This is a genomic window from Cupriavidus sp. 05L411 (assembly GCF_056398045.1).
In genome coordinates this window covers 57,672-113,595 of the sequence record NZ_JBFTOQ010000018.1, presented here as the reverse complement: position 1 = coordinate 113,595, position 55,924 = coordinate 57,672, and the positions used below count along the sequence as shown (strand labels likewise).

Here is a 55,924-nt window from a genome sequence, read left to right as displayed (position 1 = left end):
CGGTCCCCTGATGGCGGACCTTCAGCCCGCCTGGCAGGCAGACGTCGCCGCCACGGTGGCGCAGGCCACGCTCACGTTGCCGTCCGAGGCGAAACACATCACCACCGGCAAGCACGGCGAGCACTCGGAGCACATGGGCTACCTGCTTTCCGAAATGCAGAGCCTTGCGCGCCAGCATCCCGGCGCCACCTGGTAGATCAAGATGAACGCTGCTGACACGCTGATGGAGTCCGACGCCACGCTGGAGCGCGCCTGGACCGTGCTCGAAGCCGTACCCGACCCGGAAATCCCGGTGGTGTCGATTCGCGAACTGGGCATCCTGCGGGACGTGCGCCGCGGCGCCGACGGCGTGCTCGAGGCCGTCATCACGCCAACTTATTCGGGCTGCCCCGCCATGTCGCAGATTGCCGAGGACATCGGGCAGGCGCTGAACGCCGCCGGGTTCCTTTCCCATCGCGTTGTCACCGTGCTCGCCCCGGCCTGGACCACCGACTGGATGACCAGCGAAGCGCGCGACAAGCTGCGGCAATACGGCATCGCGCCCCCGATGGGCAACTGCGGCAGCGGCCACGCGCCGCAAGAGAAGACCATCCGCTTCGTGCCGCGCACAGCATCGCACGCAACCCACGACCGGCCCGCATGCCCGCAATGCGGCTCCGTGCACACCGAACGCCTGGCGCAGTTCGGCTCGACGGCCTGCAAGGCACTGTACCGCTGCATGGATTGCCGCGAGCCGTTCGACTACTTCAAACCGTACTGACAAACCGTACCGACCTGGACCGACAACATGGCGACACCGCAATTTCATCCGCTGCGTATCCGCGAGGTACGGCCCGAGACCGCCGACGCGGTGACCGTCTCGTTCGAGGTGCCGGAGGCCCTGCGCGACGCGTACCGTTTCACGCAAGGGCAATTCGTCACGCTCAAGGCGCATCTTGATGGCGAGGAAACCCGCCGTTCGTATTCGATCTGCGTGGGCGTCACCGACTATGACCGCGATGGCGAGCTGCGCATCGGCATCAAGCGGGTACGCGGCGGCAGGTTCTCCAATTTCGCCTTCGATACGCTGCAACCTGGCCACGAGATCGAGGTGATGACGCCCGACGGGCGCTTCTTCACGCACCTGAACGCCGATCTGTCGCGATCCTACGTGGCGTTCGCGGGTGGCTCGGGCATCACGCCAGTGCTCGCGATCATCAAGACCACGCTGGAGACGGAGCCGACCAGCCGCTTCACGCTGGTATATGGCAACCGCAGCGTTGACGCGATCATGTTTGCCGAGGAGCTCGAAGACCTCAAGAACCGCTTCATGAGCCGATTCTCGCTGTATCACGTGCTGTCCGATGATCTGCAGGAGGTCGAGCTGTTCAACGGCGTGCTGGATCAGGCGAAATGCGAGGCCTTCCTGGCCACGCTCGTGCCCGCCGCCGAGATAGACGAAGCCTTCATCTGTGGCCCCGGTCCGATGATGGACGCCGCCGAGGCCGCGCTCAAGGCCGCCGGCGTGGCGCCCGCGAAGGTGCACGTGGAGCGCTTCGGCACGCCGCTGCCGCAAGCGGGCGTGCCGCCGATCGAGATCACCGACGACACGCCGGCCGCGGATCTGGAGCTGATCATCGACGGCAAGAAGCGCAAGCTGCGGCTGCCGTACGTGGGCGTCAGCGTGCTGGACGTCGGCCTGAAAGCGGGCCTTGCATTGCCCTATGCCTGCAAGGGCGGCGTGTGCTGCACGTGCCGGGCCAAGGTCCTGGAAGGCGAAGTCAAGATGGAAAAGAACTACACGCTGGAGCAGCACGAGATCGACGACGGCTTCGTGCTCACCTGCCAATGCCATCCGGTCTCCGACCGGGTTGTCGTCAGCTACGACGAACGGTAAATGAACGGTAAATCGACGCACAGCAAGTGCAGTACCGCAATCCTCTAAAGAAATACGGCCCCCGCAATGAATCACGCCCTGTTTGATAAACACGAGAAGACACTTGCCCAAGCCCTGGACGCCATCCGGACCCGAGGTTACTGGAGCCCCTTCAATGAGATGCCCAGCCCGCGCACCTACGGCGAAACCGCCGCCGCCGACGGCGAGGCGGCATTCAAGGCGCAACTCGGACAACCCTTCGTGCTCGGGCAAGCCGGCAGCGGCGGCACGGTCGGCGCGGAACATTCGCCATTCGGCTTCGCGCTGAACATCGGCTATCCCAACGCCGATCCGGACGCGCTGATCGCGGCGGCGCAAGCGGCGCAGCTGCAATTCCGCAAGGCCGGCCCGAAGGCCTGGGTCGGCGTGAGCCTGGAGATCCTGGCGCGGTTGAACCAGGCGAGCTTCGAGATCGCGCACAGCGTCATGCACTCCACCGGGCAGGCGTTCATGATGGCATTCCAGGCCGGCGGCCCGCATGCGCAGGACCGCGCGCTAGAGGCGATCACTTATGCGTGGGATGCCATGCGTGACATTCCGGAGACGGCGTACTGGGAAAAGCCGCAAGGCAAGAATCCGCCGCTCGCCATGGAAAAGCGCTTCACCATCGTCCCCCGCGGAATCGGGCTGGTGATCGGCTGCTGCACGTTTCCCACCTGGAACAGCTATCCCGGCCTGTTCGCGGACCTGGCCACCGGCAATGCCGTCATCGTCAAGCCGCATCCCGCCGCGATCCTGCCGCTGGCCATTACCGTGCGTATCGCGCGGCAGGTGCTGGAGGAGGCCGGCTTCGATCCGAACGTCGTGACCTTGCTGGCCACCGCACCCAATGACGGCGCGCTGGTGCAGTCGCTGGCCACGCGCGATGAAATCCGGCTGATCGACTTCACCGGCAGCACTGCCAACGGCGACTGGCTGGAGACACACGCGCTGCAGGCGCAGGTGTACACCGAGAAGGCGGGCGTCAACCAGATCGTGATCGACTCGGCGGACGAACTGAAGGCGGTGTCGCGCAATATCGCGTTCTCGCTCGCGCTGTACTCGGGCCAGATGTGCACCGCGCCGCAGAATATCTACGTGCCGCGCGATGGCATCAAGACGGCGCAAGGCACGGTCCCGTTCGAGGAGGTGGCCCAGTCCATCGCCGATGCCGTGCAAAAACTGACCAGCGATCCGGCCAAGGCCGTGGAGCTAATCGGTGCGATCCAGAACAAGGGCGTGCTTGACCGGATCGAGCAGGTGACCAAGCTGGGCGTGCCGCTCCTTGCCAGCCAGCGCCTGGTGCATCCGGCCTACCCGGAAGCCTGCGTCAGCACGCCGGTCCTGCTGAAGCTCGACGCTCGGCGCGACGAGGATACGTTTACGCAGGAATGGTTCGGCCCGATTGCGTTTGTGATTGCCACCGATTCCACCCGGCATTCGCTGGAGCTCGCCGCGCGCATCGCTCGCACGCGCGGCGCGCTGACGCTGTCGGTCTACAGCACGGACGAACAGGTGCTCGATGCCGCTGACGAGGCTGCCGTGTCCGGCGGCGTTGCGCTGTCGGTCAACCTGACGGGCGGCGTCTTCGTGAACCAGTCGGCGGCGTTCTCGGACTTCCACGCCACCGGCGCAAATCCCGCGGCCAACGCGAGTCTTGCCGACGCGGCCTTTGTTGCCAACCGCTTCCGCGTCGTGCAAAGCCGGCGGCATGTACCGCAGCGTACCTAAGAGGCCATTTCAAAAAGATTCTGGCGTCGTTGCGCGGYCTTGCCGTACCACTTGTACTGTCTGCGGCCGCGCGCCTAGCCAGAACCGCTTCGCTTCATTTTGAAACAGCGTCTAAGCGACTGCGTATCGAGCACTACCAATCAGTAAGCAGGCACGTTGCCAACCTGGGCGGCACGACGGCTAAGACCGTTGACGCGCATGACCAGGTTGGCAGGCTGCCGCGTGGCGCCCCCGTTCCCGCCACCGTCCGTTCCTATTCTGCCGCGTCATTCTCAGGAGACAACCGTGGTCCAGCCAATTCCTCAACCGGGTGAACTCGAAGCCATCGAACTAGCCAGCCGCGACGAACTCCAGGCGCTGCAACTGGCGCGCCTCAAATGGTCGCTGCGCCATGCCTACGACAATGTGGCGCACTACCGCCGGGCTTTCGACGCCGCCGGGGTGCATCCGGACGACCTGCGCCAGCTATCCGACCTGGCGAAATTCCCCACCACGACCAAGCAGGACCTGCGCGACAACTATCCGTTCGGGCTGTTTGCCGTGCCAAAGGATGAGGTGGTGCGCGTGCACGCATCGAGCGGCACGACCGGCAAGCCGACCGTGGTGGGCTATACCGCGAAGGACATCGACACATGGGCCAACGTGACGGCGCGCTCGATCCGTGCGGCGGGCGGCCGGCGTGGCGACACGCTGCACAACGCGTTTGGCTACGGCCTGTTCACCGGCGGCCTCGGCATTCATTACGGCGCCGAGCGGCTCGGCTGCATGGTCGTGCCCATGTCCGGCGGACAGACCGAGAAGCAGGTACAGCTCATCCGCGATTTCGAGCCGTCGATCATTCTCGTCACGCCGTCCTACATGCTCAACCTGATCGACGAGATGGCACGCCAAGGCATGAACCCGGCGAAGTCATCGCTGAAGATCGGCATCTTCGGCGCCGAGCCGTGGACCCAGGGCATGCGCAGCGAAATCGAGACCCGGGCGGGCATCCAGGCCGTCGACATCTACGGCCTCTCGGAGATCATGGGCCCGGGCGTGGCGTCCGAGTGCATTGAAAGCAAGGACGGCCCGGTGGTCTGGGAGGACCATTTCTATCCCGAGATCATCGATCCGGTCACCGGCGAAGTGCTGCCCGACGGCAGCCAGGGCGAGCTGGTATTTACCTCGCTCTCCAAGGAAGCCATGCCGATGATCCGCTACCGCACGCGTGACCTGACCGCGCTGCTGGCGCCGACATCGCGCTCGATGCGCAGGCTGGCGAAGATCACGGGGCGCTCCGACGACATGCTGATCATTCGCGGCGTCAACGTGTTTCCGAGCCAGGTCGAGGAGCTGATTCTCGGCATTGCCCGGCTTAGCGGCAACTACCAGCTATGCATCACGCGCGACGGGCATATGGATTCGCTGTCCGTGTCGGTGGAGGCGCGCGCGGAGATCTGCGCCTCGCTGGCCGAAAGCGAGCGCGCGCAGCTGGCCCGTGAGCTGCAGCATCGGGTGAAGACGATGATCGGCGTTTCCACGGCCGTGCGCGTCCTGAATGCCGGCGAGATCAAGACCACCGCCACGGGCAAGGCGCAGCGCGTGCTCGACTTGCGGCATCCCAGCGCTTGAGGCGGCAACCGCGGGAGGCGTGAGAAGCGAGCGGGAAGCAAGCCGATCGCAGCCGATCCACGCTGAGCGAAAAAACTATTCAAAAACGCAAAAGGCTGTTGTACAATCCGGCCTCCCGTTTCGATTGAGACGGAACTTGTTCCCCGATAGCTCAGTTGGTAGAGCGCCGGACTGTTAATCCGTAGGTCCCTGGTTCGAGCCCAGGTCGGGGAGCCAAAAAGCGGGAGTAGCTCAGTTGGTAGAGCGCAACCTTGCCAAGGTTGAGGTCGCGAGTTCGAGCCTCGTCTCCCGCTCCAGACATGATGTCCACGGACTTCCATCGAAGTCCGCTGGTCTTTGCAAAAAGGGGCTTCGGCCCCTTTTTGCATTCCATCTGCCGCAACGGCACCATGTTTCCAGGGCCGAGGTGATGACTTTCGTCCATACGCCAATGGCAAAGGCGCCAGGGTCCACGTCCCGAGCGCTCGTTCTCACTTCATCGTCGTATTGAGCTCCTATGTCCTAGCTGAAGCTGAATAAGCTTCGGGTTCTTCGTGCGCTCTCGCGACGGTTGGTCGAAGAGGTCGGGTTAGTGCCTGACAAACGATCCCTACGCGTGAATGACGGTCTGTTGAGCGGCTTCGAATTGCACCGCATATGTTTGGAGCGGATCGGTGTCATCGTACTAGACTACGCCATGCCTGAGTTGACGGGCTTCGAGGTGGCGGACCGGCAGATCTGTCGCGGACTTGGGAAAGTCTTGCTGACGGGGCAGGCATCACCACGTCACGCGATAGAGGGCTTCAACGCGGGCGTCATCGACCGGTTCATACGGAAGGACGATCGCGAGGCAATTCGGCGCGTCGTGGACTATGTTCGGGAGCTTGAGCGCAAGGTGACGGCATCCGTCGGTGATGCGGCCTTGAGCATTTTGCAGCGGCAATCGCTTCCCTTCCTCGGGAATCAGGCATTGCTTGCGCTGCTCGCCGACGTGACGCGCGACGCCGAAGCTGTCTGGGTCACCGTCAGTCTCACGCCGCCAGGAGTTACCGCGATCGATAAGGCAGGGCGCATGAAGCGCTGGCTCGTCATGGATGACGAGGCCGGAGCGTCCCAACTGGAGGTAGCCCGGGAGGCGGGAGCACCTGAGGCTTTCATGAAGGCAATCCCGCGCGGAACACATCTGCCATTCTTCCTTGGTGCGCGGAATGCTGGGGGGTACTACGAAGATGGTTTGGAGTGGTCAGCGGGCTTGCACAAAATCATCGCCGCCGAGATCCCAGGGTTCAAGGTCGCGGAACTTCCAAGATGCTTCCCGGTTTGACAGAGGCATTTCCGGAGCTGGAGTCGACGCGCGGACGCCCGAAGGCGTCTGGACTTCGCCTCAGTTATGCGTCACCCGTCTGCTCACGCTTCATCAGTCACGAGTGTGGCTCGATGACCCGGAGCGCCCGATTGGCGGGATCGCCGTTTAGCCCTCCATACGCGGCGTTGCCCACAGTTGTAAGGCCAGGCGTGGTAGCGAGTGCGTATTTTGGTCCTTTTGGCTCGGCGTCGTGGTAGCTGGTCGAGCACGAGGAGCGGGCTGACCTGGAGGCCGTGCTGATCGGGCATGCGAAGTTGCACGTCTTGCTTGATACGCGGTACATGGCGGCGGCGTCCGCCTATTTCGGGAACCAGCGACTGACGGAGCGAGAGGCGTAGGCTTTGTCTTTGACTGCGAACGGAAAGTCCAGCCGGGAGATCGGCGAAAAGTTGGGAATTTCAGCGCGGACCGCCGATCACTACATCGATGAGGCTCGCCGAAAGCTCGGCGCTCAGAGTCGCGCCGAAGCCGTGTTCCTGGCGATGCGATCGGGGTTGTTTCGTGTGGAACCTTGGTGTCGCTAGCTAAAGGTTCCACGGGGACTTGCGGGAAAGGACGGTCGAGGCGATCGGAGTCACTGTGTGATTCAGGGTTGGTCTGACGGCTGAGTTCGGCCGGGAGCAGCCCTTCAGGTATGCTCTCGCCGAGCATCGCCCGCTCCTCTTCAACTCACCGCTACGCCACCAGAGTACCCATGCGACCCGAACTGCCGCTGTGAAATTCCGGCATTTCGGGTGCTAGGTGCGTGACGAATCAAGCCCGATTACCGCTTGGGGGTCGGCTAAGGCCTGGCTGGGGTTAGCCAACAACTATGGGGCGAACGTCCACCATAGCTACAAAGCAGTCGTAAGCTTTTATCGGTAGAACGTCCGCCTTGGGGTCGCAAGGCGTCATCTCGGGGGTGGGGGTATTGGAGGGCACTCCGCTGAATCGTCGTTCGATGCGAGGAGAGGGTGGTGTCGCATCGCCTGTTCCAGGTCGAGCCGATTTACCAACCGCTTCCGCTTGATGTTCAGGGGCACCTTGGCGGGCCGCGGCGGCTCGCCGTGCAGCGTCCGTGAGGAGGCCGCGAAACGTCGGTTGTCGCGCAACGCCTGCACCTCGGCCGCAATGGCCAGTGTCCGGCCGAGCCGCTTGTTGTCGACAATCGCGCCTTGGTCCACCTCGGCAAAGCGGTCGTAGGTGGTGTAGGGGAGGGAGGCGCCAGTCGCCCACAATTCGACATGGCCATCGGGATACTCAGCCACCTCGATGTCTTCCAGCAGGTACAGCACCTCTGTGACACCCACTCCAGCCACTTGAGATCCGTGCCAGATCATCGAACGCGGGCCAGCCAAACAGTAAAGTGCTTGAATGTCTAGGTTTTGCTCAAATGTCGTACGGCCGGCCATTTTCAGATGTCGGCGCGGTCGTGCAGTTTGTGGCGAAGCAGTGTCTTTGCCGGGGGCCGGCAGGGCGGTGGCTGGCCGGAAGCGGTCGAGCGCCATTCAGGGTGCGCGCACGATACCTGCCGATCGATGCCTTCCTTGAAGGATTCGAGATCTCCGAGCAGACCGAGATCTGAGGCCGTCGGCGGCGGCCGCCCCGGCATCGCGCTGAGGTGACCGCCTCGAGGGCAGCTATGTGGCGCACGGTCGAACTCGCAGGCCCAGCCATGAGCAGTCGTCTGACAGCTTGGTGAATACAGTCGAACTCGCCAGGGCGTTCACCCAGAAGGTCAGCCGAATTACGCGCCCACCTGCTTGGCGAGCTCTTGAAAGTGCGCCCCGAGCGCATCGACGAGGCCGGAAACGAGCGCCGTCTTGAGCCGTCCTTTCATGCTCACCGCGAAGAATTCGACTGGCACCACTGGCTCTACGAGTGTGTGCACCGTCACGTCGTAGCGTGCGCACGCAGGCACCACGAAGCCGGGAAGGGCAGCCACTCCGTGGCCCGCCTCCACCATCGAGATCATGGCCTGGATGTTCTGGAGTGCGGTGGTCCGTCGCGTGGTGATTCCGAGGGCGCGAAGTTGCGTGTCCACGAGCTTCTGGATGGGGTTGTCATTCGGGAGCACGACGAGCTCCTGGTCGTCCAGGGCCGACCACTTCACCTTGCGTCCCGTTTCGAATCCGCGCCCGCGTGTCCTGGAATCCATCGCCTTGGCCCTGACCAGCACCATGTCAAAACGGGCGAGCAACTGCCGGTCGATGCCCGTGGCCGGCCGGAAGAATGCACCAAGACCGACGTCAAGTTCTCCCGCTTCGATCCCCAACAGGATGTCGCGTCGGTCGAGGTCGCTGATCGAGACGCGGACTGCGGGGTGCGTCTCATGGAACGCCTGCAACCACAGGGGAAGCACGCTCGATGCAATCAGCGGCGTCGCCGCAAGGGAGACCCGTTGCTCCGCTTCCGCGGCGAGTCGCCCGACGTTGGATGTGGCGGCTTCCCAGTCCGCCATCATGCGGCGCGCGGTCGGCAGCAGTGATTGGCCTGCAGGCGTGAGTCGTACGCTCCGCGTCGTACGGTCGAACAGCCTTGCGCCGACCTGCGCCTCGAGGTCCTTGAGCATGAGGCTTAGCCCTGCCTGCGTCACGAAGATTTCCTCCGCCGCGCGCGTGAAGCTGCCGAGGCGGGCGATCGCGAGGAACGCATGGAGCTGGCGAGTGCTGACGTTCATTTCGTCTACTAATGAATTGATTTGATAGTTTAACTTCCAAAATCTCTGTGCGTGCGATGAAATTGACCCCCATCAACCCAGCGATCGCGCAAAAGGAGCATCCAACATGACGCTGCCCTCCCAGAGAATCCTCATTGCCGGTGCTGGCATTGGTGGTCTGTGCTGCGCACTCGCGCTGATTCAGCGCGGCTTCCGAGTGACCGTCCTCGAACAGGCGCCGCAGCTTGGGGAGGTGGGAGCCGGGTTCCAGGTCAGCGCCAACGGCGTCCGTTGCCTTGCCGACCTGGGCTTGGCATCGGAGCTGAAGGACATCGCCACCGAGGCTGGCGGCAAGCAGGTGCGCCTGTGGAGTACCGGCCAGGCATGGAAGCTGTTCGACCTAGGTGCCGAGTCGGTACGCAAGTACGGCTTCCCCTACTACATGATCTACCGACCGGACCTGCATGGCCTGATGGAACGGCATGTACGGCGGCTGCAATCAGATGCGATCCGGCTAGGCGCGAGGGTGGTCGGCGTCGAACAGAACGACGTCGGTGTCGTGGTGGAACTCGAAGGCGGCGAGCGGATTCACGGTGACATCCTCATCGGCGCCGATGGCGTGCACTCGCGCGTGCGCCGCGCCCTGTTCGGAGCGGGCGACGCGCAGTTCACCGGCTGTGTCGCCTGGCGCGGTCTCATTCCGCGCGAGAAGATTCCGCACCATCTTCAGGCCAACGTTGGTACCAACTGGATCGGTCCCGGTGCGCACGTCATCCACTACCCGCTTCGCAATGGCGAACTCATGAACTTTGTGGGCATCGTCGAGCGCACGGACTGGCAGGTCGAGTCCTGGACGGAACGGGGCAGCATCGAGGAATGCGTGAAGGACTTCGAGCGCTGGCACGACGACGTGCTGGCGTTGATCCAGGGGATCCAGCAGCCGTACAAGTGGGCGCTTCTCAGCCGGCAGCCCATGGACCGATGGACCGTCGGCCGTTCCACTCTCCTGGGTGATGCCTGCCATCCCACGCTGCCCTTCCTTGCACAAGGCGCGGTGATGGCTCTGGAGGACGGCATCGTGCTTGCACGCTGCCTGGCGGCGAACGCCGAACACCCGGAAGCGGCCCTTGCCCGGTACGAGGCCCTGCGGCAGGAACGTACCTCGCGCATCGTGCTGGGCTCGGCGGCGAACGGGGCGCGCTTTCACAATCCGTTGCTGGCAGACCCGGTGGAGGCCAGTCGCTACGTGGATGCCGAGTGGAATGAGCAGCGTGTGCGCGAGCGCTACGAATGGCTTTTCAGCTACGACGCTACCGCGGTCGACGTGTCCGTCGGTCACTCCACTGCGACGCAGACTTAATAACCCAGTTAGGACCTCAACATGAAACAGCCAGAACCCTTGCACGACCTCCTGCACGACCTGGTGCACGCCTTCCAGATTCTAGCCATGGATGGACAAGGCAGTGGCATCTCCGGACACCTCACAGCGCGCTTGCCCGGTGCGCGTACGTTCTGGAGCATTCCGTACGGATACGGATTCGAGGAGGCGACGGCAGACGCATTGATCGAGTCCGACTTCGACCTGCGCACCGTGACCGGTACGTTGCCATGCAACCCGACTCTCAATATCCACACCGAAATCTACAATGCACGTCCTGAGGTATGCTGCATCCTGCACACGCATTCGGAAGCTTCCCTGGCCCTGGGCGTGATCGGCAGCAACCTCGAGCCGGTGACGCAGAGCGGCGCGCTGTTCTACGAGGACATCGTGCTTTTCGACGAGTTCGAGGGCATAGTCCTCGACAAGAAGGAGGGCGCCAGCATCGCATCCAGGCTGGGCCCGAACCGGGCGATTCTGCTGCGCAACCACGGGTCCGTGGTCGTGGGCAATTCGATTGCCGACGCCACGATCGCCGCGACCGTCCTCGAATTCGCCGCGCGTGTGCAACTGCAAACCATGTCCGCAGGGACGCCCAAGTTGTTGCCGACCGCCGAAGCGCGGCAGACCAAGTCCTTCCTGCAGCGCCCCGACGTCGTCGATCTGCGGTGGCAGCTGCTGGTGCGACAGGCGCGCAGGCACAACCCGAACTTCTCGTACGAGCGAACCGTTTAAAGAGCATGCAATCCCCTTCGTCCCCCAAAGTCCTGATGCTGCTGACGTCGGATTTCGTCAAGAGCCGCTACGAAGCACTCCGCTCCCGCGCCCCCGGTCTGCACGTGATCACCGACATCGAAGGCGCCTCGGATCCCGACGTCACCGCGCTGTTCGCCTTCAAGCTGCCTGCCGGCATCGCACCGCGCCTTCCCAACCTGCGCCTGGCAGCCTCGGTGGGCGCTGGTGCGGACGGCATCCTCTCGGCCCCGGACCTGCCGCCCCATGTGAAGGTCACGCGCGCCGTCGAACCGGGCCTCGGGTTCAGCATGGCGCAGTTCGTGAGCCTGCAGATCCTGCGGCACTTCCGCTCGCTGCCAGCGATGGAGCGACAGCACGCGGCGGGTGAATGGAAGCGGTTGGCCGTCCCCGACGCCAGCCAGCTCACCGTGGGCATCATGGGGCTGGGTTCCATCGGCTCCGTCGTCGCCGACGCACTCTTGGCGCTCGGATTCAGGGTCATCGCGTGGACGCGCACGTTGGCACGAGAAGCGCGCGTTCCCGTCTTCGTCGGCGAGAGCCAGAAGGACGACTTCCTCGCGCAATCGAACTACCTTGTCTGCCTGCTGCCTTTCACGGCGGAGACCAAGGGCACTCTGGACCACGCCAGCCTGCGCAAGTTGCCCAAGGGCAGCTTCGTAGTGAACGTGGCGCGCGGCGGCATCGTCGTGGAGGACGACCTGCTAGCCCTCGTCGACGAGGGACATCTCGCCGGCGCGGCGCTCGACGTGTTCGCGTCGGAGCCGCTGCCCGCCAGCAGCCCCTTCTGGCACCACGAGCGGGTCCTGGTCACGCCCCACGTCGCCGCGCAGCCGACGGTCGGCCCTGCCGTGGAGCAGCTCCTGGAGAACCTGCAGCGCCTCGCGCAGGGCCAGCCTTTGCTCAACGAGGTCGACAGAAGCGTCGGTTACTAGCCGGCGCTCATCCCACACCCAATTCAGGAGACAAAAAAGTGAAGATCATCGAAAAGCTGCTTGCCTGCGGCGCACTCGCCCTCGCAGCCACCATCGTGCCCACAGCAGGCATGGCCGCGGATGCTTACCCCTCCCAGCCAATCAAGCTGGTCCTGCCGTTCGCGGCCGGGGGCCAGTCCGATGTCGTCGCCCGCATCGCTGCGGAGCGCCTCACGTCTGCCCTGGGCCAGCCCGTGGTTGTCGAGAACGTCGGAGGTGCCGGCGGCATGATCGCGGCCTCCAAGGTGGCGCGATCGCCCGCGGACGGCTACACCCTCTTTCTCCCGAATGCCAGCACGTTGACCATCGCGCCCCATCTGCAACCAAGCTCCGGCGTCACGCCCTCGTCGTTCGCGCCGATCGCCACAGTGAGCCAGTTTCCGCTGGTGCTGGTCGTGAACAGCAAATCTCCCTACAAGTCGCTGGCGGATGTGATCGCAGCGGCCAAGAGCAAGCCTGGCAAGCTGAGCTTCGCCTCGCCGGGCGTCGGTACGACGCCGCATCTTGCCGGTGAAACCTTCAGCCAGGAAGCAGGCATCACGATCACCACCGTGCCCTACAAGGGCGGCGCGCCCGCGCTCAACGACCTGCTCGCCGGCCAGGTCGATCTCTACTTCGAGGCACCCGGGACCATCGTTCCGCACATCCAGGCGGGCAAGCTGCGCGCACTGGCTGTCACGGGCAAGAAGCGCATGGCGGCGCTTCCCAACGTGCCCACGGTTGCGGAGCAAGGCTTCCCCAAGCTCACCCTGGAGAGTTGGGCTGCATTCGTCGCCCCGAAGGGGACGCCCCCGGCCATCATCGAGCGTCTGCGCACGGAAATAGAGAAGGTGGTGAAGAGCCAGGACTTCACGCGCAAGCTGGAGGAGCGGGGATTCGAGCCGCTCTCCACGAGCCCGGCGGAACTCGCACGCATGATCAACGAGGAGAGCGTGCGCTGGGGGCAGATCATCAAGGAACGTCACATCACGGTGAATTGATCGCTGCCTGTGCAAGGCGAGCGCGCATGGCCCATGGATGACATCAAATATCAAAGCGGCTTCGGCAACGAGTTCGCGAGCGAGGCCGTGCCCGGAGCGCAACGAGATGCCTCTGCCCACCTTACTCACAGTGCGATCGTTCGCGCTTCACAGGCGCGCATGCGAGCGTGGTTCGAGCCCCTCGGTTGCTCGACCTGCGGCCCTCGCACACTCAAGCAAATCTATGCAACCGGAGGCAGCTATCCTATCCGCCGGCTTCCATCGCCCGCTCACCCAAAACGGTCACGTTCCGTTCTGGCAAGGCATGAGCCGGAACTATCCGAAGTTCCTGGTGACGCTGGAGCTTGGCTATGTGCAGCGTCTAACGGTTGGTGTCTCCGCGCCACATGAAGACTGGGCGACATCCATCGTGCGTCGCGCGCTAGACGCCGGTACGCTCTGGAAAGACACCGAAAGCATGCCGATCCTGCAGCACGGGTTCGAGCCTGCCAAGGCGGAACGCCTCATCCAGGGCATGTCCGTGCACGAGGTGGACGACTTGCCGGAGGCGGATTCATCGGTTTCGATGATGCGGTGCTATGACGCATCGTTGACGCTCTTGACCTTCGCTCGGCAGGTGCTGGAGGAGCGTGAGCGCCACCAGGACCTCGATGACCCGGTCTCCGATACGTTCACTGTGGAACTGGCCGCCGATGATATTCGAAAGCTGGCGAAGTTGGTGAGTACGCTCGACGACTGCTGAGCGTCGTCTTTCTGTTGATCCCAGCGGGGAAATCGCTTCCCTGCCAGGGTGACGATTTCCCTCGCCTTCGATATGCATGGTGTTGGAGATGTCACCGATGGAAAACAAGCTGCATACGCAGTTGCTTCAAAAGATGGCGGGCTATCCGCTCGGCTCACAGTCGGAGGCGAACGATCCGATGGTGCTGGTTAAGCTCTTTGATGTCGCAGGGGCTGCGACCTGGTGGGTGACCGAGTATGACCCCGAGGGCAGGATCGGCTTTTGCTATGTGACCGGCTTGGCCTACGACGCGTGGGGAACGGTCTCGATCGATGAGCTGTTCGAGATGTGGATGACCTTCGCCACAGATCCGCGGCGCAATGTCTGGCGCGTGCAAACCACGAGACCGGGTATCGGTACGCCACGAATCGAGCTGGATCGTTCGTTCGAGCCGAAGCTGTTCAGTGAGGTGAAGGCGATGGTGGCGAAGTATGCGTTGAGAGCTAGCAACGCAGTCTGAACGTCGCATATCACGCAATTTGGAGAGGGTAACCTCTTTGCACCTGGTCGGATCTGCCGAGTTTCCTGGAAACAGGATCCTTGGCGATCCGAACCTAATGGTTGGGGGCCGGATCTTGATTCTCTTGTCAGTCGGAGCAGAGATGCAGCGCAAGCCATCACCAGGACGATCCACCGATCATGGTCAACGTGCTCCCTTACGCGCGAGGGCTGCTCTGGGCCTCTTGCGAATCCGTTGCGTTCGCTGAGCGTCCTACGGACAGGGTCCTAGGAACAGCTGACCGGTGTCTACGTTTATCGACGATTCGTCCACTGCTCACGTCACATGCCATGACCTGACTCGTGGCAAAGGGGCGACCGCACCCTGTCCATGCCGCTGGCGCGGCATGGGTTCGAACTGGCCTATGGGCATGGAAGCTGGCGCCGGCTAGTTCCGCGTGACTATCCGGATCGGCCCCTGCCGGGCCAACACGTCAACCACCACACGCTCGCCAGAGCGGCGCACCGCCACGTCGGCGCTGCCGCCACCGACGGCCAGGTTGCGGAATACCACTTCGTCGAGGAAGGGCGGCAGCGAAGGATCCTCGAAGGTGATCGCTGGCTCGCGCGTGTCGAAGTTCAGCCCCAGGCAGGCCTGCAATAGCAGCAGCGGAGCGGCGGCCGCCCAGGCCTGCGGCGAGCAGGCCACCGGATAGAATGTCGGGCCCTGGCTGCGCTGGCGCGGGAAGCCGCAGAACAGCTCGGGCAGGCGTCGCAGGTCGATATAGTTGGAGGCTGCGAACAGACCCTCGAAGATGCGGCTGGTCTCCGGATGGAAGCCGTAGCGCGCCATGCCAGCGGCGATCAATGCGTTGTCGTGGGGCCATACCGAGCCGTTGTGGTAGCTCATGGGGTTAAAGCGTGCCGCATCGGCGGACAGGGTGCGGATGCCCCAGCCGCAGAATGAGGTGCTTTCCATCAGCGTGGCCACCACCGAGGGCGCGCGCTCGGGGAGCGCGATTCCGGTAAACAACGTATGACCCGCATTGGACGCACGTATGCGACAGGGGCGCTTGTCGCCGTCCAGCGCCAGCACGTAGGTGCCCAGCGCCGCATCATAGAAGCGCGCGTCGAACGCGACGCGCAGCAATTCAGCGTTGGCCACGTAGGCCGCTGCGCCCTCGCTGTCGTCCAGCGCTGCGCGGATCGACGCGGCGGCCTGCCAGGCGCCATAGGTGTAGGCCTGCACCTCGGCTAGCGCAATCGGGCCGGGGGCGAGCCGCCCGTCCTCATGGAAGACCGAATCGCGGCTGTCTTTCCAGCCCTGATTGATGAGGCCTTCCGGCGACTGCCTGCCATATTCGACAAACAGGTCGCCATCGCGGTCGCCATAATCGGTAATCCAGCCCAGCGCGGCCTGGATGTTCGGCCACAGCGTGCGAATGGTCTCGATATCGCCGGTGCGCCGCAGGTAGGCGCCGGCCAGCAGCACGAACAGCGGCGTCGCATCCACGCTGCCATAGTAGAGCCCAAACGGCACTTCCCCAAGTCGTGCCATCTCGCCATGACGCATTTCGTGCAGGATCTTTCCTGGCTCGGCATCGGCCTCGGGATCGACCGTTTTCGCCTGCATCGCGGCAAGGTACTGCAGCACGCCGCGGGCAATCTCTGGGTCCAGCCAAAGCGTTTGCAACGCCGTAATCAGCGCATCGCGCCCGAATACCGTACTGAACCACGGAATGCCGGCATACGGGTAGGGCCCGTGCGGGGTGTTGGTTAGCAGCATATAGAGGTCAGATACGCTGCGCCGCACCACCTCGTTGAAGAGTTCGTTGGAGGTGGTGATGGATGCCGCGCGGCGTGTCGCGTGTCGCAGCTCTCGCCGCGAATGGAGCAGTGCACTAAGGAAGGATTGCGTCTCCTCTGCCTCGCGCTGCACCGAAGTGCAGCGGATTTCCATACGAAGCACCTGGGAGCACGACGGCTCGAGCGTCAGGGTGAAACTCGCGCCGTTTCCACCTAGCTCGGTCGGTGCCGGGTCAAAGGCGAGCCGGGTTTCGCGCAGCCCCTGGTCCAGGCCGGTATAGCTCAGCGTGACCGCGGGGCCCGTGACAACCGGCGCATGCACCGTGCCGCGCCGCATCCGGTGCGTGCCGCGCACTTCGAACAGGTCGGCGAAGTCGGCATCGAAGGCAATATCCACGCGCACGCGCCGTGACACCTCGTCATAGTTGCGCACGCTCAGCCGCTCATAGCAGGCGCCATTCCACAGGAAGCGCGACCTGCGCAAGTGGATCAGGTCGTGCTCGAGCCTCAGCTTGCCATCCTCATCAAACAGGTCTGGGTTGGTCAGGTCGCAGGTCAGCGCGGCGTTGTCGTCGCGCAGTGTTGACGACAGCAGCATCGGCCGCTCCCCGTCGATGGTTAGCCGCAAATAGGACAGGTGCCGGGTATCGAACTGGAACAGTCCTTCCGGGCTGCCAGGCGCCCCGATCGCATCGCCGTTGTGGTCGAACAGCGCGAAGGTGTCGCCGTGCTTTAGCGTGCGTGGGCGCCGTTCCTGCAGCGACGCCGCCGCTGGGATGTAGAACTGAGCGACATGGTTGGCACCGGCGACTAGCCCCGGGCTCGCGGGTAGTTCATTGGGGTCCGTAAGCATGCTGAGATTCCTCCGTTCACGCGAGCGCCGGCTCGCCGGACTCGCCTTCCGACGCGTCTGCGTCGCCGAGTTCCAACAGGCGCTGGTAGATGCGCACGTACTCGAGCGCCATCCGCTCAACGGTGAAACGCGCTTCGAAGGCTGCGCGCACGGCGGCGCGCGGCAGTGTGGCCGCGCGGTGCACGGCCGCCACCGCTTCATCAATACTGCGCACGATATAGCCGCTAACGCCACCCTCAATCACTTCCGGCACCGAGCCGCACGCGAACGCGACTACGGGTGTGCCGCACGCCATGGCCTCGATCATCACCAGCCCGAACGGTTCCGGCCAGTCGATGGGAAACAGCAGCGCGCGCGCATTGCCAAGAAAGGCGGCTTTGTGATGTTCGTCGATCTCGCCGATGTAGTCGACTTCCGGATGCCCCGCCACTAGGGGGCGGATGGTGCTCTCCCAGTAGTCGCGGTCAACCTTGTCGATCTTGGCGGCGATCTTCAGCGGCATTCCGGCGCGTGTCGCGATCTCGATGGCATGGTCGGGACGTTTCTCCGGCGAAATCCGCCCGAGGAATGCCAGGTAGTCGCCGCGTGGATTGGCGCAGCAGGCCAGCAGGTTCGCCGGCAGGCCGTGGTGCACGGTGCCGACCCAGTTCACCGGCGGCATCGGCGCGCGCTGCGCGGTGGAGACCGACACCAGCGGGAAATGGGGGAAGTGCGCGTAGAACGGCTGCAGGTCGGGCAGGTCCAGACGGCCATGTAAGGTCGTCACGGCTCGCACGGGCATGCGCCGAAGCAACGGGAAATGCAGCATGTCGATGTGGAAATGCAGCACGTCAAAGCGGCTGGCACTCGCCATGACACGGTCCAGCATCATTACATAATACGGCAACGGATCGCGCACGCGCGTATCCAGGCGCAGCGCCATGTTGCAGCACGGTACCAGCTCGGCTTGCGTGGTCGAGTCGCCGCTTGCGAACAGCGTGACTTCGTGGCCCTGCCGCACCAGTTCTTCGGCCAGGTAGGAAACGATGCGCTCCGTGCCGCCATACAGGTTGGGCGGGCAGCGCTCGGCTAGTGGTGCAATCTGCGCAATCCTCATTGGCAGCCCTGGTCGTGTAGAAATACCGTGGGTTGGATGACCGCGACAGTGCCTGGACTGATGAAAGGAAAAATAGCCAGCACTTTTTCACGCTCTCATGCCCAGCGTGCAGATGCGCCGCAAGGCGCTGCTCGTGCAGCGAGCGGAAATCCTGTTCCCACATTAGTTCAAGGCGATAGGAAGTTCGCCTTCATTAAACAAGATCTGCGACTGGGTGACCCGCCAGCCGCATGGGCCAACCGCAAAGTTGTCTTGACCCGCCTGCCTACACACATTAGAGAGCCTCGGGACACCCGCCGTACACGTTCAGCTCGCCCTCTAGTCGCGGGTGCTACGCCACATCTGAGGACGCCGCGCCCGCTCGCCTTGGACTCCCTTCCCGCGCTGCGCGCTAGAAGGCCAGCACCAGCGTCTCACTCCCGACTTCTGTCGGAATCGTCCGACATTGAATTCGGAGCGGGGCACCTGCCTGCGCCTGTGGTTAATACCTATCGTTGCTTCATTGGTGATACGCAATTGCAGGACTTGCAAGCATGCGTCGCCACATTTTCACTTTGGCCCCGCAGCATGCCGCTGCCGTGCGCGCCAGTGCTCCAAAGTCCCAACGCATAGAGGTGACACATGCTCCGATCCAAGACCCGATTTATCCTTGGCCTAGCGCTAGCCGTAACTGCCGTCCTCTCGGGATGCGGCGGCGGGGATGACAGCATCGGTGCCCGCATCGGCGTCAGTGAGCCGACCGTGCGCGTGATCCATGCTATTACCGGCGGCCCTAACGTGGATGTGCTGCAGAACGGCACCAAGACTAACTTGCTGAACGAGCCCTACAAATTTGTTTCAAAGTACTTCAACGTTGACGAGGGCAACCAGACGTTCTCGTTCAATGTTGCCAACACGGCAACTGAACTCGGGAGGACCACGGTGAACACGCACACCGGCCATAAATACACAGTAGTGGCCCTACCTGGTGCTACCACGGCGGATGTACTGCAGATCGACGACCCGTTTGAGAAGGGCCTGTTCTCCGACAAGGCTCGCATTCGCAGCCTGAACGCCTCGTTCAATGCACAGAATGTCGACATTTACCTGACCGTCCCGGCAGCTGACCTGGCGGCGGCAACGCCTACGTTTGCAGCAGTCGCATACAAGTCAGCGGTACCAGCATCGGGCAGCGATTCGATCGACCTGAATGGCGGCACCTATCGCCTGCGTATCACCACGGCCGGCACCAAGACCGTGATCTTTGACTCGGGTGCGCTGACGCTGGCCAACAACGCAGACTGGCTCATCACCACGATCCCAGTCGACGGCATCGGTGCAACAGTACCGAACAAGATCAAGGTGCTGGTCGCCCGCGGCGACGACGAGTCGCAAGCCGGCCTTGAGTTGGTGACCCAGTAAGCGGTTTCTTTCCCGGCGAAAGGCTGGTCCAGCAGGCCGGCCTTTTTTTGTGCCCCCGGCAAAGCGTGGCCGCCGCATACTCAATGCGGTCCGGCAGCTCGAAGCGCGCGCTGAAGGCGGTAGGCGCTTCGAGCCAGTCAAATGTCTCAGGGCCTGTCCGAGTGCCCGGTCCACGGCCTCGTTCACCCGGCGCCGCACTGACGTTGCAGGCCAGCGCGCCCCAAGCGGCGCAGGGCAACGAGGGTGCGACACCAGGGGCCATCGAGCCATTCCAGATAGGGACCAATGCCGCGGTGCGGCATTTTTTACAAAAATCCGGCCATCCTGCCCGACTTTCCTTACCAACGGTCATGCGCCTGCGAATCATTTACGCCGGGCGGCTGGAAAGGGCCCGCCTGGGAATTGAGTGGCGGACTTCGCTGACGCCAGCGGCGCGAAGTGGCATGGATTGTGCGGCTGTTGGCGGGCGCTTACCCGCATTCTGCAGTCCGGCGCTTCCAAGACCGAGGCAACAACATGGACAAGTCGAAGATCCCTGTAGGCCAGCGCCAGGCGCTCTGATGGATGATCATGGTGCCGCCAAGACGCTCTTCAAGTCGTTTGAGCAGAGCAAATCCGACAAGGAAGCGATTGCCGGCGAAACCTGAGAGGCGCGAAGAAACGCCGATAGCCGTGCGCGTGAAGACACCATCCCACGGCGCGTACCCCACACAAACTCAGCCCTCTGGCAGGAGACGACGATGTTGAGTCCTCATGAAATCGCCGCATTGATGCATGTCGATAGCACTCAGGACTACCTTGAACTGAACCCCATCGATCTGGATGCCTTGGTTGACCGGAAATTCGTCCGGTTGGAGCTTCTATCAGAGGGCCGGGTCCGCCCATCCCTGACCAGCCGCGGTCGCGAAGTTCTTGACGCAATCAGCAGGAGTCGCTGACCAGCGATGTGCTTCGGTTACGTCTTCAACATCTTTCCGTGCCGCGCTGCGCACTAGTTGGACGCACTGCGATCGCACAACAGTAACATTGGAGGGTACATGCCCTATGTCCGCCCAGAAGACGAAAACACAGATTCTCGGCAAGCGTCCGACCCCCATGGCAGGCGCAGTGCGCGGCGAATTGGAATTCTGGTGTTCGATGGGTTCTCGCTGCTCGGGGCAGGAATGGTCGCGGAGATCTTTCATGCTGCCAACAAGATATCGCGATCAGACCCAGGCGATGACTGCTTCTACGACGTTCGCTTCCTGTCATCACACGGCGGCAACATCGCCTGCTCTGCGTCCGTCCTGGTTTGGACCGATGAACTGGAGGCCCGCCACGACATCGGCTTCGATGTCATCTTCGTCGCCGGCGGGGTGAAGGCGCACAACGCCGCTGGCGACGAGCGCCTGCATTGCTGGCTGGGCGCAGTCTACCCCAAGACCTCCGCCCTCACGGAAAGCGCCGACGGCCATGCCGTGCTGGCCGCCGCGGGCATTCTCCCAAATGATGAAGCGCCGCAGCGCCCCGGTACTCGCGCGATGTCTTCACCCGGCGAACCCACTAGCTATGGCAAGTCGTTGAAGAGCGCGCTGGCGATCATCAAGAATGATCTGGGGCATGACGTCGCGCGCGGCGTAGCTGAACACTTGACTCCGACCTGGAGCCCGGACCTGGTCCCGAGGCGAAACGGGTTCCTCAGCGTAGGCGACAAGATGCGCGAGGCGGCGCGCTGGTTGCACGAGAATTGCGAACGCTCGATCTCTGTTGCCGATGCTGCCCAGATCGCCGCAATGAGCGAGCGCCACTTCCTGCGCTGCTTCAAGTTAGCGATTGGGATTCTTCCCTCCGATTACCTGCTGCGGATAAGACTCGAAATGGCGAGCCGCCTGCTGGCTGAAACCGATTTGCCGGTCGACAAGATTGCGCGCCGCAGTGGCTTGAGCAACGGCGACCGGTTGGCCAAGATATTTCGAAAACGGATGTCGATCTCGCCGATCGAGTTCCGACAGCACAGTCGCAGCGCAGTGTAGGGGCGTCAGGATGCCGGTGCCTCAACTGGCCGCCATTGCCTTGCCAGATGGGGGCGAACCGTGGGTATTGTTCTGGCGGCTCTTGTGAGTGCAGGGATGATGCGAGCCACATGCCGTCGGCGAGGGCGGCCCTGCGGCATGCGGATCGGGATGAGGCTGGCCGTGTTCACGGCCCTTGCGACGGAAGACTACCTGTGCTTTACGGCAGTTCGATCGAGACTTCTCGACCGGAGATGCGGGATACACCGGCGCACAGTTGGTTGGCAATAGCCTTCTCGTGGTCTATGAAAAAACACGTCGCAATGTTCGATTGCGTCATCAATGTTGAACACTTCCACAGCGCAAAGTCCGCATTCGCCATTTCGGCAATTGAACAGAGGATTGGCGCCCGCGGCCTCGAGCGCACCCAGCAACGTTTCGTCCGCTCCGACTTCCAACTTCAGTTTCAGACGTGGGATCGAGGCAGTGAATTGGGAATTTAGAAGGTTACCGCTGTTCGCGAATGTCTCGGCGCGCAAGTCCGCCGGTGATCACCCGTCTGCTTCCCACGTGCTACGCGCAGCGTTCAGCATTCACGATTGGGCGGCATACGTGCATCTCTGCATTTCGAGGCCGCTTCGCGACGAGCGACGATAGGTCCAAGATTTCCCCTTGGCTAGTCGATGTAAAGAAGCGCCTACCAGGTGGCCTGGCGAGTCCACAGTCCGTCGGGCGGGGGGCAACACCCAACCGCTCTAGCTGACGCGACGCGGCTTGCGCGCAGCTGGCAAGCTTCCTGTCTATCTGGGTGCCTAGTGATCTGACGGCTGCCGCGCTTTGTCACACGAAGTTGATTGTCCCATCGCGTCCCACGACAATCCGATCCACGCCGTAGCGGTCCCGTTCTCAAGGCCTTGCGGAGATCGAGATTGCGCTCACTAAGCCCGGTACACGCAATTGCGTGCGGATCCAGTGTTCCTTCATTCGTCTTGAAGATCCAGTCGAATTGCTACGTTGAGATATCAAGGATAGAGTCGGCATTGTGTTGCCGGCTGGCGTTATTGACCAGAATATCCAGCCTCCCACGCCGCGCATCGCAGACTCCACGAGCGAATGGCAGAATGCCTCGTCCCGGATATCGCCGGGCAGGCGACTGGCTTACCCCCTGCCTGCTGGATCAACCCCATGACCTCCGTGGTGTCGGGCTCTTCGGCGAAAACGTAGCTGAGGGCGACGTCTGCTCCTTCGCGCGCCAACGCGATCGCCGCCGCGCGGCCGATACCGGAATCGCCGTCAGTGATGGGTGCCTTGCGTCCAGCGAGTCGGTCATTCCCCCCCCCCCGTGGCCAACTTCGCCATGGTCTGGCCCCGGATCAATTTTCCCGCAAGTTCTGGCCACTATTGGGTCTGTACGGCGGATTGCGCAGAAGCGATGCGCTCAGCGGGCATCCGCTCATGCGGCTTCCGGGGTCTAGCCTTGGCCTGCGGCAGAAGCTATCAAGACCCTCAGAGAGGTGCCCGCATGCATTGCCATTGAGCCTACGAGGATGAGGTCCTGCAGATGGGGAGCGGATGAAATCGCGATAGTGGACGGCCCCGGCACGCGGTGGGCCTTTACCATTATTGCGGCTGGGTGCCACGAGGCCTTCGATGGGTAGCCGTCGCACAAAAAAGCACCGTGGACGGGAGCGACACGCGGTGCTTGGGTCCAGTAGGACCAATCATAGACGGCCCTGAGGGAAAGACCGTGCTGTCAGTATAGGCAGAACAAAAACTGGTCGAGATGGGTTTTCGCTAGGTGCGTTGGTGCGTTGGTGCGTTGGCAGACATTCGCGCCACCAAGCTACGTGCATTCTAGAAGCCCTATTTTGAAGTCAGTGGTCTTGCGAAGGTAATGCCCGCAGGCGCTCAAGCACTTCAAGCGCGGTATTGCACTCGTCTTCGTTGTGTAGCCGTTGGGCCTCGATGTAATTTAGTATCGATCTCACCACGACGTTTTTGTCCTCACACTGGGATGACGTGGACACGCACGCCACTTCCAGCTCCGACAGCAAACTCTCGCGGATGATATCGATGAAGAACTGGCATGCGGTGGGGTGCACCCTGGTCTCGGCGGGCGCGGTAGGAACCCCGGCTGCATCAGCCGCCGACCATGGGATGCAGAGCAGCAGGGACAAGGTGATCAATCGCATTTTTTTCCGGGCCCTCGACCAAGGCGGTTTTTGTACGTTCCCTAAGTATCGCGCTCTTCGTAATTTATGTTCGTCTCACCAAGACAATGAGGTTAGTGACGTTCCATGAGGTCACCCTTGCGATCGCCATGGCCCCGCTTCCGAATTGCGTAAGGCTGCCCCTTGGCAGCTTGTCAGGAACTCTCCTCCCTTCTGTTAGTGTTAGGTTCTCGCCCCTCGTGTCCCAACAATTGTTATGAGGTTTCGTGGCTGAAGCCGGCAAGGCCAGGGAATTCCGAAGAGTAAGTGCGGGTAAGAATTTCAAGACTGCGGCGCGTCATACACATGGGAGGGCCTTGTCGCCGAGGAGGTCATGAACGGCCCGCACCACATCGTTGGGCAGGCAGGGTTTCGGGCAGTAGCGGACGGTCGGATTAGCGATCACAGGTTGTAGCTTGCAACTGGTCGAGATCACAATTGGGGTGGCGCTAAGGCCTGGCTCGCGTAGCAGCAATTTGCAAAGCATCGCGCCATCGGCATGCGGCATGACCCAGTCGGTCACCACCACGCTCGGATGAACGCGCTGCGCAGCCGCGAAGGCACTGAGCCCGTCCACTGCCTGTTCGACAGCATAGCCCTCCTGCTCGAGCGCGCAGGCCAACCCTTCGGTCACGCCCGGTTCGTCGTCGACCACGAGAATTGTATGCACGGGATCTACCTTGCTTGGAGGGCTACGTCCCACTTCCCTGTAGTGAGCGCAAGTTCTGGGCCAGAGGGAGAGGGCCACGACTGAAACCCCGCTTTTTAACGCGAAGCGAAACGTGCCGTGCGCATCTATTTCGCGGGCCTAGCGTGAGCGCCCGAGCCGTCGCTCCCTGCCGAGGACGCGACTGCCTACTACAGCCTTCTTCGTCGGCCGTCCCCTCGCGAGCACTGGGTGGGTCGCCAGCAACGCTACCTGCAGGTGCCCGAGGGAGCTGATTCTTGCTGAACCAGAGCGACTCTGGTGGAGCACGCGGTTGCAGACATATCTAGGCCTATAACTAGGGAATCAGGACCGGATGTTGCCGGGCCGCGAAATCTCAAATGGGGACAAGAAGGCACTCCAGCTGGCAGGCATCTATGGGGCCTCATGGGAAAAGACCATGACCACATTCACTCCCACTTGGTCGTATGCAGAGGTGACGGCCGCAGCCGAAAAAGAGATTCGCTGGCTGATGGGCCAACAGACAGCCGACGACCGCGAAGCGCAGCAATATCAAGCATGGGCCTATGGCGTCTATTGCGGCTGGAGCCAGCTTACGATCGGCTGGTGGGAGAATGGCGACAACGCGCGGCTGCGTGCGCTGACGAGACGGCCACCCGCCGGCGCGTGAGGTACGCCGCTGGCGGGCGGCTTGGTTCGCACTCTCGTGCCGATCACGGGCTGTCGTGGCGACCCCAAGTATCTGGCCCCCAAAACTGGCACCACTTGGTCCGAGTGTCTGGATTCGCTTGTACATAGCCAAGAACAGCCCGAATGATGGCCCGATGAGGTTGATGAGGTTTGCTTGCCAAGTTGGTGCAGTTTTTGCCATACTCGCCGACTGCCATTCCAGACTAGGCTGCCAATGGCGAAACAAGCCGCCCCGAGATCTGTAGTTCTTTACCAAATCCCGACACCTTTCCTCTTTTTCTTGAGATCAAGAGCGCAGCGGCAATCAACTGGCTCTGCGTGCAGATGACCAGGCACGATCTGACGCTGCATGACTTGCGGCGGCCGCGGATTGTTCTAGTCCGCAGCATGACCAAGGCGTAGGACGGTTTGGGGGACGTAGAGCGATCCCCCCGGGGGCTGTGCACGAGTGGACGTTAATCTGGTGATGGCGGTGGGAAAAAAATTCATATCACGCCTTGATAATTTGCACCGGGCGGTATTGAATGAACTTTTCCCGGCGCTGGGTTGGCGACCCAGTGCTCGACCTTTCAAAGAGGTCGCCAACCGCACGGGCCAAGCGCCTGGCGCGGCGCCGGTAATTGAAGCTCCCCAGCAGACCGAACGTATAAAACATCGGAGACAAGGATGCTGAGTCCTCATGAAGTGGCAACCCTCATGCTAATCAAGGACGCCTCTGATGAACCTGAGTTGGATCGCGCGGATCTTGACGCGCTCCTCGAACATCAGCTTGTCACCCTGGAGAGGATCGATTCCGGGCGCCCACGTCCCTGCATCACGGCCCGGGGCGGTGCCGTCCTCAACGCGATCGCTCGGATCCGCTAAGCGGCGGGAGGCTTCGTACGCGCGCGCATAACGACGCGGCGAGTCCTTTGTCCGGTCACTTGCACTGTTGGGGACCCTAGCATGCGGACGCCGATAACTTAAGGATCACCTGAAGAAGATCCCGGCCAGAAAACGCCGGTCAAATACGTCGTCGATCGGACATTCAGGCGTCGGCTCCGCCCCGTAATCGGCCATCCGATGGTCAAAGACCAACGCTCCTCGGCCGGAACAGAAATCGGGTTGAGGTGATAGTCCAGCTGTGTGCAATGCACCCATTAGCGTTACTCGCTACGAGGCAAGCGGACAGCAAACACCGTTTCTTCCTGATCGGACCGTGCTGTTATCTCGCCACCATGAGCTCGGGCAATCTCCCGCGCGATGTACAGGCCTAATCCTAGGCTGCCATCGGCGGCGTGGCTGCTTTCATGTTCGGGGGCCCGCTTTAGCGGGTCAAAGAGCTGAGCTAGGGTCGATTGCTCGATGGCTTGCCCGCTATTCCTGACCTCGAAACGAACTTCCCTCTCATCGCCGGCCACAACTACTCGTACAGGCTCGTCCGGTGCTCCGTACTTGATTGCATTCACCACAAGATTGCCAAGCAGCTGCTGCAGACGTCGTCCATCCCAAACACCCTGCGTGTCGCCCGCCACCTCAAGATTGATCCCGTGGCCAGGATGCGCAGCGCGTAACAGAGCTAATTCTTCGGCAAACAAATTCGCCAAGTCGACTTTGTCCGAGCCGAGATTGATTCGGAGGCCCAGCGTGGTTCGATTGAAATCAAGTAGATCGTCCAGGAGCGCCTTCAGGCGCGCACCGCTCTTGACCAGCCGCTGAGCGGCACCGGATACATTCTCCCCAGCTTCCACACTCGCGAGATAAGCCGCCGTTAACTGGATGATATGGAGGGGGCTTCGCATGTCGTGGCCGAGCATTCCCAGAAACAGGTTTCGAGCCTGGTCCACTTGCGCGGTGAAAAGACCGATCGATTCGGCCAGAGCCTGATCGATTGCCTCATTGAACCGGATCATGTCATCGAGATCAAGCAAGTCAAGCTGACAATCGTCTATCCATAGACGAAGAACGCTTGCACGCAGAGCGCGGTACTCAGCGGCGAGTTGGTTGATGTCGAAGCCGCTTCGCAAACGAAGATGGGCATGCGTCTGGGCAGCGGTTTCCGGAGCGTCGATCAATTGCAGGGCCAAGCCCCTCGATTTTTCTGCCTGGGCTATCTTGGTCTGGAATGTAGACAAGTCCTTCGCAACCGCCAGCAGAATCGCCTCGGCGTGGTCGCGCAATGCCGGCGGGGCCATACTCGCAGAAGCCGGCAATTGCGTACCCGCAAACGCTTCCCACTGCGCCAGGATGGCCTCCATGTCGTGCAGAATAAAATCAGCGAGTCGCATTCTTGCTATCGGGATCCGTAGGGGTTAACACGTGCCGGCCTGAGCTCAAATCGCTCGCAAGTCGGGCAGTAGCCGATCGCATTCTTGCTTCACGACGGCGTAGCATTCGCACACGCGCTCCTCCAGCCCCAGCCGGTCGAGTACCTCGATATGCCCATGGTGATAGCGAATCAGGCCGGCACTCTGCAGTTTCAGCGCAGCCTCTGTCACTCCGGACCTTCGTACTCCCAGCATGTTCGCAATTAACTCCTGTGTCATGCGCAGTTCGTTGGACGGCAAGCGATCCATGCTCAGCAACAGCCAGCGGCAAAGTTGCTGGTCGATTGAATGATGCCGATTGCAGACAGCGGTCTGTGCCATTTGGGTGATCAGTGACTGCGTATAGCGGAGCAGCAGTCGCTGCATTGGCCCACCTCGATTGAATTCCTGCTTCATGGCGGCGCCGCTCAGTTTATAGGCACGGCCTGCGCTTTGCACGATCGCACGGCTCGGTGTGGTTTCCCCTCCCATGAAAAGGGCAACGCCCACGAGGCCTTCATTACCGACAATCGCAATCTCGGCCGACGAGCCATCCTCCATGACGTAGAGCAGAGAAATGATTGACGTGGTCGGGAAATACACGTGATCGAGGCGATCCCCTGACTCGTAAATAACATGGCCTAGCGGCATGTCTATCGCCACCAGTAGCGGAGCTAGGCGAGCCCATTCCACATCGGGCAGAACGGACAAGAGATGATTTTCCCTAGAGTTTTCCTGCACGCGCATACGTCTGGCCTCTCGGTTCGTGCTGTGCCCCTTGCTGCACATATACGCAGCAGATGGCGGGGCGGCACCGCAATCTAAATATACGTCGCGCGACGAGAAGGGGAGCGGCGCTCGGCCGACTTCACATTCCGCCGAGCGTGGCCCGCACCCCCTTCGGCCAGTGCGCCAGATCGAAGCCATGGTGACGCAGCAACGCTAGCACCATGCGTTCGAGGCCGAACCCGGCGCAGCCGGTATGGGCCGGTGCGCCGTCGGCAGTGCGCAGCGCCCACACCTGGGCAAAGTGGTTCATGTGATAGTTAAAGCTCATGCACGCACTGGGCGGCGCGCCGTCGTGGATCGGCACAAGTAGCTCGAACTTGAGCTTGAGCTCGCGTTGGCTGTCGGCCACGATCTTGCCACAGCGACCGAAGAAGGGATCGTTGGCCAACCGCACCTCGTGCGGCAATTCGAGCAGTGCCGCGAACTGCCGGCCACGGTCTATCCAGAGCTGACGAAACGCGATCACTTGGTCGGCATTGCCCAGACGGACGTACTCGCGCTGGCGGAACATTTGCATGCGCATCGGGTCTAGCGAAGGTTCGTGGCGAAAGCAATAGGACATCGCGTCAACCACGCACCCTTCTGGCGGCATGACGCCGCGCCGCGCGATCACCGGGTAGATCGGATAGCATGCCGCCGGCGTCAGTACCACGCGCGTTGGGCGTTGTTCGTCGGCCCATTCCTCGCTGTCCTCCAAGCGCGCCAGCAGGCGATGATGATCGCGATCGTTGCCGTAGAAGCTATGCACAGTGCCGGCCAACTGCGGGAAACTCTTCAAGTACTCGCTCTTCTCGAAGTGATTGCGGGACATCCCCGGGGGAAAGCGCATCACCTCCGCGTGCTGATCGACGCCGAGCGCGGTGAAGGCAATATTCAGTCCGTCCACAATGGCCTCGAACTCGGCGCTGCGACCGTAAACGCCGTCAACCCCGCCAGGGATCAGCAGTCCGGCCTCGATCAGCGCCTGTAGGTAGCGATGCTGTCTTGCCTGCAAAGGTTGCGGAGCGCCGGCAGCAGGGAAGTCGCCATCGACCACCGACGCGGAATTCGCGCCATCGTGCGCACTGACTTTGGTATCCATGTCATGTCCCTCCGTTGAAACGCTCACGCCGGCAGAAGCCTGACGGTATTGGTCAGTTCCGTTCGTTGGAGAACATTGGCGGCGGCGGCGACGGAAAATCGTGCAGATGACGTGACCGAGGTACGCGGATCCAGCAGAGCGCCTTGGTTTGCCACTCCGAAACGAAAGCGCGGACCATCGTCATGCACCTCCTCCACCAAGCAACGTGGCCTGCGATGCGGTCCATGATTGTGCTGCCAGCGGATGCGGTATGTTTGCCTGCGCACACACGGATGCGGAAGCGGGTGGTTAATTCTGTTCCGTGTATGTGGCGCAGGAGATCGATGTCGTCTCTTGACTAGCGTTATCTGACCCTTGCGAGCGGTGGCACGATCTCGAAGGCTTCTGGCAATGGACTCGCTCGTTCCTGTCGGATGCGCTTTCGCTCGTCGGGAGGGTTCCCGCAGGTCGCAGGTGTCGTCCGGCAGCCCCTTGATCTGCTGCGACAGACGCACTTCGGACAGACGGATTTCGATGCCCGGCCCGTCTTGTCGGCATCGTGCCAACAGAGCGGAAAAGCGCGACGGTGTGAAGCCGTCGGACAAGGCAATACGCAACTGGCCTTAGAAACCGCTGGCCGCTTTCTTGACGCTATCGCGGGCCTGCTGCAAGGTCGTGAAGACGCGCGGGGCATTCTCCATGAACATGCGTCCTGCGCGGGGCAGTCGGGTGCTACGCGAGGTACGCGCAAACAGCAGCACGCCAAACTCTTCTTCCAGTTCCTTGACGGCCCGAGGCAGCGGCGACTGCTCGATATGCAGTCGCTCCGCCGCGTGCAAAGTGGAGCTCTTCAGCAACAGCCATGAAACAGCAGGTTCGCCGCCAAGCACTCCTCCTCATACAGATCATTTGCTTCTCTTCAGCATACGGTGCCTCCTGCGAACCGCAGTATGGCCGAGTATTACGCCGGCCATGCTGCAGTGGGTAACGACAGTCTGCGTGCTAAAGGACTCACTCGATCAAGAATGCACCCCTGCTTCAACCGCTTTGGAAAATCTCGCGGTAGCACTCAGTACCGCAAGCACCGACGCGGTAATGATGTTCGGATGCTTTCCCACGCCGAAGCGGGAACCCGGCACACCAGGCCATACCATTTCTACGATCGCCATTGCCAATGCATCCGCACCCGTGCTGAGGCTGCGCTCCTCGTAGCTGTCGATCCGCAATGGCAGGCCAAGGGCTGCGACCGTTGCCGCGATGGGGCCATTGCCCACGCCTTGGCGCGTAAGCACAGTTCCGTCCGGTGACCCCAGTTCCAGTTCAATGCCCTGGCCCTCCGGCGTATCGAACAGACGATGATGTCGATAGGCATGACCTACTTTGTCATCGCCATGGACAAGATAGGTTTTCTCGAAGACGGCCCAGATCTGCTCGCTGGTCAGCTCGGTTTCGCTGGCATCGGCCAGTTCCTGAACGATGGCGCTGAATTCGATCTGCATGCGGCGCGGTATCACCACGCCGTAATCGCGTTGCAGGAGAAACGCAATGCCGCCTTTGCCCGACTGGCTGTTGACACGTACGATGCTGTCGTAGGTGCGTCCCAGGTCGTGCGGATCAAGCGGCAGATAAGGAACTCGCCAGATTCCGTTGGGGTCTTGCGCGGCAAAACCTTTGGCAATGGCATCCTGATGCGAACCGGAAAAAGCGGTAAACACCAGATCGCCGACGTAGGGATGACGCGGATGAATAGGCAAGGCGGTGCATTCCTCGGCAATGCGCGCGACCGCGGCAATGTCGGAAAAATCCAGTCCCGGTGCGATGCCCTGCGTGTACAGGTTCAGTGCCAGCGTCACGACATCCAGGTTGCCGCTGCGCTCGCCATTGCCGAACAGGCAGCCCTCGACCCGCTGCGCGCCCGCCAGCATCGCCTGCTCCGCGCAAGCGATACCTGTCCCGCGGTCGTTATGCGGATGCACAGACAGCACGATATGCTCACGCCGCTCCAACCTGCGGTGCATCCATTCGATCTGATCTGCAAAGACATTGGGCGTGGAAACTTCGACCGTCGTGGGGAGATTGACGATCATGGGCCGTTGCGGTCCGGCATCCCATGCCCGGATGGCGGCATTGCACACGGCGAGCGACACATCCAATTCCGCCATGCAGAAGGTCTCGGGAGAATACTGGAGCACCCATTCCGTTTGCGGATGTTGCGCGATCAGCTTTCCGAACAACGCGATATGGTGCTCAACCATCTCGACGATCTGCGGCACGCTCATGCCGAAGACGATTTCGCGCCAGGCCGGAGCGATGGCATTGTAGAAATGCACGATCACCCGGCGCGCGCCTTGAACGCTGCGTACGGTTTCCTCGATCAGGTCTTCGCGCAATTGCGTCATGACCATCGGGGTCACGTCGTCCGGTATGAGACTGGCGTTGATCAAATGACGCACGACCTCGAAATCGGTTTTGGACGCAGCGGGGAATCCCACCTCGATTTCCTTGAAACCGATGCGTACCAATTCGTTGAGCAAGCGCAGCTTGCGCTCGCGATTCATCGGCTCGAACAGAGCCTGATTACCGTCTCGCAGATCGGTTGAAAGCCAGATGGGGGCCTGGGTCAATGTGCGCGATGGCCACTGCCGATCCGGCATGTCGATGACCGGAAACGCACGATACTTTGAGGAAGGATTTGCCAACATAAAAACCTCGAATAGGGAATCAAGAACGCCTGATTCCCCTGCTTGGAGGAAGCTGGCCGAGGTCGGGGTCAGGGGGAATCAGGATGGGTCATGACGCAGGTGAATGCGTCCAGACCCCGACCGGGTGTCAGACGTAGTAGCAGTCGCGAAAGAAGCAGGAAAGCGCACATGAGCTTGTCGTAAACATGATCTCCTGATGGGAATATAGGCTTGACCATGATGTCCATCTACAGAACAATGGACATATTCTTTATCAAAATGGACATTCAGCTCGAAATGGGATTTGCTTCTCCGCCAGGAGGTGCCCAGGCACTCGACCTCAACGATCACGAGTCTTCCGATTTGCCCGTTACGGGCGTGGTAACCCGATACCCGGCGGGCCATGTCGTGCCAGAGCATTCACACCGCCGGGGACATCTGCTTTATGCCGCCGAAGGTGTCCTGCTGATCGAGGCTGCCACGGGCCGCTGGCTGGTCCCCTCCACGGCTGCAGTCTGGTTGCGGCCTGGCATACCCCATCGCCTGGTCATACCGGTGCCTGTAGAGGTCCATGGCATCTTTATCCACGAAGATTCGGCGAAGCACCTGCCGGCGGAGGACAGCGTTCTCCATGTCTCCACCTTGTTGCGGGAGCTGATCGGCGCATTGACGTTCCTGGATCTCAAATCCACTCATTCAAAACGCGAGAAACTTCTGGGAGAATTGTTCATGGAGGAATTGGGCTTACAGCGCCCCCTGCCATTTCATCTGCCCTGGCCGTCCGATGCGCAAATTCAGCGGGTGTGCGACATGCTGGTTAGCGATCCCGCCCATCCTGCGATGGCAGACGATTGGGCTGCGACACTGGCCATGAGCACCAAGACATTCCATCGTCGCTTTCAGAAAAGCACGGGACTGACATTTGGACGGTGGCGCCAGCAGATGCGACTGATGTCCTCCATGACCCTTCTCCTCGAAGGTGCGCCCATTACGCAGGTCGCGTTAAACAGCGGGTATGAAAGTCATAGTGCCTATGCCGTCGCCTTCAAAAAGCACTTCGGGCTTCCACCGTCCGAGTTTTTTGTTTCGGTCCATCGTCCGGGATCGTAAGTGCGTCTTTGGCACCATCCTTCAACGACGAAGATAGGTTGGCGAAGGCTTCGATTCTGGCATTCGGCGCCTCGATGCGGTGCGCCGCATGCTGCTCGGCGGCACCTCGCTCGCGCACGCCGCTGCGGCCGCGGGTTTTGCTGATCAGAGCCACATGACGCGACATTTCGCGAGGACATTCGGGCTGACGCCGGGGCGCTGGCTCCAGATCGCGGGTGGCGTCAAGCGTGGCAGAGAACACCCACGATCGTTCAATACGGCAGCAATTAACATGCGTATCGTCGAGGTATCAACCCTTGAGCGGAGAGAACGATGTCCCAATCCCCGAACCACACTGCCGTGCCGGCCGAGCGCGGCCAATGCCAGACCATCGACCTGACCGGCAAGCTCGCGCAGATCGACGGTCACTGGCAATCACGCGTCGTCGTTGAAATGAATGACTATCAGTTCGACGTCGTGAAGGTCGAAGGCGATTTCCTGTGGCACCGTCATGCTGACACCGACGAAACGTTCATCGTGCTCGAAGGCGAGTTGCGCATCGATTCTTTTCCGGCCGCCGCTGGGCGGGTTTCAAGGGCAGGCGTCGGATTTCCTCATTCATGCCGAGGAGATGCAGCGGACCAAGCATCGTGTCACCCGGCTTTATGCCGAACATTGCGGGCGCACCTACGAGGAGGTCGAGCGCACCCTTGACAGAGACCGCTACATGACATCGGAGCAAGCGCTGGAATGGGGGCTGATCGACCGCGTTCTCACGCAACGGGAGCCGACATCGTTGCGGTGAGCGAGCGAGCCGAGCTTCCTGGCGCTGGCCAGGCGAACTCCGATCTTGATGCGGGAAGGCGACAACTGTGATTGCGGCCTGTAAACTGGCGGCGCGATGCGTGGATATCGCGCTTACCTCACTCCGCCCGTACAACAGATGAACATCTTCTCCCGCTACTTCGGACGCGCCGACGAATCTGCCGATGCCACCGCCCTGACCGCCAACGCCGCTATCGAGAATCCGCTCAGCCTGCAGGTGCTGTTCCGCGGACCGCTCACGATGCAGGCGGCTGCGTTGACGACCGCCTTGCGCGCCTTTCATCCCTCCATGAGCAAGGCCCGCGCCGAGATTGCGCCAGACATGCAGGAGTTGTTCGGGCTCATCGGCTGGGGCAAGCACGTGGTGCGGCTGATCGGTTTCGATGCCCCTTATCCGCAGGACTCGCTCGAAGCCTGCGTAGCGCCTGCGGCCTACCCGGCGCAGGTCAAGGACGAGGTACGTGCGCACACCAGCCACATCATCCTGTACTACGCTGGCTTTGACGACAATCCGCTGGAGCAGTACGTAGCGCTCGCCGCCGTAGCCGGCGCCCTGGCGGGCTTCGGTGCGCTGGCGGTGTTGAACGAACACGCACGCACCTCACTGCCCGCCGGTATCCTGGCGCCAGACAGTCTTGGCAGCGAGAGCCTGGAATTGCTGCGCAGCCTGCCGCTCAATGCCCTTTACTGCGGGTTCGTCAAGTATGAAGTGCAGGATGTACAGGGCGTGTGGATGCGCACCTATGGCGGCGACCTGTTCGGACTCCCCGACTTTGCTGTGCTTGCCAGCGGGCACGAAGAAGGCCAGCGGTATGCCGACATCTTCAACAACATCATGGGCTATATGATGGAAAGCGGCGCGGAGCTGGCGGCCGGGCATACCATGCAGATCGGCGAATCCACCTATATGAAACTGCGCGAGCCGGCCGAGGTGGAGTATTTCCTGGATGGCCCCGGAAAGGTGCTGGTTGCAGAGGTGATTACGGAGGCGCAGATCAATCTGTAGCACTGCGTAACGGTTGCCGCTTGACGAACATTTGCGTGGCCCGGGGCCGGCGTACTCCTTCTCACGCGCCTTCGCGCGCGCAGGTGCGAGGCAGCCTGGCCGCGCGACAGTGGCGCTGCCGCGAACGCATCATCCACACACTCAATGGAGAGTAGACATCGAAGACATCGCGTTTGGCCTCGGCCTGCTTGTGGGGGGCATTTCCGCAGCCGTCGGGAGCATGCGGCTGCGCGCGGTAATATGGCGCGTGGTTTTGCCGGCCAGCATGGCAATCGCGGCATTTGCCGCTGCGACAATCTGGGGGCGACCGTACTCGGGCCTTCTGGTTTTGTTCATCAGCGTGGCCACCGGCAGTGGTTATCTGATCGGCATGCTGGCAACGCTTTTCGCGCGGCGCGCCATCCATCGAAGAACGGGTTGACGCGCGGATGAACCAATGCGCCGGGCTGTCGCTGATCCAATTGCCTCGTCACCTTTGAAGTGCTTACACCGAATCCCACCTGAATGCCCACCGCCTTGCAAAGACGCCTGACCACCCTGCGCCGCGCCGCGCAACAGAAGAACCACTTCGCCGTCGACATCATGAGAACACGACCTGGCAAGAGCGCAGGCATCCGGGCGCTGGCCTTCTGGATGCTCGCTCTTCTGTTCACGACGTCCGCATTCGCTCAGCAGTTCGACCGCGCGGCGCAAGCGCAGCGTTATCGCGCATGGCAGCAGCAATTCGAAACCGACTTCGCCACGCTGCAGCAGCGGCGCAGGGCGGACGCGCAGATCACTGAGGCGCAGATCGAGCAGGTTTTCGCAAAGTCAGTCGTGCCGGAATCGCGTGCCGTGCCGCTATTGAAGGCTCTGGCGGAACAGAGCGACATTAGCGCGGGCAGCGGCTTCGCGGTGGTGGGTGCGGGGCGCATCTTCTTCGACCTGCTGCGCGACGCGGTGCCGGCGGGTGACGGCGGCATCTATCCGGAGAACGAAGCGACGATCGGCGCGCACAACCTTAGCGTCTGGTATATGCACATCAACGGCGGCGGTGGTGACACCACGGAGCGCTACTTCAGCGACCCCAAGCGCTTCGAGCCCTATCGCCTGCCACCGGCAGGCAGGTTTGAGCGGCGTGCCTATCCCTTCCTGCTGATGGATGACAAGAGCGGCGCGTTGCGCCTGGGCGGCGTCAGCGCCGAGTTCTGGAACCTGGTGTCCTACCTCCATGCCACGCAATTTCAATAGGCCTAGTCCAGCGCAAACGCTGGCACTGCTGCTCGCGCTTTCCGTCTCGCCGGTCGCTCACGCCGTGTGCGATCCGGCGGCCAGCGCCTCGGCTGCGATGACGCGGGTTGTGGTGGACTTTCCGCTGGACGAAGCGGGCACGCTGCTGGGCCTGGATGGCGCGCGCGTCAAGTCGGACAACCTGGACACGCCGTTGCGCATCTCCATTGCCGGCCGCGCGCGGGCTTTGCTATGGGCTGAGCAGGTCGACTGGTCGGTCTACGGCCTGCCCACGGACCAGCGCGTGGGCCCAACCGTGCTGTACTTCGATGATGCGGGCGACAGCGCGCGCCGCCTGTGCCGCGTGGAGCAGTACCGCTTCACCGAAGCGTTCGAACAAAGGCGCGAGGCGCTGCTGAGTCCGGCGCAGAGCCTTCGCTACGCATCGGAGCGGCGGCACGGCCAGCCGGGCAATCGCGCCAACGATGCGCGTGCGGCCGGGCCTGAAGACTACAAGCTGGAGCGCACGCTCGTCCTGCGCTACGACGGCGCGGCACGCTTGGCTGGGTTCGACACGTATGACAGCGATGACGACGCGCCGCCGCCGCTGTCCGGCCAGCATTGCCTACGCTACGACAAGGCGGGCTGGCTTGCCTCGTCGGGTGAAGGGGCGTGCGAGTCCGGCTCCGGCGAGACGGCCGCGCTGCGCTATGTGCATGATGCCGATGGCCACCTGCTGCGCATGATCCAGCGCGATGCCCATGGGCGACGTGTGCAGGTGCGCACCTTCGACGTGCAAGGCAAGCCACAGCACCTGTATGTCAAGGAAAGCCCGAGCGAGGGCTACTCGTCGATGAACGCAGGCCTGCCCTATCGCTTGCCCGAAAGCCTGGGTGCCCAGGAGGGGCGGGGCTCAAGCTATGCCGCGAGCAATCCCGCGCAATACACCATGGTACTGAACGGCCCGGACTGGCGTGTTCCATCGGTGGAGTCCTGGCATTACCCATGGAAGATCCTGCTGCTGCCCGGCGACGAGGCCGCGGGCGACATGATGGCGTTCAGCGCCGGGCAGCGCGAGGTGCTCGCCGCTGGCAACAGCGGGCGGGGCAGCGACATCCGCCTCACCGCGCAACAGAAGCGCAAGATCTGGGAAACCGCGCGCGCGCGTCCGGGCCGGGTGTTCTGGAACTATGCGCCGGGGCAGGACCTAGTGCTGGTGGCGGCGATGCCGGAGGCGTTGTGGCGGCAGTGCGCGGATACATCGGAGCTCACGGCGCAGGCTTGCGAAGCGCCGCCGATCGCCACAGGCAAACGCTAGATAGACGACCAAGCAGACAGATCAAGCCATGCCAAGCGTTTCATTCTCCATCCGTCTTCTATTTGCCTGCTGTCTTTTGATCGCGACAGCCAATCACGTGCGGGCAGATTTTCAACATGGCTTTCTCTGGGACTACGGCTATGAGAATGGCGCGTACTGGGCCAGCCGGGTGTTCTGGGGCGCGCTGACGTTTGTCGATCCTTTGGCGGCACTGCTTCTTTTCGTCAAACCAAGGGTGGGCATTGCTCTCACCGCGGCAATCATCATCCTCGACGTCGTCCACAATACGTTTTACGTCGCATTGAATCGGCAATGGCTCGAGCCGTTCTATCTTTCGCAGGTGGCGTTCCTTCTGGCGGTGCTGCTGCTCTCGCCTGTGGCGTGGCATCGTACGGCTCGCCGGGATGAATCGAGCCGATATTGACCCGCCGTCCCCCAAGCTGCGCTAGCGCGGCCTGCTGCGAGCGCTCGGCTTGATGCTCCCGGCGCGCGGCGCGTCTTTACCTGCCATGGCACCGCCGCCGTTCATCTGCTCCATCCACGACAAGGCGTCGACGTACGACAAGAACTGGTGGAGATATTCAGGCGACAGTTCGCGCATCAGGGAGAGCGAGCGATGCACGAGGCGGCTCGAATTGAGCGGGCCGGCATTATCGGGCACTTGCTCCAGCGACTGCCGCAACCGTCGATCGGTGCTGACCCTGGACCAGGTTTCCCGGAAGTAGTCGAGCACCTCCATGTCCGGTAAGGACGCGCGACGGGGCACGCCAGCAATCGCTGCGGGGGCGCCGCGATCCGACGGCGCCCGGATGGCGATGTAGTTGACCAGTCCGGCCAGCGGCCCGCGAGGGGGAGCGCCTGGCAATGCTGTGCCGCCGACGTTGCCGTCCTTGCTGTCGTTGCAACCGGCGCTTTCGAGATCACCGGCATAGGCTTCGAGCAGTTTGGCCAGCCTGGTGTCCAGGATGTGTCGCGCATCGCCGCTGTGGGCGGCCGCGCGTCGGGCCAGCGCTTCGATGAATCGAAAGCGGACAGGATTCAGGCGATCGGCGCCACGCGCACGCCATGCGTCGAGCGTGGCAAGGGCGTCGTGGCTTTCGCCACCAATCTTGCCGCCGATCTCGCCACCAATCTCGCCACTAATCACGCGGCTTCCCCGTTTCGTTGGACGGCCTTGGAATCGGTGCGATTTCCACGCGCCGGTTCTTGGCCCGTCCCTCGTCGTTGGCATTCGAGGTCACGGGCTGCTCGGCGCCGAAGGCGGCCGCGAAGACCGAGGAGGGCGGGACGCCTTCATCGATCAACGCGCGGGTTACCGTCAACGCGCGCTGGGCGGACAGCTCCCAGTTGTCGGCAAAGCGGCGGTTGGCCTCGCGCATCTGGCGGTCGTCGGTAAATCCGCTCACCATCAGGATCTCCTCGCGGGCCTGGAGGTAAGCGGACAGCGGCGCGGCCAGGCTCTTCAACACCTCCCGGCCTTCGGGCTGCAATTGATCGGAATTGAGGGCAAACAACACGCTGCCCTTGATGCCGATGCGCCCGTTGACCAGCGTCACCCGGCCCGCAGCCAGCGGGCCAGCCAGCGCTTGCTCAAGGGCCTCGCGGCGATGCTTCTCCACTTGCCGCTGCTTGACCTCCTCCTCCAGCCTGGTCGAGAGTTCCAGCTGCACGCCGATGACGCTCACGAGGATCAGCACAAAGGCGCCCAGCAGTACCGACATCAGATCGCCGAAGACGGCCCAGATCGGCACGGTCGGCTCCACGCCGGCGTCGATCTCCTCGCTCATGCCGCTTCAGCGCTGGCGGGCGCCCGCTGTCCTGCGAGATGTTGCAGGTTTTCGACGATCTGCTTCTGCGACAGCATGCTCAGGTCGATGACTTCCCGGGCCTGTGCGACGTAATAGGCAAGCTGTTCGTCGCTACGCGCGGCGGACTTGTCCAGCGCGGCTTCGATGCGCTGCAGGTGAGCCACCAGCTTGTCGTTCGACTCGCCGAACAGCTGCACCGCCATGCCGAAGGCTTCGCCCAGGCTTGCCACCTCGACGGCGCTGCCGGTGACCTGCGCGGCGACGGCTTCCAGCTTTCCGGCTTCCGCCTCGACCTTGTCGGTGAACCGGGTGCCAACACGATCCAGGAGATCCGCCGTCGTGCCCACCAGCGCGTCGACGGCCGTGCGCTGCTCGGTGGAGGCATGGTTCACGGCATCGAGCAGGGTTTCGAGCGTTTCCAGCAAGCGGCCACGCTCCTCCAGCATCGCGTTGTCGCGGACCATGCTGTCCGAGAGCTTCTGGCGCAGTTCGCCAATGACATCGGCGGCTGCCTTGGGGGCTTCCGAAGCGGCTTGCACGAGCCGGGCGATCTCGGCGATGGTGTTGCTGGCGTGCGCCTGCGTCTGGGCCGAGATGTCGCGCGCGGTTTGCGCCAGCGTGTCGCAGAYTTCCTGCTGCCGGCTGRCGTTGTGCGTGCCTGCCTGCTCCCACTCCTGGCGCAGCGTTGCGGCCATTGTGCCGAGCGTATCGGTCCAGGCCGCCAGCCGCTGCTGGTCCCGCGCTGCCAGTTCCGCTTGCAGGTCCGCATGCGACTGGCCCACGGTGCGCACCAGCGACGCCGAGTGCTGCTCGAACGTCGCCGCGGCCGCCGCCAGGGCGTGTTGGTTGTCGCCCGCCAGTTTTTCGCTGACGCGCTCGTGCTGGGAGAGCGCGTTGTTCCACGCTTCCGACATGCCGCYTGTCGCGGTCTCGAGGCGGGCGGAGACGCTTTCCAGCAGYYTGGGGGCCGCCGAAGCGGCTTGCACGAGCCGGTCGATCTCGAYGAGGGTGTTGCTGGCGTGTGCTTGCGTCTGGGCGGAAATGTCGCGCACGCTCTGCGCCAGCGTGTCGCAGATTTCCTGCTGCCGGCTCGCGGTGTGCGCGCCCGTCAGTTCCCACTCCTTGCGCAGCGTCGCAGCCAGCGTGCCGAGCGTATCGGCCCAGGCCGCCAGCCGCTGCTGGTCTCGCGCTGCCAGTTCCGCTTGCAGGTCCGCATGCGACTGGCCTACCGTGCGAACGAGTGCCGTCGATTGCTGCTCCAGGCTCACTGCGGCCGCCGCCAAAGCGTTTTGATTGTCGCCCGCCATTTTCTGGCTGACGCGTTCGTGCTGGGAGAGCGCGTTGTTCCAGGCCGCCGACAGGCTGCCGGTCGTGGCTTCCAGGCGGGTGGAGACGCCCTCCAGCAGGCCTGCGGAGCGTTGCTCGAAGGTGTCGGTGAACCGGGAGAGCGAGGTGCGCAGGTCCTGGGTAAGCGCTTCGCTCGATCGCTGGTGCCCCGCCAGCGCATCGTTCCAGATGCCGGCCACGGTGGTGGTGGTCGCCTCGAAACCGGTCGACAGGCCGTCCAGCTGCCGCTGCACGGCCTGCGTGACGGTGTCTTGCAGCGCGGCTGTCCCGCGCGCGAGGCTCGCCATGGTGGCCTCCACCGCCGGCTGGAGCGCMGCACCGGCGGCGCGGGCGCTATCGGCGACGCTCTCCTTCAAGGATTGCTCCACCGAGGAAGCCAGGCGGGTGTACGCGGCCTCGGCCTTGCCGTGGAAAGCGTCCTGGCTGGCGAGCTGGCGCTCGTGCAAGGCCAGGCTTTGCTGTTCCATGGCCGCCATCATGGCCTGCAGCCGATCGACCAAGGTGGGCATCACCTCGGCCTGCCGCTGCAGGAGCTTGAAGGTTTCCTCGCGCTGGTGGGACAGCGAGTAGATGCGCAATGTCGTCGCGATCCTGGTGTCGAGCATCTGCGCCGCTTGTGTCCGCTCGCGGCGGCACAACGTCGAAAGCAGCCCCAGCATCGCGGAGGTGGCTACACCCGCGACCGAAGTGCCGAATGCAAATCCCAGGCCCTTGACCGGCGCGGCCAGCGAGGCGCGGATGGCCTGCAAGTCCGTCGCGCTTTCCAGCGCCATGCCGGTGCCTTTCAGGGTGGCCACCATGCCCAGGAACGTACCCAGCATGCCCAGCAACACCAGCAAGCCCACCAGATACGGCGTGAGCGACGGACCCGGCAACCCCACGCGCTCACCTTCGATGCGCAGGCGCGTCGCATTGCGCAGGCTCGCAGGCAATAGCGTCAGCCAGGCATCCAGGCTGGCCGGCGGCTCGGACAGGCCAGCTATGGCCCGCGCCAAGGTGGACGTGGCCTGGTGATAGCGTCGCAGCTCGAGTGCGCCTGCCACGTAGCAGGCGCCGATCAGCATGGTGACAGCCAGCGCCAGGGTGTTCGAGCCGGCGTAGCCGACACCGATCCAGCACACTGCGGCCAGACCGACCAGAAAAACAGCGAAATTAAGATATCTGGACATGGCGTCCTGTTAGCTGGAGCGAAGGGCGGCAAGCAGCCCTTCGACCGGTTGAAAACGAATATCCAGTTCGGCAAGCAGTACGCTGCGCATATCCCTGCGGAACACGTCCAGCCATGCGCCGGACGTGACCGCCGCGGGCTCGCCCGAGGCCTGGGCGTCGGCCAGCATTGCCTGCTCGGCCTGGCGCAAGCGCGCGAAGTGACCTTCCAGCAATGCGGGCACGCCACCAAGCAGGCTGCGCTCGCGCGCACCCAGTGCTCCCTCCATGACGGCATCCACCGCTGCGAGCTGCGACAGGGCGGGCGTCCTGGCGGCCAGCATCGCCCGCAGGCGGCCGCGCAAGCTGCCGATATCGGTCTCCATCGCCTGCTGCATCGATAGATAACGCTGACGATAAGTCGCGTAATCGACCGCTGCATCCATGGAATCTCCCTGGGCAGGCGCTTGCGGTTGCCCGCGCCGCTTGGCGGAGGCAACTGTGCTATCGCCTGCAATGGCATTCGCCAGCGCGGTTCGCACACGGTCGCACGCAAGCGCCTCGGCGCTGCCGAAGGCGCGCGCGCCGGGGGCTACCGACGGCGGGTTGCCGTTCAGGGCCGTGGACAGTTCGATGGCATCGGCCCAGCCGAGCCACTGGCTCAGTCGGTCCGAGAGCGATTGTCTGGGTTCGGGAACATCGACGTCCGCAAGGCGCGCAAGCAAGCGAATGAGCGTCGGGCCGCTGCAACCTGTGTGCTGTGGAGCTTGCACCATACCGGCTGAATCAAAAACCCTGCAGTTTACACGCCAGCGAGGGGTGGACCTACCGCATTTCGCTTTGAATTGCGAATACCCACGCAGAGTCGCATCGGAATCACATGCCGAGAGATATTTCGGCCGGAACAGAGAGGGAAACTTTCGCGATTAAGGGGTTGCCGAGCAGGGTCGATTAGTCCATAATGCAGTCCATTGATTCGGTGGGGACTCAAAAAAATCCTTAAAAATCAATGGGTTAGAGTGATTTTTGGTGGTAAGAATAGGGCAGTAACGTAGTAAAGCAACGCGTAATCGTTGCCCATGTGGCTCAGTGGTAGAGCACTCCCTTGGTAAGGGAGAGGTCGGCAGTTCGATCCTGCCCATGGGCACCATGTATTTTCCCCAGGTCCCCAGGTTCGCGTTCTTCGCGCGGGCTCATCAAGCTAGCTGGCGCCGACAAGCTGTTCCTCCCGGCCCACGCCACTTTCGCCAATGCGGAATCACCGCACCGGCTGCCTTCAAGTTTCACATTTCAGGTTTCAGCTTCCCCCGAACATAAAGCTCGACACGGTGATGCCGCCGGCGAAGTCGTCTTCGTGGTAGACGCGCGTGGCAATGTCGTCTTCGGCCGCGCCCACGGCAACCATCAATGGCAACAAGTGCTCTTCTCGCGGATGCGCCTGCCGGGCGGCGGGTGCGTTTTCCCAGTCCGTCAGCGCGGCAGTGCGCTGCGCCGGGGTGGTTGTCGTCAGCGCTTGCTGGAGCCAGGCATCGAATGCGGCCGACGGCGCTTTCCCAGCGGGGCCGAATGCGCGCAGGTTGTGGTAGCTCAGCCCGCTGCCCACGATGAGGATGCCTTCGTGGCGCAGCGGCACCAACGCTCGCCCGAGTGCGAGATGCGTTTGCGGATCGAGCCCGCGCTTGAGCGAGAGCTGCACGGTCGGCATATCGGCGTCGGGATAGATGGCGGCCATCGGCGCAAACATGCCATGGTCGAAGCCGCGCAGCGGATCGAGCCGCGCGGCCAGGCCGGCGTCCTCGAGCAAACCTTGCACGCGCGCGGCGAGCTGCGGTGCGCCCGGTGCCGCGTACTGAATCTGGTAGGTGTAATCCGGGAAGCCGTAGTAGTCATAGATCATGGGCGGCTTTGGGTTGGCCATGACCGTGAATTCCGGCTCTTCCCAGTGCGCTGAAATCATCAGGACGGCCTTGGGTGCAATGCCCGTGCGTTGCACCAGTTGGGGCATCTGCCGCAGCGCGGCCTTGAGCTTGTCGTAGCGGCCGCCCATCTGGTCCTCCATCCAGGGCCAGGGCCCGCCGCCGTGCGAGATGAAGAATGTGGGGAGTGCAGGCGTTGTCATCCGGGCGTCTCCTGTTGACGTGGTGTCAGTGTGGGTGGCGCTGCCCGGCGGCGTTGCCGAGCAGGCCGGACAAATCGCGCGCGGCGCGCTTGACCTCGCGCTCCACGCGTTCGCGAAGATCGGGGTCGCGCTCGAAACGAATGTCCGGGCCGGCCACGCTGATGGCAGCCACCGTCGCGCCGCTGGCGTCGAACACGGGCGCCGCGCAAGAGTCGATGCCGGGCTCGAACGCAGAGAAACTCCAGGCGCAGCCGCGCTCGCGGTCGGCGGCGAGGATGTCGCCCAGGCGGGCATACGTGGCCGGGCTTTGCCCGGTGACGGTCGCCAGCGGTTCCTCGCCGAGACGCTCGCGCAGCGTGTCTTCCGGCAGGCCGGCAATCAGCATGCGGCCGGGCGTGGTGAGGTGCGCCGGCACTCGGCTGCCAACCTGGATATTGCTGACCAGCGAGGTCTGCGGCATATCGCGCAGCAGGTAGAGCACGTCGCCGCCATCCAGCACGCCGAGATAGGCGGAGAGCCGCAGCGATTCGCTCAGGGTGGCCAGCACGCGCCGCGCAAAGACCGTGAGATCCTTGCCTGCCAGCACCTTTGCGCCCAGCTTGAGCAGAGCGAAGCCCGCCTGGTGGCCGCCCTGCGGCAGCCGCTCCACCATGCCTTCGTGCTCCAGCGTGGCGAGCAGGCGCATCACGGTGACGCGGTTCACGTCGATGCGCCGGCCGACTTCGCTCAGGTTGGTGGTGGAGCCGCCTTCCGCGATAAAGCGCAGCAGGCGCATGGCGCGGATCACCGGGCTGACCAGTTGCGTCTTGTCTTCGTCGCCGCCGTCGGCGAGATCGGCGGCATCGCTTGCGTCGGGCACGGGCTGGTTCAGCTTGGGGTTCTTGCTCATCGGTTCCGTGGAAGGGGGGGCGGCGAGGTCAGCCTGCGGACTTGGTGCTTAGCCGAGGGCTACCTGCCAAGCGTTGTAATCGTACACCCAGTCCGCGTTGCCGCCCTCCTTGAGCCAGGCGTTGCTGCGCGAACCGAGCTGGATACGGCTGGTGCGCTCAAAGCGCGCAGCCCGGTAGCGTGCGAGCGCGCTGGGGATGTCGTCGCCATTGGCTTCGGCCAGGCAGCGCGCCAGTACCACGCCATCCTCGATGGCCATGCCGGCACCTTGCGCCATGAAAGGCATCATCGGGTGGCAGGCGTCGCCCATCAGCGCGACGTTGCCGGCCGACCAGGCGGGCAGCGGATCGCGCACGTAGAGCGCGGAGATCAGTACGTCGTCGCAGGCATCAAGCAGCGCGCGCGCTTCGGCATGGAAGCCAGCGTAGGCTGCGCGCACGTCTTCCACACGGCCCGGCGTGGTCCAGGATTCGTTGCGCCAGGCTTCCTGCGCCACCGTGGCGAAGATAAAGATCTCGCGGCCACGGTTGAGGGGGAAGGTGACGATCTGCGAGGTCGCCTCCGGGCCCCACCACTTGGTGAAGGCCTGCAGGTTCGGCACGCCGGCAAGGCGCTCGGCGGGCACCACCGCGCGGTAGGCCACCACGCCGGTGAAGACCGGATGCTCGGGCCCGAACAGCGCGGTGCGCACGGCCGAGTGGATGCCGTCGGCACCGATCAGCACATCCACATCTTCCTGCGTGCCATCGGCGAAATGCAGCGTGGCGCCGGCCGCATGCCGCTCGATCCGCATCGCCTTCTTGCCCAGCTTGACGCAAGCCGCCGGCAGGGCGGCTTCCAGCGCGGTCATCAGGTCGCCGCGGTGCATGGTGAGCTGCGGCGCGCCGTAGCGGATCTCCGCCTCGTCGGACATGGCCAGCCGCGAGGTCTCCTCGCCGGTGTTCCACACCCGGCTGATGCGGTGGCTGGGCCGCGCGGCGGTTTCGCGCAATGCCTCGCCCACGCCCAGGCCATCCAGCGCGCGCACGGCATTGGGCGTGAGATTGATATCCGCGCCGACCCGCGCAAAGCGCGAGGCTTGCTCGAACACCACCACGTCCGTCCCGAGCTTGCGCAGCGCAATCGCCGCGGCGAGTCCGCCGATGCCGGCGCCGTTGATGCCAATCTTTTGTGATGCCATGGTGCTTGTTCCTCTGGGGTCGCCTTGGTGTGGGCCCGGGTGTGCGCCTCGCTGCTCAGCGGCTGCGCTTGCCGGCGTTTGTGTTCAAATATGAACGTAGTGTTCATAAAAGAATATAAAGGCGAAGTGGGGATGTCAATCCGAGGGTTTACGCTGGGAGGACGAAAAAAGAGGCCGCATTGGGGCCTCAGGGGGAAGTGGAGTGGAGGAGCGGGGGCGATGCGTTGGCGGTGGTGCTCCGGGGGTTCTGGCCGGCCGGAAACGGAAGCGGCAGCTTACTGCTGAGCGCTGCTCACTACGACATCCGCTGCCATGCGCCAGCGGTGGACTCCGTCCCTGGAATGTCGTCGTTGGCAATGGCTTGGCACGCAGCGGCATGCGATGTCTGAGGCCCCAGCGCATCGAGCCGGGTTTGCCGCTGTTCGCAGCCGGTCAGGGTACAAGCGCGGCCCGGTGTCCGGCTTGTTCGTGCGGTTGGACCTCGCGAGCCGACTAGGGTTGACGCTTAGAGTCTGGCAACAGCCATCAACTCCGCGACCGTAACCTCAAGCGCAGTCGCAATTCTCAAAAGATGCATCACTCCCAAATTCTGGCCTCCGCGCTCCACCGAACTCATATAGGAGCGGTCGATGCCGGCCAGATGGGCAAGCTCTTCCTGGGAAAGGTCACGCCGAAGGCGGACCTCTCTGATCGCGGATCCCAACTGAACAAGAGGGGCGGCACCACCGTGCCTTGGGGAAGCTATTGGCATCTAGAGACTTGGCGGGCAACTGGCTGTTGGGTATCTGGGGAGCGAGGCAATTGCTGCCCCCTTGGCCGGTCGGCGTTGGGAGGAGCGGGGGCGATACATTGGCGGTAGTCCGCCGGTGGCTCTGACCGGCCGGAAACCGAAGCCGGCAGCTTGCTGCCGAGCGCTGATCACTCTGAAATCTGCCGCCATACGCCAGCGGTGATCTCCACCTCTGGAACGTCGTCGTTGGCAATGACTTGCCAAGCTCGCAATTGCGTACTACGTCATAGGGCAGCCTCGGGCACGGGCGGGTGGGCTTATTTGACTGCCTGCTCGCGGTTCACGGGGTAGACGGTGCTGATCGAGGCAACGAAGGCTTTGCCAGCGGAATTCAGGCCCTTTGCGCCAAATTGGATGCCGATCTCGACGAATACATAGCCCGTTTTCACAACCTCGGTCTTGTTGACGCGGCTGCCAATCGGAAGCTTCACGTAGAGGCCGCCAGGGCTGTGCAGAACACACTCGCCGATCGTATCGACATGGAGAAGCCGGGCAAGCTCGGAGAGCTCTTCCTTCTCGGTAATAACCTGGAGCTCTGCCGATTGGTCATCCATCCGGAGCACGTACTCGCCGCTACCATTGCGTTCAATATGAAGCAGGTCTTCGCGCTCTTCTCCAATGAAATACGCCATGAGAAATGGGGCGCACGCGCTTGAGACTTGCGCCTGGGGCAGGGTATCGGCCGCAGCAAGCGGCGAAGCAAGCGCAAGCCCGAGCATCATGGCGAGCACACCAAGCCATCCGCGGTAGGTTGCGGTTTCACCTGGGCGCGTCCCCCGACTGATCCTGGCACGCAATTCGTCACCTCGGTCTTTCATCGTTTTCCTTGCATCGTTTTCCTTGCCTCTTTCCGGTCAGAATTCACGCAATACCCAGCCACTGATAAACGCAAAATACTCGCGCAGCCAGGCGTTGTAGCGCAAGTAAAGCGGCGTTGGCGCTCCTGCACCGGACACTGCCTGGAACCCAGCCTTACGCGCGATCCGCTTTGCGCGCACCAGATGAAAATCACTGGTCACCAGCACCAGCACCAGCGGGTCTGCGGCGCTCACGCCCTGTTGCGCAAGCAACCGGTGGCTGAAGAGCAGGTTTTCCTCCGTGCTGGTGCTCCGGTCCTCCCGGATCAGGCGCTCCGGTGCCAGGCCGTGCGCGATCAGGTAGTCCGCCATGATGTCCGCCTCACTGCACCGCAGCCCGAAGTCCTGGCCGCCGCTCACCACGACTCGCGCTGCCGGCCATTGCCGCGCCAGCGCCAGCCCCTTGTCCAGCCGTGCGGCCAGGGTGGGCGACGCGGCGCAATGTGGCGTGCCGGAGCCCAGTATGAGGATGGTGTTTGCCGTCGGTCCCGTTGCCGGGAAGTTCGCGTTGCTGGCGCTGATGAAATAGAAGAACATCCCTAGCGTCACCAGCCACCCGGCAAATGCTGTGCGGCCCAGCGCCCAGATCCATCGGCGCCGTGGGCTGGCCGCGCGCCATCGCGCTACCCGCTCCCAGCGCCATGACAGCACGAGAAAGGCCGCGCCGATCGCCAGAGGGAGGACGACCCCGAAGTTGAACAGCCCCATCAGCATCAGGGCGATGGCATCGGCCATCAGCAGTGCGCCAAGCAGGGCAAGGCAGGCGCGCCGCCAGAATGCGCCGGTCTTCAAATCATGCATTGTTGTTCGGACCCATATCGTTAGTCAGTCTGTTTAAGCGTGTTTAGGCATGTTTCGGCGTGATGCAAGGCCAGGCGCTGGTGGGCTGGCCATGCGGCCTTCAGATCAATCGACAATGACGGGCGTGTCACCTGCATCCAGGCAAACGGTCAGTTGCGAGCCTGCTTTGCTGAAGGCGCAATGCGGTAGCGGCGCGCGTAGCGCGTTGGCGAGGGGGATGGCGACGAAGATCAGGATCAATGAGCCGGCAACCACGGACCGCACGAGCATCCTTGTGCTTGATATCGGGCGATGGCGCCGTGCGCGGGCCGCTCTGACATGCAGGAATACCCCGCCAATCAGTAGCGCCACGCCGACCAGCATCGCCGTGGCAATCTCTTCCCGCTCTGGCGATAGCAACAGGTTGCCATCGTGCGTTGCGGGATAGTGCACCAGCCACCAGGCCCCCGCGCCCGTTTGCACGATCCCGGCCATGCACCAGGCTGCGCGGTGCCCGTCCAGACGAAATGCCGTTGCCAGGAGCAAGCCCGCCATCGCCGCGATCCAGGCGCCGGCATGCATCATTTGATTGAAACTACCGCCAAACAGGGTGCCGCCCACGTCCAGTGGCCGCATTCCATGGAAGTCGATCAGGCCAAGACACGTCAGGATGCCCAGAAGGGCAATCCAGCTCAGCGCGGTGTCCAGCCATAACCACCGCTTGGGCACAGGATGCGTCATTGCGTCATGGGTGCATTGCCGGCGTTCGGCCCACGCATCATCGAGCCTGGTTCTCGCCCAGCGAACGCAGGAGGGCCGGCACCTTGGCGCTGCTGGTGGCCTGCACGCGGGTGATGAGGTCGTAATCCACCCGGCGCATGCCGTAAGTCTCGGCGATATCGTGCTGCAGGCGGTGCCAGAGGTGGCAGGTCATCTGCGCGTCGGCCATGGCCCGGTGGGCGCGCCCGGCCTTCGGCAGGCGCAGCATATCCACCAGCGTCGACAACCTGTGGTTTTGCGCATGCGGATAGACGCGCCGCGAAACGAGCATCGTGCAGGCAAAGGTCTGATCGGCCGGCATGCCCAGCAGCGAGAGCTCGGCTTGCCAGAACCTGCGGTCGAACCCCGCGTTGTGGGCCACCACGGGATGCTTGCCGACGAACTGGGCCACATCCCGCATCACCTTCGACGCCGCGGGTGCCGATGCAATCATGTCGTTGGTGATGCCGGTAAGGTGCACGACGTCCGAGGGAATGCGTCTGCCCGCGTTCATCAGGCTTTGATACTGGTCGACGACTTCCCCATCGCGCAGCAGCATGACTGCGATTTCCGTGGCCCGGTCGCCTTGACGCGGTGACAGTCCTGTCGTTTCAAAATCCAGAACCGCAACGGTCTGCATGGTGTTCTTTTCCTGTTTCCTATGGTTAGTGAATCGCCCGCCCCGGGGTGGCGGGTCAGGACGACTGCGTCTGCGCTGCCGGTGCGGGCTGCATCGCCCGCCGCCGCGCGCGCGCCGCCAGGCCGCTGCCTAATGCCCAGCGCAACGTGGGCGCCAGCACGCGCATCCCGGCCAGCGAGACCGGACGGCGGATCGCGGTGCTGCCATGCAGCCCGAGCTCGCGCTGCGCCCAGCGCGGCAATAGCGCAATGCCAGCGTCGCCCATGACCCGCACCGCCGGCACCAGCAGCGGGCTGGCCACCGGCATGGCCATGACCAACCGCACCACTTCGCGGGTGCGCTCGCTCACCACCAGTTGAGGGCGCATGCGCTCCAGGTAGCCGGCGATGGCGTCGGCGCTGCGTGGCACGCCGGTGGCGCCCAGGCGCTCGGCGATCTGTGCCACCTCCGCGTAGTAGCGGTCCTGCTCGGTGACCGAGAGCGGGCCGACATAGCGCAGGTAGGCGGTGAGAAAGCTCGACACCTCCGCCACATGCACCCAGGTCAGCAACGCCGGATCGTCGGCCGCGTAGGGGCGGCCATCTGGCGCCGTGCCCTTGATCGCCGCGTGGATGCGCCTGACCCGGTCAATCAGCGCCAGCGCATCGGCGCGGTTGCCGTAGGTGGTGCCGGCGATGAACTGCGCGGTGCGGCCCAGGCGGCCCTGCATATCGGTGCGGAAGGTGGAATGATCCCACACTCCGGCCAGTGCCAGCGGATGCATGGTCTGCATCAGCAGGGCGCTGACGCCGCCGGCCAGCATCGCGGGGAAATCCGCGTGCACGCGCCAGCAGACCGCGTCCGGGCCGAACAGGCCGGGATCCCCGGGCGGGTTGTCGTAGTCGAGGCTGAGGCCGGAATTGCTGCGGGTCAAGCCCCGCACCTGCGCGCCGGCACGGGCGCGCAGGCGGTCGAGCAGCCGCCGGGGGAGGGGGACGGCCTGGGGCGTCGAGGGTGGGGTGCCGGGTTGTTGGCCTTGCGAGCCGCTCATAGGTGCCTGGTGTGCGAGATATGCGAGGTTGATCGAGCGCCGCTCAGTCAATGCTCAGTAGCAATGCTCAGTAGTAATGCAGGTCGGTCGCCTTCCCCCAGAATACACGGTAGGCATACACCGTGTAACCCAGGATGGTCGGCAGCACCACTGCCGCGCCCACCAGGATCACCCCCAGCGACTCCGGCGCGCTCGCAGCTTGCCAGATATCGATCTTGTCCACCACCAGGTACGGGAAGATGCTGTAGGCCAAGCCGTTGAACGCCATCAGGAAAATCACCGCCGTGCCGGCGAAGGGCACCCAGCACCAGCGGTCGTTGCCGCGGTCGTGCATGGCCGGCAGGCGCCGCAGCAGGCGGTCGATGAGGATGAACAGCGCCACCGTGACCAGCGGGATCGGCGCCAGCAGGATGATGTTGGGCAGCGAGAACCATTTGTCGAAGATGCGCTGGCTCACCATCGGCGTGACCAGCGAGATCGCCGCCACGCCAATGCCCGTCAGCCACAGGCTGCGGCGCGCCCAGTACATGGCGCGCCGCTGCAGGCTGCCGCTGGTCTTCATGATCAGCCAGCCCGCGCCCAGCAGGCAGTAGCCCGCCACCAGGCACAAGCCCACCACTACCGCAAAGGCCAGGTCGAGCCAGCCGTGCTGGAATCCCGTGATATACAGGCCGAGCATCAGGCCCTGCGAGAACGCGGCCAGCAGCGAGCCGGCGTAGAACGCGCGGTTCCACCACGGCTTGTGGTGCGCGCGTGCCTTCACGCGGAAGTCGAACGCCACGCCGCGCAGGATCAGCCCCGCCAGCATCAGCGCCACCGGCAGGTAGAGCTGGGTCAGGATCACGCCGTGCGCAATGGGAAAGGCCACCAGCAGCAGGCCCACGCCCAGCACCAGCCAGGTCTCGTTGGCATCCCAGAACGGGCCGATTGAGGCGATCATGGTGTCCTTGTCGGCATCGTCCGCGCGGCGCAGCAGCACGCCCACGCCCAGGTCGTAGCCGTCCAGGATCACGTAGACCAGCATGGAGATGCCCATCAGGGCCAGGAACACCAGCKGCATCCAGCCGGCGGGTTGGGTCAGGTCGGTCATTCTGCGCTCCGCAGTTCGCCAGGCAACACGGCTTGAGGGGGTTCGGTCCGCGGGTTATCCGCCTTCGGGTCGGTCCCGGCCTTGCGCGCCAGGTGGAACACCACCGAGACATAGGCCGCGATCAGCGCCAGGTAGAGTGCCAGGTACATCGCCAGCGTGGAGGCGATCATCGCCGCCGGCACCTTGGACGCGGCCTGCGCTGTGGTCAGCACGCCGTACACCAGGTAAGGCTGGCGGCCAATCTCGGTCACGTACCAGCCAGCCACCAAGGCCACCCAGCCGGAGAAGGTCATGGCAATCAGCACGCGCGCCATCCACGGCGCGGGCTGGCCGCCACGGCGCAACTGCCACGCCGCCACCCACGATGCCGCCAGCATCAGCAGGCCCACGCCCACCATGATCCGAAAGGCGAAGAACAGCGGCGCCACCGGCGGGTGCTTGTCGCCAAAGGCATCGATGCCCTTGATCTCGCCATCCATGTGATGCGTCAGGTAGAGCGAGGCCAGCTTGGGAATGGCGATCTCGAAATCATTGCTTTGCGTGCTTGCGTTGGGCACGCCGAACAACACGGCGGGCGCGCCCTTCTCCGTCTTCCAGATCCCCTCCATCGCGGCGATCTTGGCCGGCTGGTGGTGCAGCGTATTCAGGCCATGCAGGTCGCCCGCCACGATCTGCAGCGGGATCAGCACCGCGGCAATGGTCACGCCGGTGCGCAGCGACGACAGCACCTCCGGCGCGCGGTCGCCACGCAGCCAGCGATAGGCCGAGATGCCTGCCAGCAGGAACGCCACGGTCAGCCCCGACGCCAGCAGCATATGCACGAAGCGGTACGGGAACGACGGGTTGAAGATCACCGCCAGCCAGCTCGTCACATGCGCGCGGCCATCGATCATCTCGAAGCCCGCCGGGGTTTGCATCCACGAATTCAGCGCCAGGATCCAGAACGCCGACAACGTGGTGCCGCCCGCCACCAGCAAGGTGGCGATGGTATGCGTGCGGTTGCTCACCCGGCGCATGCCGAACAGCATGATGCCGAGGAAGGTCGCCTCCAGGAAGAACGCCGTCAGCACCTCATAGGCCAGCAGCGGACCGGCCACGTTGCCCACGGTCTCCATATAGCCCGGCCAGTTGGTGCCAAACTGGAAACTCATGGTGATGCCGCTGACCACGCCCAGCGCGAAGGTCAGCGCAAAGATCTTCACCCAGAAACGGTACGCCGCCATCCAGCGTTCATCGCCGGTTTTATTGAAGCGCAGCTTGAAAAACAGCAACACCCAGCCCAGCGAGATGCTGATGGTGGGAAACAAGATGTGGAACGTGATGTTGGCGGCAAACTGCACGCGCGCGAGCACCACCGGGTCGAGCGACGAGAACATGCAACTACTCCTTCCGGGTACGGGTCGTCTTGGCTTTCACGGCGCTGGCAGGGGGTGTGCCGGCGCGGGCTTTTCCGCCGATGGCAAGGCTGAGCTTGTCCTTCACGTCCAGCAGCTTGTTGACCTTGGAGCCGAGCTTCATCAGCTTCTCCAGCGTGGCCACATCCAGCTTCTGGATCTCGCCGAACCAGCTCGTCACCAGCAGGATCAGCCCGTACATCTCCTTCATCCGCTCCTGCGCATGGCGATCGTCCGGATCGCTCACGGCCTCCAGCTGGACTTCGCGCAGCATGGACAACGTGGGGTCGATCTCGCGCCGGCGGCGTTCCTCCGCCAGGGTGCGGAAAATCGCCCAGACATCGTCAGGTGCCGAGAAATACTCGCGGCGGTCGCCCGGCTGGTGAGATAGCTTGACCAGGTTCCACGACTCCAGCTCCTTCAGCCCGATGCTGACATTGGAGCGCGAGAAGCCCAGCGCCTCGGCGATTTCGTCGGCGTTGAGCGGGCGGGAGGCGGTAAACAGCAAGGCATAGATTTGCCCAACTGTGCGGTTGATGCCCCAGCGGCTGCCCATTTCACCGAAGTGAAGCACGAAGCGCTGGATCAGGGGCGACAGATGCATCTTGTTTGTTTTGAATTTTTAGGAAGTTGTGAAAGTTTAGTACGAAAAGGCGATCTATGCTGCGGTGCGGGGTGCGACAACGGGTCGCTGCTGTCTGGCGTCACTGTCACGTCTCAAAGTTAGTGGGTAAGAAGCGCTGGCGATGTAGGCTGCGCCACGCATAGGCGGGGCTTGGGATGTGTCCGTCCCGTATTCCAAATATGCGCCGCGCAGGAGTATTGATAGTTCACCGATGCTGGCCTTATCCGTGCAATCTTCTCCGCAGACGGAGCGGCGATATCCCGGAAAATTCGCTGTCTCCTTGACTAGGGCTGCTCAGATTCGGAATTCCTTTTGCTGAGGTCGAACGCCTGTCTCGCCTGTTCAATGGCCGGGAGATGCGCGATGGCCCATAGGCCGAGTGCTTCCACAGGTGTCCTTAGCGAGTGGCCGAGGGAGGTCAATGCATTCCTCACTTGTCCGGCGCATACTTCGCCGCATCCCGTGATCCCAAGGCGCCGAACGACGCAGCGCTTCTGCGGGATATTGAGTTGGGACGCGCCATCCTGGAAGAATTCCTGGCGGTCGACGTGGTGGTCATTGGTGTCGCATTTTACAATTTCAGTATCGCCAGCCAACTGAAGGCTTGGATCGACCGCATCGCCGTCGCGGGAAAGACCTTTCGCTATACGGACAGAGGTCCAGAAGGGCTCGTGACCGGCAAGCGCATCATCCTGGCCGTTGCACGTGGCGGGTACTATGGCCCCGGTTCGCGCAACGCGGCACTGGAGCACGCGGAAGCCTATCCCCGGAGCGTATTCTCGTTCGTTGGCGTGTCCCAGCTCGAAGTGGTCGCCGCCGAGGGGGTATCTGCCGGTGCTGAACAAAGGCAAGTCGCTATCGAGCAGGCACAGCGAAAGATTGGCGATCTGCTCCCGACCTGAGTGCAACCAAGCCGTCGGGCCAGGGGGGCAGGGGAAGCGGCGAGACACGATGGCAGTTGTCTCGCCATCGTCGTCAGAACAGCTTGATCAAACGGATCTGGGTCATGCTCCCGACCTTTGCATTGCGCGAACTGGTTGTCGCCATGTATTGCAACGTCAACGCAGCGTCAATGCCGGGCACCATCGCGGTATAGAACGCACCGGCATTGAGGGATCGGTAGCGGCTTGGGCCCCAGGGGTTGTTCGAGTCGTCCTGGTATTGTTGAACGAAGACAGTGTGCAGTCCGAGCACGCCAATCCCGGTCTTGTATGCCGCCGCGCCTTCCAGTCCGATCCAGTTTCCGCTGCGGAGGTCATTGTCCCGATTCTTCGTATTCAGGCCCAGGGTCACCTTTGCCGCGATGGCGATGTCCTGCGTCGGCAGGTAGGCCACTTGCACCGACGGCCGCAGCGTGTAGAAATTACCAGTGCCTATGTCGGGTGCAGGCGATGCGTTGTAGCGTCCTGTCGGAATGACGAGGGATGCGCCCAGCAATACGCGCAGTTGTTCGGTCGTATAGAGCCAGCCGCCTTGCAACTCCAGGTCGCCGATGCCCGATACGTCGCCACTGGAACTGGCTGCTTCGCCGGCGAGGCTTGACTGATATGTCGCGCCGAACTGGCTGGCGATGGCCTGCTGTGCGGCCGCGGGGACTGCGGGGTTCGCCTGCACGGCTGGCGTTGCGGCAGTAGCCCTGACCGATTGGGATTTGACGCCATACGGCAGAACGCCGCCGAACGCGAAGCGACCGCCGCCATAGTCCGCGTTGGTAATGTAGCCAATGCCGAGGTTGAACAGCTTGAAAGTGCCTGAGGCAGGGATCTGGGCGGTATTGGCGCCATACGTGGGATACGCCGTCACGGGGGTAGGGGATGGAAGTGGAATGGCGCCACCGGGGATCGGCTTCGTCAGTGTGTTGCCATCGTTGCCGGTCACCTTCCTGATGTCGATATAAGTCGCTGCGACACCAACTGCAAGGCCGGCGGCATCCGGGGGGGTGAACATTTCCCCTCCGATGCTGCCTGCGACG

Annotated in this window: 55 protein-coding genes, 3 tRNA genes and 3 pseudogenes (2 of these 61 only partly in view); 31 read left to right on the top strand and 30 right to left on the bottom strand. The window is 63.0% G+C overall.

Going from position 1 to position 55,924, the window contains the following annotated elements:
• The 9 genes from paaC to AC1DQR_RS21810 form a co-directional block, all read left to right on the top strand.
• Positions 1-196 carry the end of a 1,2-phenylacetyl-CoA epoxidase subunit PaaC gene (paaC, locus tag AC1DQR_RS21850; RefSeq protein ID WP_253928341.1) on the top strand. 605 nt of this gene lie to the left of the window's left edge, so only the last 196 of its 801 coding nucleotides appear in the window; the start codon falls outside the window, past its left edge; it ends in the stop codon at positions 194-196.
• 6 nt (positions 197-202) lie between these two features.
• The gene (gene paaD, locus AC1DQR_RS21845; RefSeq protein ID WP_416051774.1) at positions 203-760 is read left to right on the top strand and encodes a 1,2-phenylacetyl-CoA epoxidase subunit PaaD; all 558 of its coding nucleotides are present in this window, start codon (positions 203-205) and stop codon (positions 758-760) included.
• Between the two features lie 27 nt (positions 761-787).
• Positions 788-1,876 (top strand): 1,2-phenylacetyl-CoA epoxidase subunit PaaE, encoded by a 1,089-nt coding sequence (paaE, locus tag AC1DQR_RS21840; protein ID WP_183033347.1) that lies wholly within the window; start codon positions 788-790, stop codon positions 1,874-1,876.
• Between the two features lie 66 nt (positions 1,877-1,942).
• On the top strand, positions 1,943-3,625 hold the full coding sequence (paaN, locus tag AC1DQR_RS21835; protein ID WP_416051775.1) for a phenylacetic acid degradation protein PaaN: 1,683 nt from the start codon (positions 1,943-1,945) through the stop codon (positions 3,623-3,625).
• A 285-nt stretch (positions 3,626-3,910) separates the two neighbouring features.
• Entirely contained in the window at positions 3,911-5,236 is a 1,326-nt protein-coding gene (gene paaK / locus AC1DQR_RS21830) for a phenylacetate--CoA ligase PaaK (RefSeq protein WP_416051776.1), read from the top strand.
• Between the two features lie 140 nt (positions 5,237-5,376).
• Positions 5,377-5,452, top strand: a tRNA-Asn gene (locus AC1DQR_RS21825).
• Positions 5,453-5,456: 4 nt separating this feature from the next.
• Positions 5,457-5,532: transfer RNA gene (locus AC1DQR_RS21820), tRNA-Gly, on the top strand.
• 299 nt (positions 5,533-5,831) lie between these two features.
• Positions 5,832-6,539 carry a DNA-binding transcriptional response regulator gene (locus tag AC1DQR_RS21815; protein ID WP_416051777.1) on the top strand — a complete coding sequence of 236 codons (708 nt, stop codon included), beginning with the start codon at positions 5,832-5,834 and terminating at the stop codon, positions 6,537-6,539.
• A 383-nt stretch (positions 6,540-6,922) separates the two neighbouring features.
• The gene (locus AC1DQR_RS21810) at positions 6,923-7,105 is read left to right on the top strand and encodes a response regulator transcription factor (protein ID WP_477133777.1); all 183 of its coding nucleotides are present in this window, start codon (positions 6,923-6,925) and stop codon (positions 7,103-7,105) included.
• A gap of 366 nt (positions 7,106-7,471) precedes the next feature.
• On the opposite strand, the gene AC1DQR_RS21805 is transcribed toward AC1DQR_RS21810, so the two are convergent.
• The gene (locus tag AC1DQR_RS21805; protein WP_416051778.1) at positions 7,472-8,068 is read right to left on the bottom strand and encodes a hypothetical protein; all 597 of its coding nucleotides are present in this window, start codon (positions 8,066-8,068) and stop codon (positions 7,472-7,474) included.
• 239 nt (positions 8,069-8,307) lie between these two features.
• Complete coding sequence (locus tag AC1DQR_RS21800) at positions 8,308-9,240, bottom strand: LysR family transcriptional regulator (RefSeq protein WP_416051779.1); 933 nt, start codon at positions 9,238-9,240, stop codon at positions 8,308-8,310.
• A 106-nt stretch (positions 9,241-9,346) separates the two neighbouring features.
• Here AC1DQR_RS21800 and AC1DQR_RS21795 point away from each other — a divergent pair, with 106 nt between their 5' ends.
• The 6 genes from AC1DQR_RS21795 (at position 9,347) to AC1DQR_RS21770 (ending at position 14,545) form a co-directional block, all read left to right on the top strand.
• A complete protein-coding gene (locus AC1DQR_RS21795) occupies positions 9,347-10,579 on the top strand; it encodes an FAD-dependent monooxygenase (RefSeq protein ID WP_477133776.1) in 1,233 nt (410 codons plus the stop codon).
• A 21-nt stretch (positions 10,580-10,600) separates the two neighbouring features.
• Entirely contained in the window at positions 10,601-11,332 is a 732-nt protein-coding gene (locus AC1DQR_RS21790) for a class II aldolase/adducin family protein (RefSeq protein ID WP_416051781.1), read from the top strand.
• Between the two features lie 35 nt (positions 11,333-11,367).
• A complete protein-coding gene (locus AC1DQR_RS21785; protein WP_416051782.1) occupies positions 11,368-12,285 on the top strand; it encodes a 2-hydroxyacid dehydrogenase in 918 nt (305 codons plus the stop codon).
• A gap of 38 nt (positions 12,286-12,323) precedes the next feature.
• The gene (locus tag AC1DQR_RS21780; RefSeq protein ID WP_416051783.1) at positions 12,324-13,304 is read left to right on the top strand and encodes a Bug family tripartite tricarboxylate transporter substrate binding protein; all 981 of its coding nucleotides are present in this window, start codon (positions 12,324-12,326) and stop codon (positions 13,302-13,304) included.
• Between the two features lie 223 nt (positions 13,305-13,527).
• Positions 13,528-14,046, top strand: coding sequence for a hypothetical protein (locus AC1DQR_RS21775; protein WP_416051784.1), 519 nt, complete (start codon positions 13,528-13,530; stop codon positions 14,044-14,046).
• A 97-nt stretch (positions 14,047-14,143) separates the two neighbouring features.
• The gene (locus tag AC1DQR_RS21770) at positions 14,144-14,545 is read left to right on the top strand and encodes a DUF2958 domain-containing protein (RefSeq protein ID WP_416051785.1); all 402 of its coding nucleotides are present in this window, start codon (positions 14,144-14,146) and stop codon (positions 14,543-14,545) included.
• Positions 14,546-14,971: 426 nt separating this feature from the next.
• Here AC1DQR_RS21770 and AC1DQR_RS21765 read toward each other — a convergent pair whose 3' ends face one another.
• A complete protein-coding gene (locus AC1DQR_RS21765) occupies positions 14,972-17,182 on the bottom strand; it encodes an amylo-alpha-1,6-glucosidase (RefSeq protein WP_416051786.1) in 2,211 nt (736 codons plus the stop codon).
• A 16-nt stretch (positions 17,183-17,198) separates the two neighbouring features.
• On the bottom strand, positions 17,199-18,278 hold the full coding sequence (locus AC1DQR_RS21760; protein WP_416051787.1) for a glycosyltransferase family 4 protein: 1,080 nt from the start codon (positions 18,276-18,278) through the stop codon (positions 17,199-17,201).
• Positions 18,279-18,899: 621 nt separating this feature from the next.
• Here AC1DQR_RS21760 and AC1DQR_RS21755 point away from each other — a divergent pair.
• The 3 genes from AC1DQR_RS21755 (at position 18,900) to AC1DQR_RS21745 (ending at position 21,691) form a co-directional block, all read left to right on the top strand.
• Entirely contained in the window at positions 18,900-19,679 is a 780-nt protein-coding gene (locus AC1DQR_RS21755; protein ID WP_416051788.1) for a DUF4397 domain-containing protein, read from the top strand.
• Between the two features lie 740 nt (positions 19,680-20,419).
• Entirely contained in the window at positions 20,420-20,617 is a 198-nt protein-coding gene (locus tag AC1DQR_RS21750) for a hypothetical protein (RefSeq protein WP_416051789.1), read from the top strand.
• 99 nt (positions 20,618-20,716) lie between these two features.
• Positions 20,717-21,691, top strand: coding sequence for a GlxA family transcriptional regulator (locus AC1DQR_RS21745; protein ID WP_416051790.1), 975 nt, complete (start codon positions 20,717-20,719; stop codon positions 21,689-21,691).
• 188 nt (positions 21,692-21,879) lie between these two features.
• Here AC1DQR_RS21745 and AC1DQR_RS21740 read toward each other — a convergent pair whose 3' ends face one another.
• From AC1DQR_RS21740 to AC1DQR_RS21725, 4 genes and pseudogenes are all read right to left on the bottom strand, one after another.
• Positions 21,880-22,128, bottom strand: coding sequence for a 2Fe-2S iron-sulfur cluster-binding protein (locus AC1DQR_RS21740; protein WP_477133775.1), 249 nt, complete (start codon positions 22,126-22,128; stop codon positions 21,880-21,882).
• A 554-nt stretch (positions 22,129-22,682) separates the two neighbouring features.
• Positions 22,683-23,068: pseudogene (locus tag AC1DQR_RS21735) on the bottom strand (SDR family oxidoreductase); the annotation flags it as partial.
• A gap of 476 nt (positions 23,069-23,544) precedes the next feature.
• Positions 23,545-23,862: a hypothetical protein gene (locus AC1DQR_RS21730; RefSeq protein ID WP_477133774.1), complete on the bottom strand. Its 318-nt coding sequence runs from the start codon at positions 23,860-23,862 to the stop codon at positions 23,545-23,547.
• A gap of 316 nt (positions 23,863-24,178) precedes the next feature.
• Complete coding sequence (locus tag AC1DQR_RS21725) at positions 24,179-24,535, bottom strand: response regulator (RefSeq protein WP_416051793.1); 357 nt, start codon at positions 24,533-24,535, stop codon at positions 24,179-24,181.
• 451 nt (positions 24,536-24,986) lie between these two features.
• On the opposite strand from AC1DQR_RS21725, the gene AC1DQR_RS21720 reads away from it, so the two are divergent.
• A complete protein-coding gene (locus AC1DQR_RS21720; protein WP_416051794.1) occupies positions 24,987-25,217 on the top strand; it encodes a hypothetical protein in 231 nt (76 codons plus the stop codon).
• A gap of 686 nt (positions 25,218-25,903) precedes the next feature.
• Entirely contained in the window at positions 25,904-26,101 is a 198-nt protein-coding gene (locus AC1DQR_RS21715; RefSeq protein ID WP_416051795.1) for a hypothetical protein, read from the top strand.
• Positions 26,102-26,382: 281 nt separating this feature from the next.
• Here AC1DQR_RS21715 and AC1DQR_RS21710 read toward each other — a convergent pair whose 3' ends face one another.
• From AC1DQR_RS21710 to AC1DQR_RS21690, 5 genes and pseudogenes are all read right to left on the bottom strand, one after another.
• Positions 26,383-27,504, bottom strand: a complete 1,122-nt coding sequence (locus AC1DQR_RS21710) for a sensor histidine kinase (protein WP_477133773.1) — start codon at positions 27,502-27,504, stop codon at positions 26,383-26,385.
• A gap of 45 nt (positions 27,505-27,549) precedes the next feature.
• Positions 27,550-28,269, bottom strand: a complete 720-nt coding sequence (locus tag AC1DQR_RS21705) for a Crp/Fnr family transcriptional regulator (protein WP_477133772.1) — start codon at positions 28,267-28,269, stop codon at positions 27,550-27,552.
• Positions 28,270-28,390: 121 nt separating this feature from the next.
• Positions 28,391-29,392 carry an amino acid--[acyl-carrier-protein] ligase gene (locus AC1DQR_RS21700; protein ID WP_477133771.1) on the bottom strand — a complete coding sequence of 334 codons (1,002 nt, stop codon included), beginning with the start codon at positions 29,390-29,392 and terminating at the stop codon, positions 28,391-28,393.
• A 443-nt stretch (positions 29,393-29,835) separates the two neighbouring features.
• Positions 29,836-30,271, bottom strand: a pseudogene (locus tag AC1DQR_RS21695) (LysR family transcriptional regulator); the annotation flags it as partial.
• Positions 30,272-30,390: 119 nt separating this feature from the next.
• Positions 30,391-32,073, bottom strand: coding sequence for a 2-isopropylmalate synthase (locus tag AC1DQR_RS21690; protein WP_477133770.1), 1,683 nt, complete (start codon positions 32,071-32,073; stop codon positions 30,391-30,393).
• Positions 32,074-32,289: 216 nt separating this feature from the next.
• Here AC1DQR_RS21690 and AC1DQR_RS21685 point away from each other — a divergent pair, with 216 nt between their 5' ends.
• The 9 genes and pseudogenes from AC1DQR_RS21685 (at position 32,290) to AC1DQR_RS21645 (ending at position 37,923) form a co-directional block, all read left to right on the top strand.
• Positions 32,290-33,162, top strand: a complete 873-nt coding sequence (locus AC1DQR_RS21685; RefSeq protein ID WP_477133769.1) for an AraC family transcriptional regulator — start codon at positions 32,290-32,292, stop codon at positions 33,160-33,162.
• Positions 33,163-33,223: 61 nt separating this feature from the next.
• Complete coding sequence (locus AC1DQR_RS21680) at positions 33,224-33,541, top strand: helix-turn-helix domain-containing protein (protein ID WP_416053370.1); 318 nt, start codon at positions 33,224-33,226, stop codon at positions 33,539-33,541.
• Positions 33,475-33,744: pseudogene (locus AC1DQR_RS21675) on the top strand (cupin domain-containing protein); the annotation flags it as partial. The gene AC1DQR_RS21680 and the pseudogene AC1DQR_RS21675, both read left to right, overlap by 67 nt.
• Positions 33,653-33,946 carry an ATP-dependent Clp protease proteolytic subunit gene (locus AC1DQR_RS21670; protein ID WP_477133768.1) on the top strand — a complete coding sequence of 98 codons (294 nt, stop codon included), beginning with the start codon at positions 33,653-33,655 and terminating at the stop codon, positions 33,944-33,946. The pseudogene AC1DQR_RS21675 and the gene AC1DQR_RS21670, both read left to right, overlap by 92 nt.
• Positions 33,947-34,084: 138 nt before the next feature.
• A complete protein-coding gene (locus AC1DQR_RS21665; protein ID WP_416051801.1) occupies positions 34,085-34,972 on the top strand; it encodes a DUF4261 domain-containing protein in 888 nt (295 codons plus the stop codon).
• Positions 34,973-35,192: 220 nt separating this feature from the next.
• On the top strand, positions 35,193-35,393 hold the full coding sequence (locus tag AC1DQR_RS21660; RefSeq protein WP_416051802.1) for a hypothetical protein: 201 nt from the start codon (positions 35,193-35,195) through the stop codon (positions 35,391-35,393).
• An 83-nt stretch (positions 35,394-35,476) separates the two neighbouring features.
• Positions 35,477-36,202 (top strand): hypothetical protein, encoded by a 726-nt coding sequence (locus tag AC1DQR_RS21655; protein WP_477133767.1) that lies wholly within the window; start codon positions 35,477-35,479, stop codon positions 36,200-36,202.
• Positions 36,183-37,499, top strand: a complete 1,317-nt coding sequence (locus AC1DQR_RS21650) for a hypothetical protein (protein WP_416051804.1) — start codon at positions 36,183-36,185, stop codon at positions 37,497-37,499. The genes AC1DQR_RS21655 and AC1DQR_RS21650 overlap by 20 nt, the downstream gene beginning before the upstream one ends.
• A gap of 28 nt (positions 37,500-37,527) precedes the next feature.
• Positions 37,528-37,923 (top strand): hypothetical protein, encoded by a 396-nt coding sequence (locus tag AC1DQR_RS21645; RefSeq protein ID WP_416051805.1) that lies wholly within the window; start codon positions 37,528-37,530, stop codon positions 37,921-37,923.
• A 21-nt stretch (positions 37,924-37,944) separates the two neighbouring features.
• On the opposite strand, the gene AC1DQR_RS21640 is transcribed toward AC1DQR_RS21645, so the two are convergent.
• From AC1DQR_RS21640 to AC1DQR_RS21625, 4 genes are read right to left on the bottom strand one after another with little or no spacing between them, the layout of a single operon-like run.
• On the bottom strand, positions 37,945-38,646 hold the full coding sequence (locus AC1DQR_RS21640) for a DUF2894 domain-containing protein (RefSeq protein ID WP_416051806.1): 702 nt from the start codon (positions 38,644-38,646) through the stop codon (positions 37,945-37,947).
• On the bottom strand, positions 38,639-39,286 hold the full coding sequence (locus tag AC1DQR_RS21635; protein WP_174424293.1) for an OmpA family protein: 648 nt from the start codon (positions 39,284-39,286) through the stop codon (positions 38,639-38,641). Before AC1DQR_RS21635 ends, AC1DQR_RS21640 begins: the two co-directional genes overlap by 8 nt.
• A complete protein-coding gene (locus AC1DQR_RS21630) occupies positions 39,283-41,823 on the bottom strand; it encodes a DUF802 domain-containing protein (protein ID WP_477133766.1) in 2,541 nt (846 codons plus the stop codon). The genes AC1DQR_RS21635 and AC1DQR_RS21630 overlap by 4 nt, the downstream gene beginning before the upstream one ends.
• Positions 41,824-41,832: 9 nt before the next feature.
• A complete protein-coding gene (locus AC1DQR_RS21625) occupies positions 41,833-42,576 on the bottom strand; it encodes a DUF3348 domain-containing protein (protein ID WP_416051808.1) in 744 nt (247 codons plus the stop codon).
• Between the two features lie 299 nt (positions 42,577-42,875).
• On the opposite strand from AC1DQR_RS21625, the gene AC1DQR_RS21620 reads away from it, so the two are divergent.
• Positions 42,876-42,950, top strand: a tRNA-Thr gene (locus AC1DQR_RS21620).
• A gap of 147 nt (positions 42,951-43,097) precedes the next feature.
• Here AC1DQR_RS21620 and AC1DQR_RS21615 read toward each other — a convergent pair.
• The 12 genes from AC1DQR_RS21615 to AC1DQR_RS21560 all read right to left on the bottom strand — a co-directional run bounded on the left by AC1DQR_RS21615 (position 43,098) and on the right by AC1DQR_RS21560 (position 53,931).
• Complete coding sequence (locus tag AC1DQR_RS21615; RefSeq protein ID WP_416051809.1) at positions 43,098-43,919, bottom strand: DODA-type extradiol aromatic ring-opening family dioxygenase; 822 nt, start codon at positions 43,917-43,919, stop codon at positions 43,098-43,100.
• 25 nt (positions 43,920-43,944) lie between these two features.
• On the bottom strand, positions 43,945-44,808 hold the full coding sequence (locus tag AC1DQR_RS21610; protein WP_477133765.1) for an IclR family transcriptional regulator: 864 nt from the start codon (positions 44,806-44,808) through the stop codon (positions 43,945-43,947).
• Positions 44,809-44,856: 48 nt separating this feature from the next.
• Entirely contained in the window at positions 44,857-45,987 is a 1,131-nt protein-coding gene (locus AC1DQR_RS21605; RefSeq protein WP_416051811.1) for an FAD-dependent monooxygenase, read from the bottom strand.
• 505 nt (positions 45,988-46,492) lie between these two features.
• Positions 46,493-46,738, bottom strand: a complete 246-nt coding sequence (locus tag AC1DQR_RS21600) for a helix-turn-helix domain-containing protein (RefSeq protein ID WP_477133764.1) — start codon at positions 46,736-46,738, stop codon at positions 46,493-46,495.
• Positions 46,739-47,034: 296 nt separating this feature from the next.
• On the bottom strand, positions 47,035-47,595 hold the full coding sequence (locus AC1DQR_RS21595) for a hypothetical protein (RefSeq protein ID WP_416051813.1): 561 nt from the start codon (positions 47,593-47,595) through the stop codon (positions 47,035-47,037).
• 36 nt (positions 47,596-47,631) lie between these two features.
• Complete coding sequence (locus tag AC1DQR_RS21590; protein ID WP_477133763.1) at positions 47,632-48,435, bottom strand: YdcF family protein; 804 nt, start codon at positions 48,433-48,435, stop codon at positions 47,632-47,634.
• 105 nt (positions 48,436-48,540) lie between these two features.
• Positions 48,541-49,155: a hypothetical protein gene (locus tag AC1DQR_RS21585; protein ID WP_416051815.1), complete on the bottom strand. Its 615-nt coding sequence runs from the start codon at positions 49,153-49,155 to the stop codon at positions 48,541-48,543.
• Positions 49,156-49,192: 37 nt separating this feature from the next.
• Positions 49,193-49,813, bottom strand: a complete 621-nt coding sequence (locus tag AC1DQR_RS21580; RefSeq protein ID WP_416051816.1) for a 3'-5' exonuclease — start codon at positions 49,811-49,813, stop codon at positions 49,193-49,195.
• A gap of 55 nt (positions 49,814-49,868) precedes the next feature.
• Entirely contained in the window at positions 49,869-50,843 is a 975-nt protein-coding gene (locus tag AC1DQR_RS21575; RefSeq protein WP_416051817.1) for an oxygenase MpaB family protein, read from the bottom strand.
• A gap of 67 nt (positions 50,844-50,910) precedes the next feature.
• The gene (locus AC1DQR_RS21570; RefSeq protein WP_477133762.1) at positions 50,911-51,933 is read right to left on the bottom strand and encodes a cytochrome d ubiquinol oxidase subunit II; all 1,023 of its coding nucleotides are present in this window, start codon (positions 51,931-51,933) and stop codon (positions 50,911-50,913) included.
• A complete protein-coding gene (locus tag AC1DQR_RS21565; RefSeq protein ID WP_416051818.1) occupies positions 51,930-53,309 on the bottom strand; it encodes a cytochrome ubiquinol oxidase subunit I in 1,380 nt (459 codons plus the stop codon). The genes AC1DQR_RS21570 and AC1DQR_RS21565 overlap by 4 nt, the downstream gene beginning before the upstream one ends.
• Before the next feature lie 4 nt (positions 53,310-53,313).
• On the bottom strand, positions 53,314-53,931 hold the full coding sequence (locus AC1DQR_RS21560) for a GbsR/MarR family transcriptional regulator (RefSeq protein ID WP_416051819.1): 618 nt from the start codon (positions 53,929-53,931) through the stop codon (positions 53,314-53,316).
• Between the two features lie 455 nt (positions 53,932-54,386).
• On the opposite strand from AC1DQR_RS21560, the gene AC1DQR_RS21555 reads away from it, so the two are divergent.
• Complete coding sequence (locus tag AC1DQR_RS21555; protein WP_416051820.1) at positions 54,387-54,854, top strand: FMN-dependent NADH-azoreductase; 468 nt, start codon at positions 54,387-54,389, stop codon at positions 54,852-54,854.
• Positions 54,855-54,927: 73 nt separating this feature from the next.
• Here AC1DQR_RS21555 and AC1DQR_RS21550 read toward each other — a convergent pair whose 3' ends face one another.
• Positions 54,928-55,924: the 3' portion of a transporter gene (locus AC1DQR_RS21550; RefSeq protein ID WP_416051821.1), read on the bottom strand. The gene runs 98 nt beyond the window's last position; the window shows 997 of its 1,095 coding nt (coding positions 99-1,095); its start codon lies beyond the right edge, outside the window; the stop codon is at positions 54,928-54,930.

Bases quoted from the DNA above. Each gene is read 5' to 3' on its own strand.
- paaD (WP_416051774.1), top strand. From the start codon at position 203: ATGAACGCTGCTGACACGCTGATGGAGTCCGACGCCACGCTGGAGCGC.
- paaE (WP_183033347.1), top strand. From the start codon at position 788: ATGGCGACACCGCAATTTCATCCGCTGCGTATCCGCGAGGTACGGCCC.
- paaN (WP_416051775.1), top strand. From the start codon at position 1,943: ATGAATCACGCCCTGTTTGATAAACACGAGAAGACACTTGCCCAAGCC.
- AC1DQR_RS21805 (WP_416051778.1), bottom strand. From the start codon at position 8,068: ATGGCGCTCGACCGCTTCCGGCCAGCCACCGCCCTGCCGGCCCCCGGC.
- AC1DQR_RS21800 (WP_416051779.1), bottom strand. From the start codon at position 9,240: ATGAACGTCAGCACTCGCCAGCTCCATGCGTTCCTCGCGATCGCCCGC.
- AC1DQR_RS21795 (WP_477133776.1), top strand. From the start codon at position 9,347: ATGACGCTGCCCTCCCAGAGAATCCTCATTGCCGGTGCTGGCATTGGT.
- AC1DQR_RS21790 (WP_416051781.1), top strand. From the start codon at position 10,601: ATGAAACAGCCAGAACCCTTGCACGACCTCCTGCACGACCTGGTGCAC.
- AC1DQR_RS21785 (WP_416051782.1), top strand. From the start codon at position 11,368: ATGCTGCTGACGTCGGATTTCGTCAAGAGCCGCTACGAAGCACTCCGC.
- AC1DQR_RS21775 (WP_416051784.1), top strand. From the start codon at position 13,528: ATGCAACCGGAGGCAGCTATCCTATCCGCCGGCTTCCATCGCCCGCTC.
- AC1DQR_RS21770 (WP_416051785.1), top strand. From the start codon at position 14,144: ATGGAAAACAAGCTGCATACGCAGTTGCTTCAAAAGATGGCGGGCTAT.
- AC1DQR_RS21765 (WP_416051786.1), bottom strand. From the start codon at position 17,182: ATGCTTACGGACCCCAATGAACTACCCGCGAGCCCGGGGCTAGTCGCC.
- AC1DQR_RS21760 (WP_416051787.1), bottom strand. From the start codon at position 18,278: ATGAGGATTGCGCAGATTGCACCACTAGCCGAGCGCTGCCCGCCCAAC.
- AC1DQR_RS21755 (WP_416051788.1), top strand. From the start codon at position 18,900: ATGCTCCGATCCAAGACCCGATTTATCCTTGGCCTAGCGCTAGCCGTA.
- AC1DQR_RS21750 (WP_416051789.1), top strand. From the start codon at position 20,420: ATGTTGAGTCCTCATGAAATCGCCGCATTGATGCATGTCGATAGCACT.
- AC1DQR_RS21745 (WP_416051790.1), top strand. From the start codon at position 20,717: ATGCCCTATGTCCGCCCAGAAGACGAAAACACAGATTCTCGGCAAGCG.
- AC1DQR_RS21730 (WP_477133774.1), bottom strand. From the start codon at position 23,862: ATGCGATTGATCACCTTGTCCCTGCTGCTCTGCATCCCATGGTCGGCG.
- AC1DQR_RS21720 (WP_416051794.1), top strand. From the start codon at position 24,987: ATGACCACATTCACTCCCACTTGGTCGTATGCAGAGGTGACGGCCGCA.
- AC1DQR_RS21715 (WP_416051795.1), top strand. From the start codon at position 25,904: ATGCTGAGTCCTCATGAAGTGGCAACCCTCATGCTAATCAAGGACGCC.
- AC1DQR_RS21710 (WP_477133773.1), bottom strand. From the start codon at position 27,504: ATGCGACTCGCTGATTTTATTCTGCACGACATGGAGGCCATCCTGGCG.
- AC1DQR_RS21705 (WP_477133772.1), bottom strand. From the start codon at position 28,269: ATGCGCGTGCAGGAAAACTCTAGGGAAAATCATCTCTTGTCCGTTCTG.
- AC1DQR_RS21700 (WP_477133771.1), bottom strand. From the start codon at position 29,392: ATGGATACCAAAGTCAGTGCGCACGATGGCGCGAATTCCGCGTCGGTG.
- AC1DQR_RS21690 (WP_477133770.1), bottom strand. From the start codon at position 32,073: ATGTTGGCAAATCCTTCCTCAAAGTATCGTGCGTTTCCGGTCATCGAC.
- AC1DQR_RS21685 (WP_477133769.1), top strand. From the start codon at position 32,290: ATGATGTCCATCTACAGAACAATGGACATATTCTTTATCAAAATGGAC.
- AC1DQR_RS21670 (WP_477133768.1), top strand. From the start codon at position 33,653: ATGCTGACACCGACGAAACGTTCATCGTGCTCGAAGGCGAGTTGCGCA.
- AC1DQR_RS21665 (WP_416051801.1), top strand. From the start codon at position 34,085: ATGAACATCTTCTCCCGCTACTTCGGACGCGCCGACGAATCTGCCGAT.
- AC1DQR_RS21660 (WP_416051802.1), top strand. From the start codon at position 35,193: ATGCGGCTGCGCGCGGTAATATGGCGCGTGGTTTTGCCGGCCAGCATG.
- AC1DQR_RS21655 (WP_477133767.1), top strand. From the start codon at position 35,477: ATGCCCACCGCCTTGCAAAGACGCCTGACCACCCTGCGCCGCGCCGCG.
- AC1DQR_RS21650 (WP_416051804.1), top strand. From the start codon at position 36,183: ATGCCACGCAATTTCAATAGGCCTAGTCCAGCGCAAACGCTGGCACTG.
- AC1DQR_RS21645 (WP_416051805.1), top strand. From the start codon at position 37,528: ATGCCAAGCGTTTCATTCTCCATCCGTCTTCTATTTGCCTGCTGTCTT.
- AC1DQR_RS21635 (WP_174424293.1), bottom strand. From the start codon at position 39,286: ATGAGCGAGGAGATCGACGCCGGCGTGGAGCCGACCGTGCCGATCTGG.
- AC1DQR_RS21625 (WP_416051808.1), bottom strand. From the start codon at position 42,576: ATGGTGCAAGCTCCACAGCACACAGGTTGCAGCGGCCCGACGCTCATT.
- AC1DQR_RS21615 (WP_416051809.1), bottom strand. From the start codon at position 43,919: ATGACAACGCCTGCACTCCCCACATTCTTCATCTCGCACGGCGGCGGG.
- AC1DQR_RS21610 (WP_477133765.1), bottom strand. From the start codon at position 44,808: ATGAGCAAGAACCCCAAGCTGAACCAGCCCGTGCCCGACGCAAGCGAT.
- AC1DQR_RS21605 (WP_416051811.1), bottom strand. From the start codon at position 45,987: ATGGCATCACAAAAGATTGGCATCAACGGCGCCGGCATCGGCGGACTC.
- AC1DQR_RS21600 (WP_477133764.1), bottom strand. From the start codon at position 46,738: ATGCCAATAGCTTCCCCAAGGCACGGTGGTGCCGCCCCTCTTGTTCAG.
- AC1DQR_RS21595 (WP_416051813.1), bottom strand. From the start codon at position 47,595: ATGAAAGACCGAGGTGACGAATTGCGTGCCAGGATCAGTCGGGGGACG.
- AC1DQR_RS21590 (WP_477133763.1), bottom strand. From the start codon at position 48,435: ATGCATGATTTGAAGACCGGCGCATTCTGGCGGCGCGCCTGCCTTGCC.
- AC1DQR_RS21585 (WP_416051815.1), bottom strand. From the start codon at position 49,155: ATGACGCATCCTGTGCCCAAGCGGTGGTTATGGCTGGACACCGCGCTG.
- AC1DQR_RS21580 (WP_416051816.1), bottom strand. From the start codon at position 49,813: ATGCAGACCGTTGCGGTTCTGGATTTTGAAACGACAGGACTGTCACCG.
- AC1DQR_RS21575 (WP_416051817.1), bottom strand. From the start codon at position 50,843: ATGAGCGGCTCGCAAGGCCAACAACCCGGCACCCCACCCTCGACGCCC.
- AC1DQR_RS21565 (WP_416051818.1), bottom strand. From the start codon at position 53,309: ATGTTCTCGTCGCTCGACCCGGTGGTGCTCGCGCGCGTGCAGTTTGCC.
- AC1DQR_RS21560 (WP_416051819.1), bottom strand. From the start codon at position 53,931: ATGCATCTGTCGCCCCTGATCCAGCGCTTCGTGCTTCACTTCGGTGAA.